Here is a 41,264-nt window from a genome sequence, read left to right as displayed (position 1 = left end):
CCGAGGCCGAACGCACCGGCCGCGGCATCGCCCTGGAAAACCTCACGGGCATCCGCGACCGGGTCCGGCTCCGACGGCCCCAGCGGGTCACACTGCACTCGTGGGCGTTCCACCAGCTCGGCCAGTTCATCGCCTACAAAGCAGCCCGGGCCGGGGTGGCGCTCGTTCATGTGGACCCGGCGTACACCTCGCAGGGCTGCTCCACCTGCGGGCACATCGCCAAAGCCAACCGCCCCAACCAATCCACCTTCCGATGCACGTCATGCGGCTTCGCTGAGCACGCCGACGTGAACGCAGCCCGCAACATCGCCACCCGCGGTGCCGCGGACTGGGCAGCCGCCAGCCTGCCAAACGCGGCGTGACCCGTGCAGCCAGCATGGCATCCACAGCCGCAACCTCGGCCCTTCAGGGCCGAGAAGCTGACCTGCAACGGTGGTCTTGGCCAGCTCTGCGACAATCTGCGAAGCTGGCCAGGGCGATCAATTACCTGAGAGGAACCACGTGGCAGCGGGCTTCGATCCATCCGGGCGTCTATCAGATGTGTTCACCAACGCGGGGACGTCCTCCTTCACAGCGTTCCTGAGCAAGGTGGCCCCCGAGATGCTGCCCGGCCGGCGGCCGCTGCCGCCCGGCATGGCCGCCGACATGGCGCCGCACGCGACGACCATCGTGGCCATCTCGGCCGCCGGTGGCGTGGTGATGGCCGGCGACCGGCGCGCCACGATGGGCAACCTGATCGCCCAGCGGGACATCGAGAAGGTGCACCCGGCCGACGCGTACTCGCTGGTCGGCATCGCGGGCACCGCGGGCATCGGCATCGAGCTGATGCGACTGTTCCAGGTGGAGCTCGAGCACTACGAGAAGATCGAGGGCGCGATGCTCTCGCTCGACGGCAAGGCCAACCGGCTGGCGTCGATGATCCGGGGCAACCTGGGCGCGGCGATGCAGGGGCTCGCGGTGATCCCGCTGTTCGCCGGCTTCGACCTGGCGGCCAGCGACCCGGCCCGGGCCGGCCGGATCTTCAGCTTCGACGTGACCGGCGGTCCGTACGAGGAGACCGGCTACGACGCGATCGGATCCGGCTCACTGTTCGCCAAGTCGGCGTTGAAGAAGCGGTTCCGGGCGGGACTGTCGATCGACGACGCGGTGCGGCTCGCCGTCGAGGCGCTCTACGACGCGGCGGACGACGACACCGCCACCGGTGGCCCGGACCTGACCCGTCGGATCTACCCGGTGGTGATGACCGCGACGGCGGAGGGCACGCACCGGCTCACCGAGGCCGAGACGGCGGCGATCGCGGAGAGCGTCGTGGCCGGCCGGATGGAGAACCCGGGCGGCTGATCCCGCTCCCACCTCACCCGTCAGCAGTCCGCAGCACAGCGCCCGAAGGAGAACCGCCGCCGTGGCCATGCAGTTCTACGCCTCGCCCGAGCAGATCATGCGCGACCGCTCCGAGCTGGCCCGCAAGGGCATCGCCCGGGGCCGGAGCGCGGTGGTCCTGAGCTACGAGGGCGGGGTGCTCTTCGTCGCGGAGAACCTGTCCAGCACCTTGCACAAGGTCAGCGAGATCTACGACCGGATCGGTTTCGCGGCGGTGGGCCGGTACAACGAGTTCGAGAACCTGCGCCGGGCCGGGGTGCGGATGGCCGACCTGAACGGCCTGAGCTACGACCGGCGGGACGTGACCGGCCTGGGCTTGGCCAACGCGTACGCGCAGACGCTGGGTGCCATCTTCACGGAGCAGTCGAAGCCGTTCGAGGTGGAGATCTGCGTGGCGGAGGTGGGTGCCACGCCGGACGACGATGCGCTCTACCGGGTGACGTACGACGGTTCGGTCAACGACGAGCCGGGCCGGATGGCGATGGGCGGCCAGGCCGAGGCGATCACCGGGGTGCTGAAGAACGAGCACCGGCCGGAGATGTCGCTGTCGGAGGCGCTCCGGGCCGCGGTGAAGGCGCTGGGCAGCGTCGGCGGGGAGGGCGGGGCGGCCCGTGCCATCGCCGCCAACCAGCTGGAGGTGGCGGTGCTGGACCGCCGCCGGGTGGGGCGGACGTTCCGGCGGGTGGCCGGGGCGGCGCTGACCGCGTTGCTGGAAGGGGATGCGAGCGCGGACACCGCGCCGGCGCCGGGGCGGGCGCAGACCCCGACGGTGCCCACCGAGGAGGCGAAGAAGCCGACTACGTCGGCCGGTTCGGCGGACCTGGAGGGTCAGCAGGACGAGCAGTCCGGGCAGTGACGGCCGGGCCGGCGGGTGCGCCGGCCCGTACCCGTTGGCCTGGCGCGGGTCCGGTGGGGAGCCGGGGAGGCCGGCCGGCTCGCGCGGCCGCGCCGACTGCCGGGCCTGTCGTGGCGGCGCCAGCCCCGGCCCTGGGACCGGACGGACCCTGTGCGGCGAGGCGGCGGCGGGGTCTTGGTGGACGTGGGGGCCTGGCGGTGCGCCGGGTCAGCGGTGTGGCTTGAGGGGTTGCCACCAGGCGCGGTTGGCCCGGTACCAGTCGACGGTCTCGGCCAGCCCGAGGTCGAGGTCGACGGTGGGTGCCCAGCCGAGTTCGCGGCGGGTGGTGGTGCAGTCCAGCGAGTAGCGTCGGTCGTGGCCCCGGCGGTCGGCGACCGGTCGGACGCGGTCCCAGCCGGCGTCGCAGGCGGCGAGGAGGCGGCCGGTGAGGTCCCGGTTGGTCAGTTCGGCGCCGCTGCCGAGGTGGTAGACGCCGCCGGCCCGGCCGTGGGTCTGGGCCAGTGCGATGCCGTGGCAGTGGTCGTCGACGTGCAGCCAGTCGCGGACGTTGCCGCCGTCGCCGTACAGCGGCAGGTCGTGCCCGTCGAGCAGGTTGGTGACGAACAGCGGCACGATCTTCTCGGGGTACTGGTAGGGGCCGTAGGTGTTGGCGCCGCGGGTGATGACCACGTCGAGGCCGTGGGTGCGGTGGTAGGCGAGGGCGAGCAGGTCGGCGCCGGCCTTGCTGGCCGAGTAGGGGGAGTTGGGCCGCAGCGGCGCCTGCTCGGTCCAGGAGCCGGTGTCGATGGACCCGTACACCTCGTCGGTGGAGACCTGCACGAACCGGCCGACGCCGTGGCGCAGGGCGGCGTCGAGCAGGATCTGGGTGCCGACCACGTTGGTGGTGACGAAGGCGGCGGCGTCGGCGATGGAGCGGTCGACGTGGGATTCGGCGGCGAAGTGCACGATCACGTCGTGGCCGGGGACGGTGGTGTCGACGAGGGCGGCGTCGCGGATGTCACCGCGGACGATCCGCAGCCGGGGGTCGGCGCGGACCGGGTCGAGGGCGGCCTCGGTGGCCGCGTAGGTCCAGGCGTCGAGGACGGTGAGGGTGTCCACCGGCAGGTCCGGTTCGGTGCCGGTGAGCAGTCGCCGGACGTACGCCGATCCGATGAAGCCGGCGCCGCCGGTGACCAGGATTCTCACGGGTGGGACCGTACCGGTGCCGGGATTCGCCTGCGGCGGGATGCCGTGGACCGCGGTGGGCGGGCGCCGCGGAGATGGCTGGGTTGAGCGCTGCCCAATTGGGGCCTCGGGCGGCTAATGTCACCTCATGGAGCGGCGAATCTTCGGCCTCGAGACCGAGTACGGCGTCACCTGCACCTATCGCGGGCAGCGCCGGCTGTCCCCCGACGAGGTCGCGCGATACCTGTTCCGGCGGGTGGTGTCGTGGGGCCGGTCGAGCAACGTGTTCCTGCGCAACGGGGCCCGCCTCTACCTGGATGTGGGCTCGCACCCGGAGTACGCGACGCCGGAGTGCGACTCGGTGACCGATCTGGTGGCCCACGACCGGGCGGGGGAGCGGATCTTGGAGGGGCTGCTCGTCGACGCGGAGAAGCGGCTGCACGACGAGGGCATCGCGGGTGAGATCTACCTGTTCAAGAACAACACCGACTCGGCCGGCAACTCGTACGGGTGCCACGAGAACTATCTGGTCTCCCGGCACGGCGAGTTCGGCCGGCTCGCCGACGTGCTGATCCCGTTCCTGGTCACCCGGCAGTTGATCTGCGGGGCGGGGAAGGTGCTGCAGACGCCGCGCGGGGCGGTCTACTGCCTGTCGCAGCGGGCCGAGCACATCTGGGAGGGCGTCTCCTCGGCGACCACCCGGAGCCGGCCGATCATCAACACCCGGGACGAGCCGCACGCGGACGCGGAGCGGTACCGGCGCCTGCACGTGATCGTCGGCGACTCGAACATGAACGAGGTGACCACGCTGCTGAAGGTGGGCACCGCCGACATCGTGCTGCGGATGATCGAGGCCGGGGTGGTGATGCGGGACCTGACGCTGGAGAACCCGATCCGGGCGATCCGGGAGGTGTCGCACGACATCACCGGCCGGCGCAAGGTGCGGCTGGCCTCGGGCAAGGAGGTCTCCGCGCTGGAGATCCAGCAGGAATACCTGGCGAAGGCGACGGAGTTCGTGGAGCGCCGGGGTGGGGACCAGACCGCGAAGCGGGTGGTGGATCTCTGGGCGCGGGTGCTGCGGGCGGTGGAGACCGGGGACCTGGACCCGGTGGCCCGGGAGATCGACTGGGTGACGAAGCTGCGCCTGATCGAGCGGTACCAGCGCAAGCACGACCTGCCGCTGTCGCACCCGCGGGTGGCGCAGATGGATCTGGCGTACCACGACCTGCGGCGCGGGCGGGGCCTGTACGGGCTGCTGGAGCGGCGCGGCGAGGTGGATCGGGTGGCCACCGACCCGGAGATCTTCGAGGCGAAGGAGACGCCGCCGCAGACCACCCGGGCGCGGCTGCGGGGTGAGTTCATCCGGCACGCGCAGGAGAAGCGGCGGGACTTCACCGTCGACTGGGTGCACCTGAAGCTGAACGACCAGGCGCAGCGGACGGTGCTGTGCAAGGACCCGTTCCGGGCGTACGACGAGCGGGTGGAGCGGCTGATCGCGAGCATGTGAGGCGCAGCGGCGGCCGGTGCCCATGGGCACCGGCCGCCGGCTCACGGGTACGCTGGCGTCGCGATGAACACTTCCGAACCCTCCGGCCGCGAGCGTGGCGCCGAGAAGCTCAACTGGATCGACCGACGCCGGGAGAAGATCCGCGCCGAGATCGAGCGGAACCGCCGCGGCGAGCACAAGGTGCCGACCTGGGTGTTGGGGGCGGTGCTGGTGCTGATCGTGGTCGGCTGGTTGGCGTTCATCTTCCTGGCCGGTTGAGCCGCGCGGGCGGCCCACGCCGCCCGCGGGTGCGGCCCACGCGGGCGCCGTTCGGACGGCGCCGCTCCCGGGCGGCCGGGTCAGTTGTACGGCATGCTGGGGAACCAGCCGATGCCGAAGCGGGCGGGCAGCCGCACGTCCCAGTAGACGATGGTGAAGATGCCCAGGGCGACGAGCAGCGCGCCGGTCACCACGGCGGCGCGGCGGGGGTCGGCCATCCAGCGTAGGAAGCGTCCCCGGCTGACCACCACGACGACCGCGAAGATCAGCGTGACGAGCAGGATGTTGCCCAGCGACTGCAGGGTGAAGGCGAGCGCCCCGTAGAGCGGGTTGCCGGTGTCGACGGCCCAGTGGAACAGCTTGTTGAACATCGGGTAGGGGCGCCCGATGAGGAATCCGCCGACGAGGGCGCCCATGGTCACCACCCGGCCGACCGGGCGGTGGGCGAAGACGTCGGGGAGCAGGCCGAGCGCGGCGAGCCCGAGGTAGGTCAGCGCCAGGCCGATCACGCCGAACACGACGGACGACTGGATGAGGCGGACCGGGACCCCGCCGACCATGTCGGTGGAGAGCTGGGGCAGCCGGTCGCCGAGCAGGACGCCGATGGCGCCGTAGCTGGCCGAGACCGCGATCATGCCGAGGGCGAGCCAGCCGACGGGGCGGAGCAGGGACCGCAGCGGTGCCCGGCCGGTGTCGGCGCCGGACGCCTGGCTCATCGGGCCGACCGAGGCGGCCATGGCGATGTTGCAGGCGGTGAAGGTGCCGGCGAAGCCGGAGACGAACGCGAAGAGCAGTCCGGCGGCGGTGCCGGTGAGCGCGGTCGCCTTGGCGTCGTGGCCGAGCACGGTGTTCGCGACGTTGTCGCCGATGACCTTGTCGACCAGCTCGAACGACCACAGGACGGCGAGCAGGACGCCGGCTGCCGCGCCGAGCAGGGCGATCCGGAGCCGGCCTCCGGGGCGGGGAGCCGGGGTGACGTGCTGGCGTTCGGGGAGCTGTCGCAGGGACATGGCGCCTCGCATTCCGCTACGGGGGCCGCGCCGTCCCGCGGTGAGGGGCGGGGGACGCCGGGGCGGTGTGGCCGGGGTCGGATACCTGCACAGGATGGGGGCGACCGGGCCGCCCCAGCCTCTTCGACCGTGCGCTCTTCGCCGCTGGTCGGCGGGTGGGCGGTCGGTGGCGGACCGGCCGGCGCCGCGGACAGCGCACGGGGGAAGTTGCCGCCCGACCGGGGGGCCTGGCAGGTTGCCGGATGGACCGGGTTCGCGGTCGGCCACGGCCGCCGGGGGTGGGGAGGCGACGTCATGGCACACATCGATCTTGGCCTGGACGAGAAGGCGCATCCGGGCATCAACGGGCCGATGCGGTTCCGTCCCGAGACCGCGAAGCCGCTCAACGCGCTCGCCGAGCAGCTGCTGCGCGCCCCGCACCCCACGCTGACGCCCGGCGAACGGGAGCTCATCGCCGCCTACGTGTCCGCCCTGAACGAGTGCACGTTCTGCTGTTCGTCGCACTCGGCGTTCGCCGCCGCCCAACTGCCCGCCGGGATGCCGCTGGTGGAGCAGGTGCGCCGGGACCCGGCCACCGCGGCGGTGAGCGGGAAGCTGCGGGCGTTGCTGCGGATCGCCGCGGCGGTGCAGCGCAGCGGCCGGGAGGTCACCGCCGAGCTGGTCGACGCGGCCCGAGCGGCGGGCGCCACCGACCTGGAGATCCACGACGCGGTGCTGATCGCCGCGGCGTTCTGCATGTACAACCGGTACGTCGACGGCCTGGGCACCTGGGCGCCACCGGACCCGGCGGCCTACGCGCGGTCCGCCGAGCACATCGTGGCGCACGGCTACGGCGCGAGCTGACCGCCGATCCGCCGCCGGCCGGGCGGCTCAGCCGAGCAGGCGGGCCGCGTGCCGGCCGGCGGCGGCCGCGGCCAGGAAGTAGGCGTGGTCGGCGTCCAGTCCGCGGCCCATGGTCGACAGGGCGACGGGGCTGGCCCGCAGGGCCGCGTCGAGCCCGCCGGTGGGCACGGTGACGATCCGGTGCCGCTCCGCGAGCGGGGCGAGGGCCGCCGCCACCTCGGCGGCCAGGCCCGGGTCGAGGCCGTCCGGCACGACCAGCTCCGCGGGGGCGAGGGCCACCCGACCGTACGCGGTGAGGCTGTGATGGGAGACGCCGCGGTGCCGGGGGCGCGGGTCGGCGTCGGAGATGCGCAACGAGCCGACGGCCCGGCCGCCGAGGGTGGCGACCGCGTTGACCGCCTCGCCGACGGCTACCCCGGAGAAGCCCCAGCGGGTGCCGGTGCCCAGGTTGCCCGGCCCCTGGGCGACGATCGCGAGGTCGGCGCGCAGCACGTGCCGGGCGGCGAGCAGGCCGCTGTGCAGGGTGCTGGCCTCCAGGTCGCCGCCGAACGCCTGACCGACGCTGACCGTGCCGGCGAGGTGGTCGGCGAGCCCGGCGAGGGTGCGGGAGAACCAGGCCGGCAGGGCTCCACCGTCGGTGAGCAGGTAGGCCACCCGGGCGTGCGGGGCGTCGGCGTGCACGCCGGCGAGGATGGCCGGCAGGGCGGAGTGCAGGTCGGCGGTGACCACCGGCATCCCGTCGATGCTGTCGGCGGCGGCCAGCAGCGCGTGGTGCGGAGAGGCCTCCTCGTCGACGCCGAGCAGGATCGGTTGCAGCGGGGTGTAGCGGGCCTTGACCAGGTGGCCGGCGTCGCGGGTGTCGGCGACCTGCGGCGGGTCGGCGGGGAGCCGGTCGGGCAGGGCGACGACCAGGGCGTACCCGCCGGTGCCGAGGCCCATCAGCAGCGCGCCGGCGTTGAGCAGCACCCGGTCGCCGGGTTCCGGGTCGCCGACCAGCGCCGGGTAGGCCAGGGCGCGCATCCGGCCGCCGTCGGGCAGGTCGACGTCGAGTTCCGTCGCGCCGGCCCACCTCCGTCGTACCGCCGTGACCGTGCCGGACCGCCATCGCACCATGCCGGGAACGCTATCGGCCGCCGCCGGGGCGGGGCGCGTCCGGGTGGCCCGGCGCGCGGCTCAGAACGTGTCGTTCTGCTGGTCCAGCGGCCGGCCGCCCTCGTTCTGGGTACGCCGGGCCCGTCCACGGTCGGTGCCGGGCATCGACCGGGTGGGGTCGAGGAAGACGTACCCGATCTCCGGGTAGTGCTCGGTCAGCCGCCGCTCGGCCTCGTCGGCGGCGGCCTCGATGTCGGCGCCGGTGGCGTCGTTGTGGAAGTCGACCTTGGCGGCGACCAGGATGTCGTCCGGGCCGAGCACCATGGTCATCAGCGTGTCGACCCGGTCCACCGTGGGCAGCGACGCCAGCTCGTGCTCGATCTTCCGGTGCACGCGCTCCGACACGGCACGGCCCACCAGCAGCGAGATGTTGCTCCGGGCCAGGATGGCGGCGACGATCAGCAGGAGCACGCCGATCAGGATCGAGGCGATCCCGTCGTAGAGTTCCTCGCCGGTGAGCTGGGACAGCCCGAGGCCGACGCCGGCGATGACCAGGCCGATGAGGGCGGCGGTGTCCTCCATGAAGACGGCCTTGACGGTGGTGTCGGCGGTCAGCCGCAGGTAGCGGCCCGGGGTGGCCCGCCAGCGGCGGGACTCGCGACGGATCTGCCGGAGCGCCCGGCCCAGGGAGACCGACTCCACCGCGAAGGAGACCACCAGCACGACGTACGACGACAGGTAGTTGCCGGTGTGCTCGTGCACGAGGATGGTGGTGACGCCGTGGGTGATGGCGAAGCCGGCGCCCACCACGAAGGTGAACAGCGCGGCGAGGAACGCCCAGACGTAGCTCTCCTTGCCGTACCCGAACGGATGCCGGGTGTCGGCGGGCCGGGCCCCGCGGCGCAGCGCCTGGAAGAGCAGCACCTCGGTGGTGGTGTCGGCGACCGAGTGGGCGGCCTCGGAGAGCATCGCCGCCGAGCCGGAGATCAGGCCGGCGACCAGCTTGGCGGCGGCGATGGAGAGGTTCGCCACGCCGGCCACGACGACGGTGCCGACGCTCTCGCGCTTGACTTCCGCTTCCGCCATGCGCTCACCATATGGCCGGCGCAGGTCCTCCGCCGGTCGAGCGGGACTGCCCGCCGCGGGCCGCTGCTGCGGGTCTTCCCGCGCGTCGCGCCCGCGCGGGTGCACGTCCACGACGCGTGGGCTGCTAGCGTTCACACGTGTCCCGGACCCGCACCGAACGCCTGGTCAACCTGGTGATCTGCCTGCTGTCGACGCGACGGTTCCTCACCGCCGCCCAGATCGCCGCGACCGTGCCCGGCTACGAGCACGATCCGGACGACGCCAAGGACCACGAGGCGTTCCAGCGCAAGTTCGAGCGGGACAAGGCCGAGCTGCGGGAGCTGGGGGTGCCGCTGGAGACGGGCACGGCCAGCGTCTTCGACGCCGAGCCCGGCTACCGGATCGCCCCCCGGGAGTACGCGCTGCCCGACATCCCGCTGGAACCGGACGAGGCCGCCGCCGTCGGCATCGCGGCGCGCCTGTGGCAGCACGCCGGCCTGGCCGCCGCCGCCTCGTCGGGGCTGGCGAAGCTGCGCGCCGCCGGCATCGACGTGGACCCGCAGGCCACCCTGGGGCTGGAGCCGATGGTCACGGTCGACCCGGCGTTCGCCCCGCTGACCGCCGCCGCCCGTGACCGGCGGGAGGTCAACTTCGACTACCGGGTGCCGGACCGGGACGCCCCGACCCGCCGCCGGCTGCAGCCGTGGGGGGTGGTCTGCTGGCGCGGCCGGTGGTATGTGGTCGGCCACGACCTGGACCGGGCGGCGACCCGTTGCTTCCGGCTGTCGCGGGTGGTGGGCGCGGTCCGGGTGACCGGCCAGCCCGGGGCGTACGAGCCGCCCGCCGGCGTGGACCTGATCAGCCACGTGGCCCGTTGGTCGGGGCCGGTGGAGCGGACCGGCCGGGCCACCGTGCTGGTCGCCCCGGGGCGGGCGGCCGGGCTGCGCCGCTGGGCGGTGGAGTGCACCTCCGGGCCGGACGGCGACCGGCTGGTCCTGCCGTACGCGGACGCCGACAACCTGGCCGGCCAGGTTGTCGGCTACGGCCCGGACGCGCGGGTGCTGGAGCCGCCGGAGGTCCGCGACGCGGTCATCCAGCGGTTGAAGGAGATCGCCGCCCGGCACGACGAGCTGGCGGTGGCCGGGGGTGCCCGGTGACCCGCCCGGCGGCCCGGGGTGGCCGCGCCTCGGCGGACCGGCTCGCCCGACTGCTCAACCTGGTGCCCTACCTGCTCGCCCGCCCGGGCATCGAGATCGCCGAGGCGGCCGAGGACCTGGGGGTGACCGAGCGGCAGCTCCGCGAGGACCTGGAGCTGCTCTGGGTGTGCGGGCTGCCCGGTTACGGCCCGGGCGACCTGATCGACATGGCGTTCGACGGCGACCGGGTGACCATCACCTACGACGCCGGCATCGACCGGCCGCTGCGGCTCACCCCGGACGAGGCGCTCGCCCTGGTGGTGGCGCTGCGGATGCTCGCCGAGACGCCCGGGGTGGCCAACCGGGAGGCCGTGGAACGGGCCCTCGCCAAGATCGAGAGCGCCGCCGGGGACCTGGCCGGCGCGCCGGTGGAGGTGCGGCTGCCCGGCGACACCGCCCGCGTGCGCGAGCTGCGGGCCGCCGTGGAGCGGGGCCGGGCGCTGCGGATCACCTACTACACCGCCGCTCGGGACGAGACCACCGAGCGGACCATCGACCCGCTGCGGATGCTGATGGTCGGCGGCCGGGCGTACGTGGAGGCGTGGTGCCGCCGCGCCGAGGCGGTCCGGCTGTTCCGCGCCGACCGGATCGACGCGGTCACCGAGCTGGACGAGGCGGCGGTGGTCCCGCCACAGGCCCGCCCGCACGACCTCAGCGACGGGGTGTTCCGCCCCTCGGCCGACCTGCCGCTGATCACTCTGCGGATCGGTCGGGGCGAGCGGTGGATCACCGAGTACTACCCGTGCGAGCGGGTCGAGGCCGACGGCGAGCAGTGGCTGGTGTCGCTGCGGGTCACCGACCTGGGCTGGGCGCGACGGTTCGTGCTCGGGCTCGGCCCGGACGTCACCGTGGTCGCCCCGGCCGAGCTGGCCGAGCAGGTCCGCGCCCAGGCCGTCGCCGCGCTCGACGCGTACGCGACACCGGTGGATCGCGCCGACCCGGCGGTGGCCGGCCGCACCCAGTAGGCTGACCGCCGTGGTGACGTGGATCGTGCTCGGGGTCGTGCTGTTCCCGCTGCTCGTGTTGGCCCTCGCGGTCCGGCCGGTGCTGGCGCGGCTGCCCCGGCTGCGCCGGGCGGCGGTGGCCCTGCAGCGTCGCCAGGCCGAGGCGGAGGAGCTGCAGACCGCCGCTGAGGAGCTCCAGGGGCGCGCCGAGGGCCTCCAGGAGCGGCTGACCGTCACCCAGGAACGACTGGCGTTGATCAAGGCCAGGCGCGGCAAGTGATCGACAGCGGTTGGCGCCGAGGGCGTTAGCTGCGCGGTCTGTGGCGGTTACGCGCACAATCGTGCCGCCGCAGGTGGTTGACGGGACACTTCGGGTTGGTCGAGACTTCACCGACCGGGCCCGCATTGGCAGGCCCGGCAGGGTGGCAACCACCTTCGACGCACGTACGATGGGCTGCGACCACCCCTGACCGACAATTGAGCGACTGGAGCTTCCCATGGGTGCCCTCAAGCCGTGGCACATCGCCGTACTCGTGGTCGTGCTGATCCTGCTGTTCGGCGCGAAGCGGCTCCCCGACGCGGCCCGCTCGCTGGGCCGCTCGCTGCGGATCATCAAGGCCGAGACGAAGAGCCTGCACGACGACGACCGTGACCTGGCCGAGAAGGCCGACGCGCAGACCGGCTACCAGCCGCTCCCGCCGAACACGGCCCAGCAGCAGTACGCGCCGCAGCAGCCCCCGCAGCAGCAGTACGCGCCGCAGCCGCAGCAGCCGGTCGACCCGGTGCAGCGCGTCCGCGACAACTGACCGGAGGGCCCGACCGTGGCCTTCGGGTTGAAGAAGCGCGGCCCGAGCAACTTCGAGCGGGCCTCGGACGGCTCCATGACGCTCATGGAGCACATCCGTGAGCTGCGTACCCGCCTGTTCCGCGCGTCGCTGGCGATCGTCAGCGGCCTGATCGTTGGGTTCTGGCTCGCCCAGCCGGCGTTCAACCTCCTCAAGCAGCCGTACTGCCGGCTCCCCGGGGCGATTGTCGACGGCAAGTGCCAGCAGTTCCTCCAGCTGTCGCCGGCGGACGGGTTCATCCTGAAGCTGAAGCTGGCGCTGTGGATCGGTCTCATCATCGGGGCGCCGGTCTGGCTCTACCAGCTGTGGGCGTTCATCGCCCCGGGTCTGCACCGGCACGAACGCAAGTGGGCGTACGTCTTCGTGTCGATCGCCGCGCCGCTGTTCGCCGCCGGAGCCGTGCTGGCCTACTTCGTGGTGGACAAGGGTCTGGCCTTCCTGATGGAGTCCGGGGTGACCGGGCTGTCCACCCAGCTGGAGGTGACGCGGTACATCTCGTTCGTCACGAACATGATCCTGCTGTTCGGGGTGGCGTTCGAGTTCCCGCTGATCCTGCTCATGCTCAACTTCACCGGGGTGGCGAGCGCGCGGCGCCTGCTGGGCTGGTGGCGAGTGGTGATCTTCGTGTCGTTCGCGTTCGCGGCGATCGCCACGCCCGACCCGGGTCCGTTCGGCATGACGCTGCTGGCCGCCGCGCTCTGCCTGCTCTACTTCGTCGCCGTCGGGGTGGCCTTCCTCAACGACAGGCGGCGCGGGCGGGGCCGGGAGACGTATGCGGGAGTCGCCGACGACGAGGTGTCGCCGCTGGACCTGTCCACCGAGCCGGTCGAGGCCGGAGCGCGGGTCGAGGCGTCCGCCCCGATCGGGGCGCCCGAGCCGATCGCCGCGCCGGCGCCGATCGAGCGCCGCTACGACGACATGACCTGACCGGGTCGCTCGGAGCACGTACCCCGGAACGCCGCCCCCTACTTGGGGGCGGCGTTCCGCGTAGCAGGCCAGCAGGCGCGCGCCCGCGCCGACGGCGGCAACCGGGTATCCGGGGCGGCCGGGGGTGGGCGGATACTGGCCGCCATGATCGACGACCGCCCGCCGCGCCGCCCCGACGTCGCCTCGGCGCTGCGTTTCCTGACCGAGCTGGTCGCGTGGGTCGCCACGCCGTGGGCGCTCGCCCCACATTCGGCCGCGCTGGCGGTCGCCTCGGTGCTGGTGCTGATCGGCTTGCCCACCGTCCTGGCCACCCCAGGGGACAAGAAGCACGTGGTCGTTCCGGTGCCCGGGTTGGTCACCATCGGGCTGGTGATGCTGCACGTGGTCGCCGCCGTGGTCTCGGCCTGGTTCGCCTGGCCGCGGCCGGCCGCCGCGGCGGTGACCGCGTTGGCCCTGGCCACCGTCGCCACCGAGCTGCCCCGCTGGCGCCGGCTCGCCCCGCTCGGCCGGGACGGCCGGCCGTCCCGGCGATCCGCGTAGCCGGCGGCGCGCCTCCCCGGCCCCGGTGGGGCGAGGGACCGCGTCAGCGGACGGCACCCCCGGGCGGCGCCGGCACGGCGTTCTCGTGCCCGATCGCGGCGACCCGCCACGGCGGCCCGCACCGCACCGCAGTTTCCGGCGATCCGGGCGTCCGCGCCGGACCTCGGCGATAGTCTGAGGCGGCGCCGGAGCAGGATCCGGTCGCGTCCGTCGTCGCCGCCCACGGGTCGCGCCACTCGCCGGGCCGCCCGGCGCGACGGCCCTCTGCTGGGAGGCGTGCGGTGTCCGATCCGATCGAGGCGTACTTCGCGCAGCTCGCCCATCGGGCCCCGGACCGGCTGCTCCGCCGCACCACCGGCACGATCCGGATCGAGCTGGAAAGGCCCGGCCAGGTCGACGTCTGGTATGTGACCATCGTCGGCGGCCAGGTCGCGGTGAGCCGCGAGCGGCGGGACGCCGACACGGTGATCCGTACCGACCCGGAGTTCTTTGCCCGGATGGCCCGTGGCGAGGCGAAGCCGCTCACCGGGTGGCTGCGCAACGACCTCATCGCCGAGGGGCGGTTCCGCTTCCTGATGCTGCTGGAGCAGCTCTTCCCCGCGCCGCCCGGGGCGCGCCACCCGCGAGCCCTGGCAGGCGGACGTGGGGAGCCTCGATGAAGTCGGACCTGGTACGCGTCCTGGACGGCAACATCTTCGTGGTCAGCGACGACAGCGGCGACATCGAGGCGACGGTCGGCAACCCGTCCGGATTCTTCGACTTCGACACCCGTTTCCTGTCGCTGTGGCGGCTCACCCTCGACGGCGACCGGCTGCATGCACTCTCCATGGCCGAGCGGGACCACGTCACGTTGCGGTTCTTCCTCGTGCCGGGCGCTCCGACCCACTACGTGGATGCCAAGTCCTCGGTGATCCGGGAACGCTCCATCACCGCTGGGTTGCTCGAGGAGCGGCTGACCGTGCTCAACCACGACCGTGAGCCGGTGGACTTCACCGTACGACTCGACGTGGCGAGCGACTTCGCGCCGATCCGGGCGATCGAGCAGGAGCGCACCCCGGTGGGACGGTTCTACCAGCGGGTCGAGGACGGTCGCCTGCGCCTCGGCTACGTGCGCGATCGGTATCAACGCGAGACCCTGGTCTGGAGCAGTGAGCCGGCGCGCATCGACGAGCGCGGGCTGACCTACACGGTGCGGGTGGCTCCCAAGCAGGGCTGGACGACCACCCTGCGGGCGCAGTCGCTGGTGCTGCGCCCCGACGGCCGGGACATCCGGGAGCAGTTGGATCGGCGCCCCCGGCGCAGCGCCGCCGAGCGGCAGCAGGACCTGGCGGTGTGGCTGGACCGGGCGCCCCAGCTCAGCTGCGACTGGAACGCGCTGACCGAGGTCTACCGGCGCAGCCTGGTGGACCTGGCGTCGCTGCGCTACTCGCCCCTGACCCTGCCGGACCGGTCGATGCCCAACGCCGGCCTGCCCTGGGGCGCCACCATCACCGGCCGGGACAGCCTCCTGACCAGCTTCGAGGCACTGCCGGTGGCTTCGGAGCTGGCCGACGCGACGCTGCGGATGCTCGGCATCGACCAGGGCACCGTGCTCGACGACTTCCGCGACGAGGAGCCCGGCAAGATCCTCCGCGAGTTCCGCTACAGCGAAATGGCGGCCTTCGAGGAACGTCCGGAGTCCCCGTACTACGGCAGCGCCGACACCACGCCGCTCTACGTGATCCTGCTCGACGAGTACGAGCGGTGGACCAGCGACTCGGGGCTCGTGCTGGAGGCCGAGCAGGAAACCCGCGCGGCGCTGGAGTGGATCGACGAGTACGGCGATATCCTCGGCGACGGCTACGTCCGGTACCAGCGGCGCAACGAGCAGACCGGGCTGCGGAACCAGGGCTGGAAGGACTCACCGGAGGCGATCTGCTACGCCGACGGACGGCTGGCCGGGCCGCCCGTGGCCACCTGCGAGCTGCAGGGGTACGCGTACGACGCGAAGCTGCGCGGGGCCCGGCTGGCCCGGGAGATCTGGGGCGACCCGGCGTATGCCGAGCGGCTGGAGCGGGAGGCGGCCGCCCTGCGGGAGCGCTTCGACCGGGACTTCTGGATCGCCGACCGGGGCTACTACGCGCTCGCCCTGGACGGCGACGGTCGGCAGGTCGACGCGTTGGCGTCCAACATGGGCCACCTGCTGTGGAGCGGGATCGTGCCGCCGGAGCGGGCCGAGCAGGTCGCCCACCACCTGCTCGGCCCGCGGCTCTTCTCCGGCTGGGGCGTGCGCACCCTCGCCGAGGGGCAGGCGCGGTACAACCCGCTCGGCTATCACCTCGGCGCGGTGTGGCCGTTCGACAACGCGTTGATCGCCTGGGGGCTGCGCCGGTACGGGCTGGTCGAGGAGGCCGGCCGGATCGCCGAGGCGTTGGTCGACGCGTCCCGGTACTTCCACGGCCGGCTGCCGGAGGCGTTCGCCGGCTATCCCCGCGACCTGACCCGCTACCCGGTGTGCTACCCGACCGCGAACAGTCCGGCGGCGATGGCGACCGGTGCGATCTTCCTGCTGCTGCGCGCCCTGCTCGGGCTCGAGCCGTCCGGGGAGCACCTGCTGATGGCGCCGTCGGTGCCGCCCCGGTTCGGCCGGGTGGAACTGCTCGACGTTCCCGGACGGTGGGGTCGGATCGACGTGATCGGCATCGGGCTGGCCGGCCCCCGGGCCTGACCGCCCTGCCGCACCGGGCCCCGCCGACCCACATACACTCACCTGACTTCGCCGTGGCTTCCCGGGCGCGGCCCGGGCGTCTCGGTGTCCGTTCTGGTCAGTCCGCTGGCCTGCGCCCCGGAGAGACGATGAAGATCCGTACCGCCGCCGTCGTGGTCGCCGCGATCGCCGCCACCGCCGCCCTCACCGCCTGCGGGGACGACGACGCCGCCCCGAGGGGCGTCGAGGTCGCGGTCACCGCCACCGACACCAGTTGCGAGATCACCGCGACCAGCTTCGCCCCGGGCGCGACCACCTTCCTGGTGACCAACCGGGGGGCCCAGACCACCGAGGTGTACGTCTACGGCCGGCAGGGCGACGCCTTCACCAAGGCGGTCGGTGAGGTGAAGGACGTCTCGTCGGGGCTCACCCGGGAGCTGCGGGCCAACCTCTCCGTCGGGTTCTACGAGCTGGCCTGCAAGCCGGGCCAGAAGGGCGACGGCATACGTACCAGGATCACCGTCACCGACGACGCGACCTGGGTGAACGCCGGCGTGGAGCCGACGTACGACCGGGAGGTCCGGATCGAGGTGACGACGAAGGCCGTCACGGGCGCCGACGGGCTGTTCGCCGAACCCGGCGCGAAGCTCCAGTTCAAGGTGGAGAACAAGACGCCGGTGGCGCGGACGCTGGAGATCCTCGACCCGTCCGGGAAGCAGGTCGCCGGGGTCACCGCGGACCCGAACGGCGGTGCGGCCGAGACGATCGTGTCGCTCGCCGACGCGGGGGACTGGACGCTGAAGATCGGTGGCCCGGGCGTCGAGCCGGTGACCAAGCGGCTCAGCGTCCGCTGACGCCCGTCCACCGGTACCGGGCGGGGTGGTCCGGGCCGGGATCCGCGGCGATCGGGCGGCGGCGGTGAGGCCGGCCACGCGCGTGCCGTGCCGGTTGGCGGCGTCCCGGCGGCGCGTCTAGCGTTCGCCCCGGGGCGGTTCGCCCCGCCGCCGACCGCAGCCGGCCGGTCCCACGCTCGCCCCATCGGGAGGACACCGCCCATGCGCGCCACCGTGATACACGGCCCGAACGACATCCGGGTGGAGGAGGTGCCGGACGCCGCCGTCCGTACCCCCACCGACGCCGTCGTCCGCGTCGTGCTCGCCTGCATCTGCGGCAGCGACCTGTGGGCGTACCGGGGCGTGGCCGCGCGGCAGCCCGGGCAGCGGATCGGGCACGAGTTCCTCGGCGTGGTCGAGGCCACCGGCGCCGAGGTGAGCTCGGTGCGGGTGGGTGACCTCGTGGTGGCCCCGTTCGTCTGGTCCGACGGCGTCTGCGACTTCTGCCGCGAGGGCCTGCACACCTCGTGCCCGCACGGCGGCTTCTGGGGTTCGCCGGGCTCCGACGGCGGGCAGGGGGAGGCGGTCCGCGTCCCGTACGCCGATGGCACCCTGGTGAAGCTGCCCGCCGAGGCGGTCGGCGACGAGCGGCTGCTCACCGCGATGCTGGCCCTGTCCGACGTCATGTCCACCGGTCACCACGCCGCGCTGGCCGCCCGGGTCCGCCCGGGCGCGGCGGTCGCCGTCGTCGGTGACGGCGCGGTCGGCCTGTGCGGGGTGCTCGCCGCGAAGCGGCTCGGCGCCGAGCAGATCATCGCGCTGGGCCGGCACCCCGCCCGCACCGACATCGCGCGGCTGTTCGGCGCCACCGACGTGGTCGCCGAGCGGGGCGACGCGGCGGTCGCCGCCGTCCGGGAGCTGACCAAGGGACAGGGCGCGCACGCCGTGCTGGAGGCGGTGGGCACGGAGCAGTCGATGCGTACGGCGATCTCAATCGCCCGCGACGGCGGCACGGTCGGCTACGTCGGCGTCCCACACGGCGGCAGCGCGGGCGTCGACATCGGCCAGATGTTCAACCGCAACGTGGCCCTCGCCGGCGGCGTGGCACCGGCCCGGGCGTACCTGCCGGAGCTGCTCGCGGACGTGCTCGACGGCACCATCGACCCGTCCCCGGTCTTCGACCGGTCGGTGACCCTCGACGGGGTGCCGGACGGCTACCGGGCGATGGATGAGCGCACCGCGCTGAAGGTGCGCATCACCTTCTGACTGCCGGTGTAGTGCGCGCGGCACTGTGGACGCCGATTTCACCGCCACCCGACCCCCCCACGAGCCGCCAACGGGCGGCTGTCTCCCCTGGTGAGTGGGGCGGGTCGTGCCGTACGGTGCTCGCCGTGACCGCGCACGATCTTGTTCCGCCCGGCCCCGTCGCCGTGCTTGCCAACCCGAGCGCCGGCCGGGGGCGGCATCGTGGCCTGCTGCCCCGGCTGGTGGACCGGCTGGCGGGCGCGGGCCGGCCGGTCCGGCTGCTGGAGGCGGGCACCCCGGAGGAGGCGGAGGCGGCCTGCCACGCCGCGGTCACCGACGGCGCCGCCGCCCTGGTGGCGGTCGGCGGGGACGGCACGGTTCACCGGGCGTTGCAGGCCGTCGCCGGTACGGCGGTGCCGTTCGGCCCGGTCCCCGCCGGCACGGGCAACGACTTCGCCGCCGACACCGGGTTCCCCACCGACCCGGTTGCGGCCGTCGAGGTGATCGTCGAGGCGTTGCGGGACGGCCGGACCCACCCCGTCGACCTGGCCCGGCTGACCGCCGCCGACGGCGCCGTCTGCTGGTACGGGGCGGTGCTGGCGGCCGGCTTCGACGCGATCGTCAACGAGCGGGCCAACCGGATGCGCTGGCCGCGCGGCCCCCGCCGCTACGACCTGGCAATCCTGGTCGAGCTGGCCCGGCTGCGGCCGCGCCGCTACCGACTGCGCCTCGACGGCGAGGAGCACGAGGTGGACGGGGTGCTCGTCGCGGTCGGCAACTGCGCCAGCTACGGCGGCGGGATGCGGATCTGCCCGGCCGCCGACCCGACGGACGGGCTGCTGGACGTGGTGGTCGGCGGACGGTTCGACCGGCGCACCCTGATCCGGGTCAAGCCCCGCATCTACCAAGGCACCCACGTCGACCACCCGCTCGTGCGCAGCTACCGGGCCCGCACCGTGGAGCTGGACGCGGCCGGCATCACCACGTACGTGGACGGGGAGCGGGCGTTCGACCTGCCGGTGCGGATCAGCGCGGTGCCGGCGGCGGTGCGGCTGCTTCGCTGACCGGGTCGCCGGGGGTGACCTCGGCGGGCGCGGTGGCCGGGCTGCCGGCCCGGACCGCGCCGACGCTGGCGGCGATGACCAGGCCGATCGCGAGGACCTCCAGCGGGTGCAGCTGCTGGTCGAGGACCAGCCAGCCGGCCAGCGCGGCGATCGCCGGCCCCAGGCTCATCAGCACCGCGAAGGTCGCGGTGGGCAACCGCCGCAGCGCCAGCAGCTCCAGGGTGTACGGCAGCACCGAGGCGAGCACCGCCAGCCCGGTGCCGAGCCCCAGCACCGCCGGGTGCCACAGCCGGCTGCCCGACCCGACGAGCCCGATCGGCAGGGTGACCAGGGCCGCCACCGCCAACGCCAGGGCGAGCCCGTCGGCGCGGGGGAATCGCCCGCCCACCCGTGCCGAGCAGACGATGTATGCCGCCCACATCGTGCCCGCGGCCAGCGCCAGCCCCGCGCCCACCGGGTCCAGCCGCGCGAAGCCGCCCTGTCCGAGCAGGGCCACCCCGGCCAGGGCCAGCCCGGCCCACCACCAAGCGGCCCGCCGGCGGGCGGTGAGTACGGACAGCGCCAGCGGCCCGAGCACCTCCAGCGTGACCGCCGGCCCCAGCGGGATCCGCGCGATGGCCTGGTAGAAGATCGAGTTCATCCCGGCCAGGGCCAGTCCGAAGGCGACCACGGCGATCCAGTCGGCGCGGCCGTGCCCGCGCAGCCGCGGTCGGCACCCGGCCAGCATCAGCAGCGCGCCGATGCCCAGCCGCAGGGTCACCGCCCCGGCCACCCCGGTGTGCGGGAAGAGCAGCGCGGCGACCGCCGACCCGAACTGCACCGACAGCGCCCCGCCGAGCACCAGGCCGACCCCGCCCAGCTGGCCGCCGTCGAGCCGGCGGCTGTTCACCGGGACGTTGAGCCGGCGCGGTCCGGGCATCCCTGCCGCGTCCCCGGGCTTGGGTGGATCATGCCTCGGTGGGCAGGGCGAGGTCGAGGACGGCGCCGAGCCCGTTGGGGGCGCCGGCGTCGGCGCAGGGCAGCACCAGTACGGCGCAGCCGGCCCGCACGGCCCCCGCGTCGGCGGGAGTGTCGCCCACCATCAGCGCCCGCTCCGGGTCGACGCCGAGCATCCCGCACGCCCGCCAGAAGATGCCCGGGTCCGGCTTGCAGCGCCCCACCTCGTACGACAGGGCGTACGCGTCGATCAGCCCGTCCAGCTTCCAGGCGGCGAAGAGCGGCCGGAGGTCGAAGCCGATGTTGCTGACCACCGCCACCTTCACCCCGGCGGCCCGCAGCGCGGTCAGCACCGCCTCGGTGTCCGGGTACGGCACCCAGCCGTCGGGGATCAGCAGCCGCTCGTAGAGCGCGTCGGCGAACCCCTCGATGCCGGCGTCGACCGTCTCGGCGAGCCCGGTGTACGCGCCCCGGTGGGCGTGCGGGTAGAGATCACGGTCGGCCCACAGCTCGGCGAGCCCGGGCGGTACCCGGGCCGGAAGCGGGCCGCCGGCCCGGCCGGCGGTCAGCAGCCGGTCGGCCAGCGCGGTGGCCCGGACCCGGTCCAGCTCCACCCCGCACGCCGCCGCCGCGGCCAGCACCCACTCGCGCGGCTCCTCGACCTGCGCGAGCGTGCCGTGGAAGTCGAAGAGCACCGCCTCCACGGGCCGACGGGACGTGCTCGGGCGGACGACGTCGTCGGCGCCGCTCGAGGCTTGGGGCGGTTCGGCATGGTCCGGCACGTCGTGCACCCTACCGACCCGCACCGACCGTCCTGCCGGACGGCCTTGGCCGGTGGTCGTCGGCCGTACCGATTAATCTTGGAGGCATGTCAAGCCCCGCCGAGCGGTACGCCGCGGCGCGCCGCCGGGCCGCGCAGGCCTCCGCCTTCCCGGCCCTGCACGAATTCGCCCAGGAGCTGGGGTTTGATCTCGACGACTTCCAGCGCGAGGCGTGCGAGGCCCTGGAGCGGGGCAGCGGGGTGCTGGTCTGCGCGCCGACCGGCGCCGGCAAGACGGTGGTCGGCGAGTTCGCCGTGCACCTGGCGCTGCGGGGCGCGCCGGGGCAGCCGGCGGCGGCCGGCGGCGAGGAGCCGGCCATTCGGCGCAAGTGCTTCTACACCACCCCGATCAAGGCGCTGTCCAACCAGAAGTACCACGACCTGGTGGATCGCTACGGCGCCGACCAGGTCGGCCTGCTCACCGGCGACAACGCGATCAACGGCGACGCGCCCGTGGTGGTGATGACCACCGAGGTGCTGCGCAACATGCTCTACGCCGGCTCGGCCACCCTGGAGGGGCTGGCCTACGTGGTGATGGACGAGGTGCACTACCTCGCCGACCGGTTCCGCGGCGGGGTGTGGGAAGAGGTGATCATCCACCTGCCCGCCTCGGTCACCCTGGTCTCCCTGTCGGCCACCGTCTCCAACGCCGAGGAGTTCGCCGACTGGTTGGTCACCGTGCGGGGCGAGACCGCGGTGGTGGTCAGCGAGCATCGGCCGGTGCCGCTCTGGCAGCACATGCTGGTCGGCAAGCGGATGTTCGACCTGTTCCACGACGCCGACGCCGCCCGCAAGCACGACGTGCACCCGGAGTTGCTGCGCTACACCCGGGACACGATGCGCCGCCTCGAGCTGGGGGAGGGGCGCAGCGCCGGCCCCGGGTTCGGGCGGCGGGGCCCCCGCTGGCGCGGCCCGATGCGTCCCGACATCGTCGACCGGCTCGACCGGGAGGGGCTGCTCCCGGCGATCCTGTTCATCTTCAGCCGGGCCGGCTGCGACGCCGCCGTGCAGCAGTGCCTCGCGGCCGGGCTGCGGCTCACCTCGCCCGAGGAGCGGGCCGAGATCCGCCGGGTGGTCGAGTCCCGGGTCACCGCGATTCCCGGCGAGGACCTGTCCGTCCTGGGCTACTGGGAGTGGCTCGACGGTCTGGAGCGAGGGCTCGCCGCCCACCACGCCGGCATGCTGCCCGCGTTCAAGGAGGTCGTCGAGGAGCTGTTCGTCCGCGGCCTGGTCAAGGCGGTCTTCGCCACCGAGACCCTGGCGCTGGGCATCAACATGCCGGCCCGCTGCGTGGTGCTGGAACGCCTGGTGAAGTTCAACGGGGAGGCGCACGTCGACCTCACCCCGGGGGAATACACGCAGCTCACCGGTCGGGCCGGCCGGCGGGGCATCGACGTCGAGGGGCACGCGGTGGTGGTCTGGTCGCCGGAGACCGACCCCCGGCACGTCGCCGGCCTGGCCTCCACCCGCACCTACCCGTTGCGGTCCAGCTTCCGGCCGTCGTACAACATGGCCGTCAACCTGGTCGGCAGCGTCGGCGCGGAGCCGGCCCGGGCGCTGCTGGAGTCGTCGTTCGCCCAGTTTCAGGCGGACCGGTCGGTGGTCGGCCTGGCCCGGCAGGTGCAGCGCAACACCGAGACGATCGAGGCGTACGGCGCGGAGGCGGCCTGCCACCACGGCGACTTCGACGAGTATTTCGCCCTGCGGGTGGCCATCGCCGACCGGGAGCGCGCGCTGGCCCGGCAGGGGCAGACCCAGCGCAAGGCGGCCGCCGTCGCCTCGCTGGAGCGGCTGCGGGTGGGCGACGTGATCCGGGTGCCCTCCGGGCGGCGGGCCGGCCTGGCCGTGGTGCTCGACCCGGCCACCGGCGGCTTCGGCGAGCCGCGGCCGCTGGTGCTGACCCAGGACCGCTGGGCCGGGCGGGTCAGCCCCGGCGACTTCACCACCCCGGCCGAGGTGCTTGCCCGGATCCGGGTGCCCAAGCACTTCAACCACCGGTCCCCGGCGGCGCGGCGGGATCTCGCCGCGGCGGTCAGTGGCACCGGGTTGGACCGGCACGGCGGCCGGCGGGGCGGGCGGTCCCGGCAGGCGGTCGGCGAGGACCACCGGCTCAGCCAGCTCCGCGCCGAGCTGCGCCGGCACCCCTGCCACGCCTGCGCCGACCGGGAGGAGCACGCCCGCTGGGCGGAGCGGCGCCGCCGCCTGGAACGCGACACCGAGGAGCTGCGCCAGCGGGTCGCCGGCCGGACCGGCTCGCTGGCCCGGACCTTCGACCGGATCGTGGCGCTGCTGACCGCGCGCGGCTATCTCGCCGCCGACGGCGAGGTCACCGACGCCGGCCGGATGCTCGGCCGGATCTGGACCGAGGCCGACCTGCTGGTCGCCGAGTGCCTACGGCGCAAGGTGTGGGACGGCCTGTCCCCGGCCGAGCTGGCCGCCGCCGTGTCGGTGGTGGTCTTCGAGGCACGCCGAGACGTCGACGAGCGGGCCTCGCTGCCGCGCGGGCCCGTCGCCGACGCGGTCGACGAGACGCTGAAGCTGTGGAGCGACATCGAGGCGGACGAGGCCGGCCGCGGCCTCGGCGTCACCCGGGAGCCCGACCTCGGGTTCGCCTGGCCGATCTACCGGTGGGCGCGCGGGGAGGCCCTCGCCAAGGTGCTCGCCAGCGGCCACCAGATCGACGGCGAGATGCCTGCCGGCGACTTCGTCCGCTGGGCGCGGCAGGTGGTCGACCTGCTCGGCCAGCTCGCCGACTCCGGTGGTGCCTCCACCGAGCTGCGGGCCACCGCCCGGCAGGCCATCGCCGCCGTCAACCGGGGCGTGCTGGCCTACCACGCCGCCGCCTGATCGTCGCGGCCCTGGCCGTCCGGGCGGATCTCCGCGCGCCCCGGGGGGCGACGCCGAAGGTCAGGACCGGGCGGCGAGGGCGTCCACCAGGCGGCGGCACGAGCCGGCGAGGTTCCACCGCTGCGCCAGCTCCAGCAGCCGGTCCGGGTCGGCGGGCGTGGTCGGCAGCGCGGTGGCCAGCTGCGGCAGTGGCACGTCCGTGGCGACCTGGACGACCTTCGGCGCGACGGCCAGGTAGTCCCGGGCCGCCGCCAGCTTGGTGCGCAGGCCGGGGGCGAAGCCGGACTCGCCGTCGTCGAGCGCGGCGAGGATGCCGGGCAGCCCGCCGTATCGCTCGATCAGCCGGGCGGCCGTCTTCTCGCCGACCCCGGGCACCCCGGGCAGCCCGTCGCTCGGGTCACCGCGCAGGGCGGCGAAGTCGGCGTAGCGGTCGGCGGGGACGCCGTAGCGGGCGCGGACGGCGGCGTCGTCGCAGTCGTCCAGCTTGGCCACGCCCCGCCCGATGTAGAGCAGCCGCACCTGGCGGGCGTCGTCGACGAGCTGGAACAGGTCCCGGTCGCCGGAGACCACCTCCGCCGGGCCGGGCTGGGTCACCGACAGGGTGCCGAGCACGTCGTCGGCCTCGTAGCCGGTGGCGCCGACGGCGGTGATGCCGAACGCGTCGAGCACCTCCAGGATCATCGGCACCTGCGGGGAGAGGGTGTCCGGCACCACCTCGCCGCCCTCCGGCGCGACCCGGTGCGCCTTGTACGACGGCAGCAGCTCCACCCGCCACGCCGGGCGCCAGTCGTGGTCCAGCGCGCAGACCATGCGGTCGGGCCGGCGGGTGCGGACGAGCTGGGCGAGCATGTCGAGGAAGCCGCGGACGGCGTTGACCGGCTGGCCGTCGTCCGTCTTCGCGGCGGATTCGGGGATGCCGAAGTAGGCGCGGAAGTAGAGGCTGGGGGAGTCGATCAGCAGGATCGGGGGTTGGTGTGCCACGCCATCAGACTGGCACAGCGGTGTGACGAGGTGGGGGACGGTGATCGTGCCCTGGCGTCAGCCGCCGTCGTGGCGGTAGAGGGTCTCCCGGCGGGCCAGCCGTTGCAGCGCGTAGCTCGCGACCAGCAGGACGATCGCCAGCGCCACTTCGACCCAGGCCAGGGTCCCGTTGGCGACGATCAGGCCGACCAGGAGCAGCGCCAGCCCGACCACGGCGAGGACGCCGGCCCACAACAGCCGGCGACGCCGTACGGCCGTTCGACCGCTCTCCGACACCGCGCCGCCCCCCTGCACGTCTTTCACCCAGGCTATCGACACCGAGCGGCCGGTGGACCGATAACCGCTGGGTGGCCCGGCGCCGGACCGGCAGACTGACGGCATGGCGTTCGTACCCGGACTGACGCTCTGCCGGCGCTTCCACGACGAGGTGATCGCCCCGCTGGTGGCCCGCCGCCTGCCCGGCCTCCGGTACGCCGCCGGGCTGCTCGACGGCGGTTCGGAGCTGCTCGGGCTGGACACCCCGCGTTCCACCGACCACGACTGGGGGCCGCGTACGCAGCTCTTCGTCGCCGATCCCGCCGACGTCGCGCCCGTGCTGGCGGTGCTGGACGCGGAGCTGCCGGCGGAGTTCCTCGGCTGGCCGACCCGGTTCGCCGGTGGCCCGGACGTCCGGCTCGGCGTGGTGCGGGCCGACGGCGACCGGCACGGGGTGACCGTCGACGAGCTGGGCGGGTGGCTGTGCGGGCGGCTGGGCTGCGACCCGCGCGCCGGGTTGGCGGTGGCGGACTGGCTGGCCGTGCCCACCCAGCGGCTGGCCGAGCTGACCGGCGGGGCGGTCTTCCACGACGGGCTCGACGGGGCGCTCACCTCGGCCCGCGCTCGTCTCGCCTGGTATCCGGACGACGTCTGGCGGTACGTGCTGGCGGCCGGCTGGCACCGGATCGGCCAGGCCGAGCACCTGGCCGGCCGGTGCGCCGAGGTCGGCGACGAGCTGGGCAGCCGGGTGGTGACCGGCGGGCTGGCCCGGGACCTGATGCGCCTCGGCCTGCTGGTGCACCGCCGCTGGCCCCCGTACGCGAAGTGGCTCGGCACCGTCTTCGCCGCGCTGCCGCCGGCGGCCCCGGTGCTGGACGCGCTGGCCGCCGCTCTCGGGCCGGGCGGCTGGCCGGAGCGACAGGCCGGGCTGGTCCGGGCGCTGGAGACCGTCGCCGCCTGGACCAACGACACCGGGCTGGCCGCCCCGGTCGACCCGACCGTGCGGCAGTTCCACCACCGCCCGTTCCTGGTCCTGGACGCGGACCGGTTCGTCGCCGCGCTGCGCGCCGCCGTCACCGACCCGGAGCTGCGGGCCTGCCCGCCGGCCGGCGCGGTGGACCAGTACGTCGACAACGTCGCCGTGCTCACTGACGCGGAGCGGGTCCGCCGGGTCGCCGCCGCCGTCCGGCCGGACTGACCGTCCCGCCACGCCACGTTGGCGGGACCGGCCGGCCCGGACAGTCGGTCAGCGCGTGGAGCCCGTCCGCGACAGCGCCGCGGCGAGCCAGAGCAGTCCGGCGCCGACCAGCGCGCCGTGCCCGATGCGGATGGCCGCCGGGGTGAAGAACTGTGGCAGGAAGGTGAGGAAGCCGAGGGCGAACGGCACCCCGCTGAGTTTGGGCATCAGGCTGCTGCGCCAGACCGCCACTGCGGCGAGGGCGGCGCCGATGCCGAGCGCCAGCAGGCCCGCCAGGAAGCTGGTGGCCGCCACCGGGTCGAACCGTACGTGGTCGGCCATGGCGAGGATGTCGATCTGCGGGTTGGACGCGGCCTGGGTCGCGATCGCGTGCAGGCCGAACGCCTCAGCGCCGTAGTAGGGCAGGACCAGGCCGCTGCCGACGGCGCTGGTGACGAAGGCGGTGACGGCGGTGCGGCCGGCCGGGGTGCCGGTGACGGCCTGGGCGAGGGCCAGCAGGCCGAGCGGCACCAGGATGAAACCGATCATGGCGAATGTGTGCGCGGGCACCCAGGTGTTGGCGGACATCGCGGCGAGGGCGCCGGCTGCGGTGGACTCGTCGTGCCAGGGGCGGAGGGCGGGGTAGAGGACGAACATGACGGCTGCGGCGGCGAAGGCGGCCGCACCGACTCGGATTCGGCTGATCGGAGGCTCCTTGACTCGTTGAGGGGGGTGCGGGGCAGGGATGGGAGGAACGCCACTGAGCCCCGGCGGAGCTAGCTAATCGCTATAGCCAGAAAGCTAATGCTATTAGCTTTTGGTGTCAAGAGAGCTGCTGGGCCAGGCGCGGCGGTGCGGCGGTTGCTGCGACGGGCGGCCGGACGGGACACCTGTACTAGCCTCGGGGTCGTGCGGACCGTGCTCATCTCCGGGGCCGGCATCGCCGGCAACACCCTCGCCTGGTGGCTGGCCCGGCACGGCTTCCGGCCCACGGTCGTGGAGCGTGCCGCGGGGCAGCGGTCCAGCGGCGCCCCGGTCGACGTGCGCGGCCCCGCGCTCCCGGTGGTCGAGGCGATGGGCCTGCGGGACGTGCTGCGCTCGGCCGCCACGCCGGTGACCGGCGTACGGCTGGTCGACCCCGCCGGGGCGACCGTCGCCCGGGTGCCGATGGCCGCCACCCGCGCCCCGCACAGCACCGAGCTGGAGATCCCCCGCGCCGATCTCGCCGCGATCCTGCACCAGGCCGCCGCCGACCAGGCCGAGTTCCGCTACGACGACAGCATCACCGCGCTGGCCGAGGATCCCGCCGGTGTCGACGTCACCTTCGCCCGCGGTGCGCCCGGCCGGTTCGACCTGGTCGTCGGGGCGGATGGCCTGCATTCGGCGGTGCGGCGCCTCGTCTTCGGGCCGGAGTCAGCGCACGTGCGGCACCTCGGTGTGTGGGTGGCCACCCTGCCGCTCGGTGGGCCCGCCGACGACCCGTACGACGTGCTGCTGTACAACACCCCGGGCCGGCTGGCGTCCGTGCACCCGGCCCGGGGCTGCGCCCTCGCCGCCCTCATCTTCCGTGGCCCGATGGTCGACGGCTTCGACCACCGGGACCTCGCCCAGCACAAGCGGCTCGTCCTCGGGGCGTACCAGGGCGACGTGGGCTGGCGGATGCCGGAACTGCTCGACCGGGTGCGGTCCGCCGACGACCTCTACTTCGACAGCGTGAGCCGGGTGCACCTGCCCCGCTGGTCGCGGGGGCGGATCGTGCTCGTCGGCGACGCCGCCTCGTGCGTGTCGCTGTTCGGCGACGGCTCCAGTCTCGCCATCGCCGGCGCGCATGCTCTCGCCGAGGCGCTCGCCGCCGCCGACCACCTGGCGGCGTTCCGTTCGTACGAGGCGGGGCACCGGCGGCGTACGGAGCCGAAGCGGCGGGCGGCCCGGTACGCCGCCGCGCTGCTGGTACCGCGTACCCGGCTTGGCCTGGCGGCCCGCAACGGCCTCGCCCGGGTCCTGGCCGCCGTGCGGCGGTGACGGCGGTGCCGCCCGATCGAAGCCGCCCGGTGGGCGGTGGTCAGCCGACCGGGACTGTCGGCCGCTCGGTCGGGTCGTCGACCCGCAGGTCGGCGAGGTCGCGCAGCCCGCGTACGGGGGACAGGAGCAGGGCCAGGGGCGCCAGCACGGTCGCCGCGGCGAACACGAGGAGCGTCGGTCGCGCCCCGGCGAGGCCGGCCAGCGCGCCGGCGACCACCCCGCCGACGGGGATGGCGCCCCAGGAGACGAAGCGGACCGTGGCCATCACCCGGGAGAGCAGGTCCGGCGGGCTGGCGGTCTGCCGGTAGGTGCGGGTGGTCACGCTGAGCACCACCACGCCGCCGGCGAAGAACACGTTGCCGGCGGCGAACGCCAGGTACGCCGGCCAGCCGGCGCCGATCGGCACCAGGAACGCGCCGCCGACCGCGATCAGGCAGGCGACCACCAGGGACCGGGCCGTGCCCCATCGGTTCGTGATCCACGGGGTCAGGGCGGCACCGACCAGCGACCCGATCCCTTCGACCGCGAGCAGCACACCGACCAGGGCGGCCGGGGCGTGCAGCTCCCGGACCAGGTAGAGCGGGTAGACCGCCAGCTGGGCCCCGCAGACGAAGTTCACCGCGGTGGCGGTCCACATGGTCGGCCCCATGACCGGATGGCGGGTGACGTACCGCCAACCCTCGCCGATCATGGCGCGCACCGGCGGCCGGCGGTCCGGGGCGTCGCCGCGGCGGGCGGGCAGGGACCACAGCAGCGCGGCGGAGACCAGGTAGCTGGCCGCGTCGACGAGCACGGCCGGCACCGCGCCGAGCGCCTGCACCGCCAGGCCGCCGAGGGACGGCCCGCTGAGCTGGGTGCCGGCGTGGGTGGCCGAGGTGAGGCTGTTGCGGGCGTGCAGCTGCTCCCGCGAGACGATGGCGGGCAGGAAGGTGGCGTTGGCGACGTCGAAGAGCACGTTGGCGAAGCTGACCACCAGCGCCACGATCACCAGCTGGGCGACGGTCAGCAGGTCCCACCACCAGGCGAGCGGGATGGAGACGACCGCGAGTGCCCGGGCCAGGTCGGCGCCCACCTGCGCGCCGCGCAGCGGCAGCCGCTGCACGATCACACCGGCGGGCAGCCCGATGACCAGCCAGGCGACGTAGCTCGCCGCGGCGATCAGCCCCATCTCGAACGGGGACGCGTCCAGCACGGTGAGCGCGGTCAGGGGCAGCGCGACCGTCCCGACCGCCGACCCCACCGAGCTGGTCGTGCCGGCCGCCCACCAGCGCCAGAACACGCCGGCCCCCTGCCCGACGGACATGCCGCCAACCCCCGATCCGAGCCAGTGAGTTCCAATCTGGAACGGACTATAGTCGAGGCGGCCGGTCGAGCGGGAGGTGGGGATGTGAGGCGCGCGGATCTCGGCGACGCCGACTGCGGCATCGCCCAGGCCCTGGGCGTGCTCGGCGACTGGTGGACCTTCCTGATCATCCGCGAGGTCGCCGGCGGCACCACCCGGTTCGACGCGTTGCAGCGGGAGCTGGGGGTCAGCCGGCGGGCGCTCACGGAGCGGCTCGGCGGCCTGGTCGAGCAGGGGGTGCTGCACCGCCGGCCGTACTCGGCCCACCCGCCGCGCCACGACTACCTGCTGACCGGCAAGGGCGAGGCGCTGCTGCCGGTGCTGGTCGCCCTGCAGGACTGGGGGACCCGGCACGTGATGGGCGACGGCGGGCTCACCGCCACCGCGGCGGCCGACTCCGCCGAGGCGCGCCGGGTGCACCGGCTGGTCGGCCGCCGCGTACCGGACATGACGTTGCGCCGGCACGACGGCGGGGAGGAGCCGCCCGCCCCGCCTGGCCGGTGGACCGTCCTCTACCTGTTTCCGGGGGCGTTCGCGCCGGGGGCCCAGGGCCTCCCGCCGGCCTGGGCGGAGATCCCCGGCGCCGTCGGGTGCACCCTCGAGTCCCGGACGTACGCCGACCGGCACGAGCTCTTCCACGCCGCCGGCGCCGAGGTGCGCGGCGTGAGCACCCAGCGGCCCGACCAGCTGCGCGCCTTCGCCGAGCACGCCCGCCTGCCGTACCCGCTGCTGTCCGACGAGGACGGTCGGCTCGGCGCCGGTCTGCTGCTGCCCACCTTCCGGGCGGGTGGGGTGCAGCGGTTCAAGCGGCTGACGCTGCTGATCGACCCGGAGTCGGTGGTACGCGCGGTGCAGTTCCCGGTGACCGACCCGGCCGGCTCCGTCGACGGGATGCTCGACGAGGTGCGCCGGCGCGTCTCCCGCTGACCACACCGGTGACACCGGCAAATCGACTTCCTTCACCCGCTGCCGGACAGCGCGACGGCCGCCGGACGCCGGCGTCCAACGGCCGTCCCGGCCACCAGCCCCTCCCGCATGACCGCGTCGGCGTCGGGTACGCGATCCGGACAGCCGAGAATCCAGCAGGAACGGGGTGAACCGGAATGAAGGTCCGAAGCTCCCTCCGTGGACTGAAGCGGAAGATGAACTCGATCGTGGTGCGCCGCCGGGGCAAGGTCTTCGTGCTCAACAAGGCGGATCCGCGGCAGAAGGCCCGCCAGGGCTGACCAGCGGCTTGCGGCCACTCGCACTGGCGGGCGACCTGCGCTGGTCCACGCGGCGCGGTCCCGCCGGTGCTGGTCGCAGCGCCTCTTCGCGGTGCCGCCCGGTGGCGCGCGCCACTCCCGTTACCCAGGCCTCTGGGCAGTATTTGTACATCGTTGGGTGCTTTGTCCATCGTCCGTTCGGTTGATTGGATGCCAACCTTTGGTCTAGGGTGACTGGCACGACCGGTGCTGGGAGGCGCCGTCTCCCCAGGACAGGAAGGGCAGCATGACTACGACGACCATCGCGCCGACGACCACCGACGTGCACCGCACGGCCACCACCGGCGAGGAGACGCGGGCCAGCGAGCTGATTGCCGCCCTTGCCGCGCTGCCCGCGGAGCACCCGGACCGGCCGGCTCTGCGCAACCAGGTCATCGAGGCGTGGCTGCCGCTGGCCAACCACCTCGCGGCCCGCTACAGCGGCCGGGGTGAGCCCACCGGGGATCTGGCCCAGACGGCGGCCCTCGGCCTGATCAAGGCGGTGGACCGGTTCGACGCCTCGCGCGGCGTCGACTTCGCGGGGTTCGCCATCCCGACCATCCTCGGCGAGATCAAGCGGCACTTCCGCGACCGCACCTGGAACATCCGGGTGCCCCGCCGACTGCAGGAGCTGCGGCTGCGCATCTCCGAGGCGAACGGCACCCTCACCCAGACCCTCAACCGGGCCCCCACGGTCGCCGACATCGCCGCCCACCTCGACCTCACCGAGGAAGAGGTCCTCGAGGGCCTGGAAGGGGCTCGCGCCTACAACGCCGTGTCGCTGTCGACCCCCATCGGCGACAGTGACAGCGCCACCGAGCTGGGCGACACCCTCGGCACCGAGGACGGCGAGTACGAGCTGGCCGAGCTGCGCGCCTCGCTCGGGCCGGCGCTGGCCACACTCGACGAGCGGGAGCAGCGGATCCTCACCCTCCGCTTCTACGGCAACCTGACCCAGAGTGAGATCGCCGCCCGGGTCGGGGTGTCCCAGATGCACGTCTCCCGGCTGCTCGCCCGTGCGTTGACCAAGCTACGCGGCCAGCTAACCGAGGCCTGATCCGCCGGGTTCCTCGCCCCGCCGCCGGCTCCCCCCGGTGGCGGGGCGTTTCCGGTTCCGGCGGTGTCGGCCGAACGGTGCGGTGAGCGGTCCACCTGGTACTTGATTTTCATGAAATTATGTGGTATTATGTCCGTTTGTGACTGGTAGCGTGGCGGCGCCCTGCGGGGGCGCGCTTCGTCGCGCCGCCCGGGGTGCCACCGACGGCCCGCCGTCCCGGCGCGGTCGCCCTCCGGAAAGGACCAGTCGCCTTGCCCAACGCCTCCATCGGCTCGCTCGACAGCCGCGTGCGTAGCTTCCTCGCCGTTCTCGCCCCGGCGTCCGACCCCGCGGACGATCCCGCGGTCGGCGGCTGCTTCGCCGAACCGTTCCTGCTGGCCGACGAGAGCGGCGCCCGGCCGGTGTCCCGTGCCGCGTTCCTCGCCGCGCTGCCCGGTCGGGCGCAACTGTTCGCCGACCTCGGGTTGGGTCCGGCGACGCTGACCGGCGTGACCTGTGACCGCCTCGACGACCGGTACGTTCTGGCCCGTACCGACTGGACGGCGTCCCGGGTCGACGGCGGCCGACCGGTGCCGCTCGCGTCGTCGTTCCTGCTGTACGACGACGGCGAGCAGTTCCGCGTCGTGCTCTACCTCAACCACCAGGGTCTGCCGCAGGCCTGACCCACCTCGGAGGCTGACGTCGCCCCGGTTGGGGCCGCCCCTGGCGGGCCGTGCCCGCTGGACGGCGGCCCCGCCGGCACTACAGGCCGGCGCACGCCTCACCATCGACCGTGCAGCCCTCGGGCGCGGTGACCGACGCGTCCGGATCCCGGACGTCGAACCGGAACGTCATCGAACCCCCGGCCGGCACGGCCGAACCGGTGAAGGTGACCACCTTCCCGTTCTGGCTGGCCTCCGCCCCGTTGACGTTGCCGATCGAAGCTCTCGCGCCGAGCGTCACGATCACCGTCCAGCCCTCCTTCGCCGCGCTGCCGGGATTGGTGAGCGTCACCGCACCCCGGTAGCCCAGCAGCCGGTCGGAGACGGTCTCGTAGCGGGCGGTCAGGGCGGGGGCGGACGGTGCGGTCGCGCCCGGCGTACGACTGGGCCTGGCCGTCGGGGTGGGGTGGGGCGTGGCACTGCGCCGGCTCCCGGCGGTCGCCGTCCTGGTCGGAGTGGGCCGGGGCGCGACGCTGGTGGCGGTCGGGAGCACCAGCGGAGTCGACGGGGGCGTGGCGTCCGGGAGTTCGGCCGCCGGCCGCCGCGTCGCCCACACGCCCGCCCCCACGGCCAGGAGGAGGACCGCCAACGCGCCGAGCAGCACCGCCCCCAGCCGTCTGGTCCGGGTCCGGCCGTCGCCGAGCAACCGGACCACCGGAAGCTCGGCGGTCAGTCCGCCCTCGGCGCGACGCAGGTCGACCTGCTGGAACGCCAGCCAGTCGAGGATCGCCGGCAGCCGTACCGCCAGCGCCTGCTGGTGCTGCTCCGCCCGGCGGTCGCCCTGCGCGTCGTTCCACTCGCCCTGCTCCAGCATCTCGTGCAGGGACAGCCGGCAGCCGTGGCTGGTGGGAACGACCGTGCAGGTCAGCACCGTCTGCCGGTCGCCCTCCCGGCAGTGCAGCACCAGCCGCTCCGGCGCCTGCCGCTCGACCACGGTCGCCTCGACGTCGGCGTCGAACCCGGACAGTCCCGCTGTCCGCAGCAGCAGCCGGTCCGGGGCGTCCGCCACCGGCGTGGCCTCGACGAACCACTTGGTCAGGTACGCCGCGTCGGTCAACGCCCGCCAGACCCGGGCGGGCGGATGGAACAGGTCGACCTCGGTGCCGATCTCGATCACGCGCAGATGCTACGGCTCGGGTGTCCCACCATTTCGGACGGGCGGCCCCTCCACCCGCGTCACTCCGTCGGCTTCTCCGGGCCCTCCTCGTGCCAGCGGGCCCGCCAGGCGGCCTCGCTGGCCTCGTAGACGGTCTTCTCCTCGTACACGGCCTGACGCAGGGCACGCCGGGAGTCCGCGAACACCACCAGTTCGACGACGACGAGGGCGACGCAGATGGCCGTCAGCAGGGCGAGCGCCCCGAGCGCCGGGACGTGCTGGGCGACGGGGAGCCCGAGCGCGAGCGCCACGAGCATGCCGATCCGGGTCCACGTCACGGTGCGTAACGTGCGGAACTGGAACGCCACGTCGGCGGCCAGGTAGAGCATCACCCCGGCGAACAGCATCGGCACGGCGGGTCCGGGCGCGTGCTCGCCCGCCCCACCCGCCGGCTCGGTGATGGTGAGTACCACGGCCTCCGCGCCGATCGCGAACAGGATCACGCCGGCGATCATCGGCAGGTAGAGGTAGGCGTACGCGTCGCGGGCCATCGCCACCCGGGGGTGGCCCTGGGCGGCGTGCAGCGTGATCCGGGCGGCCGGGCCGATCATGTCGAAGTGCGCCCACCACAGCGCCGCCGTGAAAAGGATTCCCAGAATGGCCGCCGGCACAGCCGGCCAGGTCACCGCCTTACCGATCAGGTCGCCGCCGACACCGACCGAGATGACGGACTCGCCCAGCGCGATGATGAGGATCAGGTCGTACCGCTCGGTCCAGTGCTCGGCGGAGGTGATCTGCCAGCCCCTGGTGGCGGCCAGCAGGCCGCTGGTGTACTGCAGGAGGACAACCACGATCCACAACCCGTCCCGCAGCCACAGCCCCAGGTTCGGGTCCCCGATCTTCGGCGGGACCAGCGCCGCGACCAACAGCAGGACGGTCGTGATCACCGCCTCCGGGGCGAACTGGTACAGCCCCCGGCGGATCGCCGGCCGGTCCCGGGTGGCGTGCGCGTACAGCGCCACGTGGACGGCGCGGATCACCACGTAGCTGATCGTGACCAGGATCGGTCCGGCGGCGCTCCGGTGCAGGGGGCCGAAGGTCTGGGGCAGCGCCAGCGCGAAGATGAACAGCGCGATCATGCCGATCACGGTCAGCACCGGCACGAAGCCCTCGCCGAGCCGGAGCTGGCTGGCGACCACGCTGTGCACCACCCAGCACCACCAGAGGACGGCGAGCACCAGCATCGCGTGCAGCAGCTCCCGCCAGGTCACGTTCGCGGCGGTGGCTCGGGTGATGATGAAGAACGACACGACGAAGACGAGGTCGAAGAAGACCTCGAACTTGTCCACCCGGGCGGCCGGGGCGATCGGAACGGCGGGCCCCAGCCGCCCGCGCCACCCCTCGCCGCTCACCGGACGAGTCTTTCAACGTCGCCCGGGTCGCGGGGCCGAATCCACCGGCATCGCCGGGTACCGCTCAGTCTCAGTCGCCCAGCCGCTGGCGGGCGAGGAACTTGGGCACCACCATCCGCCACGCCTCACACACCAGCTCGGTCATCTGGTCGTGGTCGAGCCGGTCGAGGTGGCAGCACGCCCAGTTGAACCGCAGGTCGGACGGGCGGGGGAGGAAGAACAGGTCCGGCTCGGCGGCGATCAGGCCGTCCCGCTGCTCCTTCGGGTAGCCGAAGCCCATGGTCCGCTCGTCGCGGGAGGACGCGACGTAGACGATGGCGCCGACGCGGAACTTGATCCGGTCGCGGATCAGGTGCTCGCTGGTGCGGGGGAGTGTCCGGGCCAGCGCCCGGACGTCATCGACGGTGACCACGGGACGGACCGTAACGCCGCCGTACGACAGTTCGCCGCCACGGCTGGCGTCAGCCGCTGCGGCCCGCGGTCGCGGCCGCCGGGGCCGCCTGGGCCAGGGTGACCCGGAGCGTGTCGACCAGCGGGCCGTGCGGCTGTTCGATCCAGTGCTGGACGGCGACCCGCAGCGAGGCCAGGAAGGTCGCGGCCAGGATCCGGGAGCGCAGCGCCGTGTCGGGGCCGGTGAGCCGGTGGGTCAACTCGCCCGCCAGTTCCCGTTCGATCGCCCCGTAGGCGGCGACCTGGTGTGCGAGGAGGCCGGGGTGCCCGTGCAGCTGACGGCGTCGGGTGAGCCAGGACATGGTCGGTTCGTCGAAGACCTCGGTGGCCTGGCGTAGCGCGGCCTGGCTCAGCGCGGTCCACGGCGGCTCGTCGGCGGGCCGCTCGCGCAGCAGCTCCAGCATCCGGCGCAACCGCACGGTGTCGCCGTGGAAGAGCGCCTCCTCCTTGCTGGAGAAGTAGTTGGAGAAGGTCCGCCGGGAGACGTTGGCGGCGTCCGCGATCGCCTCGACGGTGACCCGCTCCGGTCCCTGCTCCGCCGCGAGGCGCAGGGCCGCCTCGTGCAGGGCGAGCCGGGTCGCCGCCTTCTTGCGTTCCCGCAACCCCGTGGACTCCGCCATGAACACCAGCGTACGTGATCCATTTCTCAACGAGCAAACTTGCCTACTGCGCAAGATTCGCGAACTATTGCTTGAGGCAACCAACTCGGTCTGGAGGGAAACCGTGGACCCCGCCACCCGCGAACTCGGCGCGCGGCTGCAGGAGCTGCTGACCGGCGTACGGCTGCTCAAGCAACGGCGCGCCGACGACCGGCCGGTCGTGCCGCCCGGCCTGGTGGGCATCCTCATGCACATCGACCGCTGCGCCACCGGCTGCCAGGCCCGGGAGCTGGCCGAACGGACCCGGCTCGACCCGTCGACCGTCAGCCGGGCGGTCACCGCCCTGGTCGCGCACGGCCTGGTCGATCGGGCTGCCGACCCGAGCGACCGGCGGGCCAGCCACCTGACCGTCACCCCGGCCGGCCGCGCGGCCCTCACCGACACCTACGCCTGGTACGGCCGGGTGCTCACCCGAGCGCTCGCCGACTGGACCCCCGGCGAGGTGGCGGCGCTGTCCGCCGCGCTCGGCCGGCTGACCCGCGACATCGAGGTCGCCCTCGCACACCACGACAACCTGGAGGACGCGCTATGAGTGAGCGCAGCGAGCGAATCATCAGGCGCAGCGCGGCGGAGCCTCGTGCGGCCGCCGAGCGCAGCGAGGTGGCCGCGTGAGCGCACCCACCGCACCGGCCGCAGCCGAGCCCATGGGCAAACGGCAGACGCTGGAAGCACTCAGCGGCCTGCTGCTGGTGCTCTTCGTCGCCATGCTCAGCGGCACGGTCGTCTCGACCGCCCTGCCCAAGATCATCGGAGCGCTGAACGGCTCGCAGACCCAGTACACCTGGGTGGTCACCGCCACCCTGCTCACCGCGACGGCGACCACCCCCATCTGGGGCAAGCTGGCCGACCTGTTCAACAAGAAGATCCTCATCCAGGCCGCCATCGTGGTCTTCCTGGCCGGATCGGTGGCCGCCGGCTTCGCGCAGAACGCCGGCCAGCTCATCGGCGCCCGCGCGTTCCAGGGCATCGGCGTCGGCGGCCTCCAGGCCCTCGTCCAGGTCGCCATCGCCGCGATGATCCCACCGCGCGAGCGCGGCCGGTACAACGGCTACCTCGGTGGCGTGATGGCCCTCGCGACCGTCGGCGGCCCGCTGCTCGGCGGCCTCATCGTCGACACCTCCTGGCTCGGCTGGCGCTGGTGCTTCTTCGTCGGCGTGCCCGTCGCCGTCATCGCGCTGATCCTGCTCCAGGTCACGCTGCGCCTGCCCACCGTGCGCCGCGACAACGTCAAGATCGACTACCTCGGCGCGACGCTCATCGCCGCCGGCGTCAGCGTGCTGCTGATCTGGATCTCGTTCGTCGACAGCTCGTTCGCCTGGATCTCCTGGCAGAGCGGGGTGATGGTCGGCGGCTCGCTGCTCCTGCTCGCCCTGGCCGCCTGGGTCGAGTCCCGGGCCGCCGAGCCGGTCGTGCCCCTCAAGATCGTCCGGGAACGCACCACCGCCCTGGCCATCCTCGGCAGCCTCGCGGTCGGCATGGCCATGTTCGGCGGCGCCGTCTTCCTCGGCCAGTACTTCCAGATCGGCCGCGGCTACAGCCCGACCGAGGCCGGCCTGCTCACCATCCCGATGATGGCCGGCGTCCTGCTCTCGTCGATCGTCGCCGGTCGACTCATCACCAAGACCGGCCGGATCAAGCCGTACATCGTCGCCGGGTCGATCATCCTGGTCGCCGGCTTCGCCCTGCTCGGCACCATCGACCACGAGACGTCGCTCGTCCTGCTCGGTGCGGCCATGTTCATCGTCGGCACCGGCGTCGGCATGACCATGCAGAACCTGGTGCTCGCCGTGCAGAACACGGTCGCGCTCAAGGACATCGGCGCGGCCAGCTCCAGCGTCGCGTTCTTCCGCTCCCTCGGTGGCACCATCGGCGTCTCCGTGCTCGGTGCCGTCCTGGCCCGCCGGGTCACCGACCAGATCACCCACGACCTGGCCGCCGCAGGCATCCCCACCAGCGGCGGTGGCGGCAGCAGCTTGAACCTCAGCGGGCTGCCCGCGCCGGTGGAGCACATCGTCCGCGCCGCGTACGGCGACGCCACCGGCCACATCTTCCTCATCTCGGCCGCGATCGCCGTCGTCGGCATCCTCGCCGCGCTGCTGCTCAAGCCGGTCACCCTGCGGTCCAGCCTGGACCTGCCGGACAGCGCGCGGTCGGCCGCCGTCGCGGCCGACGCGGTCGACGGCGCGCCCGCCTTCGACCAGGTGCCCGTCGACGCCGGAACGAACCGTGATCCGTCCCGCCGCTGACGCCTGACCCACCGGTTCAGGGCCGTCGCCGTCCCGGCGGCGGCCCTGAACCGTCCCCCGCGACAGCCGGCATCCGCCGGCCGTGACGAATCGAGAACGTGTGGACACCACGGAGGCGACCCCGACGGCGGGGCCCGGCGGGCGGCGGAACCTCGCCCTGAGCCGCGCGGCACGCGAACTGGCGCTGGTCGCCGCGCTGTTCCTCGCGTACAAGATCGGCCGCGTCGCCGCCGCAGGCCGGGAGCCGACCGCGGTGCTCAACGGAGAGCGGGTCTGGCGGTGGGAACGGTTGCTCCACCTGCCCGCCGAGGCCGCCCTCCAGCAGCCGCTGCTCGCCCACGAGCTGCTGGTGCGGCTGGCCAACACGTACTACGCCTACGTGCACTTCCCCGCCACGGCCCTGTGCCTGGTGTGGCTGTACGTGCGCCGCCCCGCCCACTACCGCTGGGCCCGTCGGATGCTCGCCACGCTCACCGCGGCCGCGCTGGTGCTGCACTTCCTTTTCCCGCTGGCTCCGCCGCGGCTGACCGGTCGGACCGGCATGGTCGACACCGCGAGCCGGTTCGGACCCGCGGTCTACGGCGCACCCGAGGCCGACACGGTGAGCAACCAGTACGCCGCCATGCCGTCCCTGCACGTCGGCTGGGCGCTGGTCGTCGCCCTCGTGCTGGTCCGGGTCACCGCCGGCCGGCTGCGTTGGCTCTGGCTGGCGCACCCGCTCGCCACGCTGCTGGTGGTCGTCGGCACCGGCAACCACTACTGGCTGGACTGCCTGGTCGCCGCGGCGCTGCTCGGCGTGATCCTGGCGGTGCTGCCCGGGCCGGACACCGACCGCCGACCGGACGGCGCGGCGGTGCCGCCCGGCACGGCGCGCACCGGCCGCCACGTGCCGCCGCGGGGGCGTCGTGGCCTCCCCGGCGCGTCCGTCCCGATCGACCGGACCCGGCCCGCCGGGCGATGGCAGCGCACCACCCGCCGATAGCCACCACCGCTCCCGTCGGCCTCCGGAACGCCCGGGGCCGGCCCACTGCCGGCGCAGCGGCCCGGGCTCACCGGCCGGCTAGTGCGGTGTCCAGTAACGTTCGCCGGGTTGGTCGCTGCCGGAAATTGTCGTACCCGTCGGGTTGGGTGTGGTTGTGCCTCGTCGTCGGGATCCCGCCGCGCCTCGGGTGGTGTATCGCACGGCTCGTGTTGCGGTGCGGGCGACGGCTGGGCAGCGGCGGCGATGCTTCGGCCTACTGCGTTCGGCTGGTGACGTGTGGGCGTGTGTCCTGGAGATCAACGGGTGGCGACGCCGCCGCCAGGACACGCCGCTGGTCGGCTATCAGGCGTTGTGCCGGGAGTTGGCCGACTCGGGGCCGGGCACCTTCGGTGAGCTGGATTCGGTGGGTGCCCGGTCGGTGTTGCGGCGGTTCTCCGATGCCTGGTTCGCGGCGGCGAAAGCCCGCAAGGACGGTGACTCGTCGGCGCGGTTCCCGCGTCGTCGGCGGGCGTTGATGCCGGTGCGCTGGCATCACGGCACCTTCACCCTCGACGGGCTGCGGGTGCGTATCCCGGTGGCCAAGGGCATGCCGCCGTTGTGGGTCCGGTTGGCGCGGGAGGTGCCGTATCCGGTTGAGCAGGTCCGCTCGGTCACCCTGCTGTGCGAGGGTGGCCGCCTCTTCTTCGACGTGACGGCCGAGGTGCCGGTGGCGACCTATCCGCCGGGCGAGGGCCCGGACCCAGGCCGGGTGGCCGGAGTCGACCTGGGCATCATCCACCCCTACGCGGTGGCCAGCCGTGACGGGGAAGGGGTGTTGGTGTCAGGGCGGGCGATCCGCGCCGAGCACCGTATGCACCTGGCCGACACGAAGATCCGCCGCCGCGCCGTGGCCCGCAGGGCGCCGAAGCCGGGCCAGCGAGGGTCTCGGCGGTGGCGTAAGTACCGGCGGCGGGCGCGGTTGGTGGAGGGCCGGCACAAGCGGCGGGTCCGGCAGGCCCAGCACGAAGCCGCCAGAACGGTGGTGTCGTGGGCGGTGCAGCAGCGGGTCGGTGTGCTCCGGGTGGGTGACCCGCGCGGTGTGTTGGACATCGACGCGGGGCGGCGGCACAACCTGCGGCTGCGGCAATGGCAGATCGCCCGCCTCCTGCAGGTCCTCACCGACAAAGCTGTCCAGGCCGGCATCACCGTCGACCCCGTCAACGAACGGGGCACCTCCTCCACCTGCCCCGCCTGCCTGCGGCGGGTACCGAAACCCCGCGGCCGGACCCTGACCTGCCCACACTGCCAGTTCACTGGGCACCGCGACCTGATCGCGGCCGCCATCATCGCCACCCGCACCCCGGGCGGCGGACCCACCACCCCGGCAGCTGTTGTGCTGCCCGAGGTGGTCACGCACCGTCGAGCCGGCCGACACCTCCCCGGTGCCGGCCAGTCCCGGCGTGACCCCCGCCGCCCACCCCGGGCGGCGAGAGGATCAGTTGGCCCGCGGAGGCCCGCCCCACCACCAGGTGGGGAGTCGCTCGCCCACACGGCGAGGATCCACAACAGTGCATCGGAAACCCGGTGAACGTTAGTGGACACC

42 protein-coding genes are annotated in these 41,264 nt (G+C 73.8%); 28 read left to right on the top strand and 14 right to left on the bottom strand.

Annotated features, from left to right (window positions below; translation table 11 throughout):
- From ACY34I_RS32855 to prcA, 3 genes are all read left to right on the top strand, one after another.
- On the top strand, positions 1–362 hold a 362-nt coding region (locus ACY34I_RS32855), incomplete at its 5' end, for an RNA-guided endonuclease InsQ/TnpB family protein (protein ID WP_462759065.1).
- Between the two features lie 139 nt (positions 363–501).
- Entirely contained in the window at positions 502–1,341 is an 840-nt protein-coding gene (prcB, locus tag ACY34I_RS32850) for a proteasome subunit beta (protein WP_462759064.1), read from the top strand.
- Between the two features lie 61 nt (positions 1,342–1,402).
- Positions 1,403–2,236, top strand: a complete 834-nt coding sequence (gene prcA, locus ACY34I_RS32845) for a proteasome subunit alpha (RefSeq protein ID WP_462759063.1) — start codon at positions 1,403–1,405, stop codon at positions 2,234–2,236.
- A 207-nt stretch (positions 2,237–2,443) separates the two neighbouring features.
- On the opposite strand, the gene rfbB is transcribed toward prcA, so the two are convergent.
- Positions 2,444–3,421, bottom strand: coding sequence for a dTDP-glucose 4,6-dehydratase (rfbB, locus tag ACY34I_RS32840; protein WP_462759062.1), 978 nt, complete (start codon positions 3,419–3,421; stop codon positions 2,444–2,446).
- Between the two features lie 127 nt (positions 3,422–3,548).
- On the opposite strand from rfbB, the gene pafA reads away from it, so the two are divergent.
- Complete coding sequence (pafA, locus tag ACY34I_RS32835) at positions 3,549–4,907, top strand: Pup--protein ligase (protein WP_073836760.1); 1,359 nt, start codon at positions 3,549–3,551, stop codon at positions 4,905–4,907.
- 63 nt (positions 4,908–4,970) lie between these two features.
- Positions 4,971–5,165, top strand: coding sequence for a hypothetical protein (locus tag ACY34I_RS32830; protein WP_148799604.1), 195 nt, complete (start codon positions 4,971–4,973; stop codon positions 5,163–5,165).
- Positions 5,166–5,245: 80 nt separating this feature from the next.
- On the opposite strand, the gene ACY34I_RS32825 is transcribed toward ACY34I_RS32830, so the two are convergent.
- Positions 5,246–6,175 (bottom strand): hypothetical protein, encoded by a 930-nt coding sequence (locus ACY34I_RS32825; protein WP_462759061.1) that lies wholly within the window; start codon positions 6,173–6,175, stop codon positions 5,246–5,248.
- A gap of 294 nt (positions 6,176–6,469) precedes the next feature.
- Between ACY34I_RS32825 and ACY34I_RS32820 the strand changes: the two genes are divergently transcribed.
- Positions 6,470–7,018 carry a carboxymuconolactone decarboxylase family protein gene (locus ACY34I_RS32820; RefSeq protein ID WP_462759060.1) on the top strand — a complete coding sequence of 183 codons (549 nt, stop codon included), beginning with the start codon at positions 6,470–6,472 and terminating at the stop codon, positions 7,016–7,018.
- 27 nt (positions 7,019–7,045) lie between these two features.
- On the opposite strand, the gene ACY34I_RS32815 is transcribed toward ACY34I_RS32820, so the two are convergent.
- Both ACY34I_RS32815 and ACY34I_RS32810 read right to left on the bottom strand, forming a co-directional pair.
- Complete coding sequence (locus tag ACY34I_RS32815; RefSeq protein ID WP_462759059.1) at positions 7,046–8,131, bottom strand: DUF3866 family protein; 1,086 nt, start codon at positions 8,129–8,131, stop codon at positions 7,046–7,048.
- A 60-nt stretch (positions 8,132–8,191) separates the two neighbouring features.
- Positions 8,192–9,196 carry a cation diffusion facilitator family transporter gene (locus tag ACY34I_RS32810; protein ID WP_462759058.1) on the bottom strand — a complete coding sequence of 335 codons (1,005 nt, stop codon included), beginning with the start codon at positions 9,194–9,196 and terminating at the stop codon, positions 8,192–8,194.
- 137 nt (positions 9,197–9,333) lie between these two features.
- On the opposite strand from ACY34I_RS32810, the gene ACY34I_RS32805 reads away from it, so the two are divergent.
- The 11 genes from ACY34I_RS32805 (at position 9,334) to ACY34I_RS32755 (ending at position 19,455) form a co-directional block, all read left to right on the top strand.
- Positions 9,334–10,332, top strand: coding sequence for a helix-turn-helix transcriptional regulator (locus ACY34I_RS32805; RefSeq protein ID WP_148799594.1), 999 nt, complete (start codon positions 9,334–9,336; stop codon positions 10,330–10,332).
- Positions 10,329–11,336 carry a helix-turn-helix transcriptional regulator gene (locus ACY34I_RS32800; protein ID WP_148799592.1) on the top strand — a complete coding sequence of 336 codons (1,008 nt, stop codon included), beginning with the start codon at positions 10,329–10,331 and terminating at the stop codon, positions 11,334–11,336. Before ACY34I_RS32805 ends, ACY34I_RS32800 begins: the two co-directional genes overlap by 4 nt.
- Positions 11,337–11,346: 10 nt before the next feature.
- The gene (locus tag ACY34I_RS32795) at positions 11,347–11,595 is read left to right on the top strand and encodes a hypothetical protein (protein WP_462759057.1); all 249 of its coding nucleotides are present in this window, start codon (positions 11,347–11,349) and stop codon (positions 11,593–11,595) included.
- A gap of 217 nt (positions 11,596–11,812) precedes the next feature.
- Complete coding sequence (gene tatA, locus ACY34I_RS32790) at positions 11,813–12,121, top strand: Sec-independent protein translocase subunit TatA (RefSeq protein ID WP_462759056.1); 309 nt, start codon at positions 11,813–11,815, stop codon at positions 12,119–12,121.
- A gap of 15 nt (positions 12,122–12,136) precedes the next feature.
- Complete coding sequence (tatC, locus tag ACY34I_RS32785) at positions 12,137–13,087, top strand: twin-arginine translocase subunit TatC (protein WP_462759055.1); 951 nt, start codon at positions 12,137–12,139, stop codon at positions 13,085–13,087.
- 144 nt (positions 13,088–13,231) lie between these two features.
- Positions 13,232–13,627 carry a hypothetical protein gene (locus ACY34I_RS32780; protein WP_462759054.1) on the top strand — a complete coding sequence of 132 codons (396 nt, stop codon included), beginning with the start codon at positions 13,232–13,234 and terminating at the stop codon, positions 13,625–13,627.
- A gap of 281 nt (positions 13,628–13,908) precedes the next feature.
- The gene (locus ACY34I_RS32775) at positions 13,909–14,286 is read left to right on the top strand and encodes an SCP2 sterol-binding domain-containing protein (RefSeq protein WP_462759053.1); all 378 of its coding nucleotides are present in this window, start codon (positions 13,909–13,911) and stop codon (positions 14,284–14,286) included.
- Positions 14,283–16,334, top strand: coding sequence for an amylo-alpha-1,6-glucosidase (locus ACY34I_RS32770; RefSeq protein WP_462759052.1), 2,052 nt, complete (start codon positions 14,283–14,285; stop codon positions 16,332–16,334). The genes ACY34I_RS32775 and ACY34I_RS32770 overlap by 4 nt, the downstream gene beginning before the upstream one ends.
- Before the next feature lie 128 nt (positions 16,335–16,462).
- Positions 16,463–17,167: a hypothetical protein gene (locus ACY34I_RS32765; RefSeq protein ID WP_462759051.1), complete on the top strand. Its 705-nt coding sequence runs from the start codon at positions 16,463–16,465 to the stop codon at positions 17,165–17,167.
- 201 nt (positions 17,168–17,368) lie between these two features.
- Entirely contained in the window at positions 17,369–18,412 is a 1,044-nt protein-coding gene (locus ACY34I_RS32760) for a zinc-dependent alcohol dehydrogenase family protein (RefSeq protein ID WP_462759050.1), read from the top strand.
- Positions 18,413–18,528: 116 nt separating this feature from the next.
- Positions 18,529–19,455: a diacylglycerol kinase gene (locus tag ACY34I_RS32755; protein WP_462759049.1), complete on the top strand. Its 927-nt coding sequence runs from the start codon at positions 18,529–18,531 to the stop codon at positions 19,453–19,455.
- Here the strand turns inward: ACY34I_RS32755 and ACY34I_RS32750 are convergent.
- Both ACY34I_RS32750 and ACY34I_RS32745 read right to left on the bottom strand, forming a co-directional pair.
- On the bottom strand, positions 19,418–20,374 hold the full coding sequence (locus tag ACY34I_RS32750) for an EamA family transporter (protein WP_462759048.1): 957 nt from the start codon (positions 20,372–20,374) through the stop codon (positions 19,418–19,420). The two genes, ACY34I_RS32755 and ACY34I_RS32750, sit on opposite strands and share 38 nt — an antisense overlap.
- Positions 20,375–20,402: 28 nt before the next feature.
- Positions 20,403–21,173 carry an HAD family hydrolase gene (locus tag ACY34I_RS32745; protein ID WP_462759066.1) on the bottom strand — a complete coding sequence of 257 codons (771 nt, stop codon included), beginning with the start codon at positions 21,171–21,173 and terminating at the stop codon, positions 20,403–20,405.
- An 86-nt stretch (positions 21,174–21,259) separates the two neighbouring features.
- Between ACY34I_RS32745 and ACY34I_RS32740 the strand changes: the two genes are divergently transcribed.
- Complete coding sequence (locus ACY34I_RS32740; protein WP_462759047.1) at positions 21,260–24,058, top strand: DEAD/DEAH box helicase; 2,799 nt, start codon at positions 21,260–21,262, stop codon at positions 24,056–24,058.
- A 60-nt stretch (positions 24,059–24,118) separates the two neighbouring features.
- Here ACY34I_RS32740 and ACY34I_RS32735 read toward each other — a convergent pair whose 3' ends face one another.
- Both ACY34I_RS32735 and ACY34I_RS32730 read right to left on the bottom strand, forming a co-directional pair.
- Positions 24,119–25,039, bottom strand: coding sequence for a 5'-3' exonuclease (locus ACY34I_RS32735; RefSeq protein WP_462759046.1), 921 nt, complete (start codon positions 25,037–25,039; stop codon positions 24,119–24,121).
- 57 nt (positions 25,040–25,096) lie between these two features.
- Positions 25,097–25,342, bottom strand: coding sequence for a hypothetical protein (locus tag ACY34I_RS32730; protein ID WP_462759045.1), 246 nt, complete (start codon positions 25,340–25,342; stop codon positions 25,097–25,099).
- A gap of 76 nt (positions 25,343–25,418) precedes the next feature.
- Here ACY34I_RS32730 and ACY34I_RS32725 point away from each other — a divergent pair, with 76 nt between their 5' ends.
- A complete protein-coding gene (locus ACY34I_RS32725) occupies positions 25,419–26,492 on the top strand; it encodes a DUF4037 domain-containing protein (RefSeq protein ID WP_462759044.1) in 1,074 nt (357 codons plus the stop codon).
- Positions 26,493–26,540: 48 nt separating this feature from the next.
- Here ACY34I_RS32725 and ACY34I_RS32720 read toward each other — a convergent pair whose 3' ends face one another.
- Complete coding sequence (locus ACY34I_RS32720) at positions 26,541–27,128, bottom strand: hypothetical protein (RefSeq protein WP_462759043.1); 588 nt, start codon at positions 27,126–27,128, stop codon at positions 26,541–26,543.
- 252 nt (positions 27,129–27,380) lie between these two features.
- Here ACY34I_RS32720 and ACY34I_RS32715 point away from each other — a divergent pair, with 252 nt between their 5' ends.
- Positions 27,381–28,493: an FAD-dependent monooxygenase gene (locus ACY34I_RS32715; RefSeq protein WP_462759042.1), complete on the top strand. Its 1,113-nt coding sequence runs from the start codon at positions 27,381–27,383 to the stop codon at positions 28,491–28,493.
- A 40-nt stretch (positions 28,494–28,533) separates the two neighbouring features.
- Here the strand turns inward: ACY34I_RS32715 and ACY34I_RS32710 are convergent, their stop codons facing one another.
- On the bottom strand, positions 28,534–29,796 hold the full coding sequence (locus ACY34I_RS32710; protein WP_462759041.1) for an MFS transporter: 1,263 nt from the start codon (positions 29,794–29,796) through the stop codon (positions 28,534–28,536).
- A gap of 84 nt (positions 29,797–29,880) precedes the next feature.
- Between ACY34I_RS32710 and ACY34I_RS32705 the strand changes: the two genes are divergently transcribed.
- The 4 genes from ACY34I_RS32705 to ACY34I_RS32690 all read left to right on the top strand — a co-directional run bounded on the left by ACY34I_RS32705 (position 29,881) and on the right by ACY34I_RS32690 (position 32,798).
- Entirely contained in the window at positions 29,881–30,762 is an 882-nt protein-coding gene (locus tag ACY34I_RS32705) for a winged helix-turn-helix transcriptional regulator (protein ID WP_462759040.1), read from the top strand.
- Between the two features lie 176 nt (positions 30,763–30,938).
- Positions 30,939–31,061, top strand: coding sequence for a 50S ribosomal protein L36 (locus ACY34I_RS32700; protein ID WP_148799554.1), 123 nt, complete (start codon positions 30,939–30,941; stop codon positions 31,059–31,061).
- Positions 31,062–31,326: 265 nt separating this feature from the next.
- On the top strand, positions 31,327–32,136 hold the full coding sequence (locus ACY34I_RS32695) for a SigB/SigF/SigG family RNA polymerase sigma factor (protein ID WP_462759039.1): 810 nt from the start codon (positions 31,327–31,329) through the stop codon (positions 32,134–32,136).
- Between the two features lie 251 nt (positions 32,137–32,387).
- The gene (locus ACY34I_RS32690) at positions 32,388–32,798 is read left to right on the top strand and encodes a hypothetical protein (protein WP_462759038.1); all 411 of its coding nucleotides are present in this window, start codon (positions 32,388–32,390) and stop codon (positions 32,796–32,798) included.
- A gap of 79 nt (positions 32,799–32,877) precedes the next feature.
- Here the strand turns inward: ACY34I_RS32690 and ACY34I_RS32685 are convergent, their stop codons facing one another.
- The 4 genes from ACY34I_RS32685 to ACY34I_RS32670 all read right to left on the bottom strand — a co-directional run bounded on the left by ACY34I_RS32685 (position 32,878) and on the right by ACY34I_RS32670 (position 36,415).
- Positions 32,878–33,954, bottom strand: a complete 1,077-nt coding sequence (locus ACY34I_RS32685; RefSeq protein WP_462759037.1) for a cellulose binding domain-containing protein — start codon at positions 33,952–33,954, stop codon at positions 32,878–32,880.
- Between the two features lie 59 nt (positions 33,955–34,013).
- Positions 34,014–35,345: a low temperature requirement protein A gene (locus ACY34I_RS32680; protein ID WP_462759036.1), complete on the bottom strand. Its 1,332-nt coding sequence runs from the start codon at positions 35,343–35,345 to the stop codon at positions 34,014–34,016.
- A gap of 70 nt (positions 35,346–35,415) precedes the next feature.
- On the bottom strand, positions 35,416–35,757 hold the full coding sequence (locus ACY34I_RS32675) for an MmcQ/YjbR family DNA-binding protein (protein WP_462759035.1): 342 nt from the start codon (positions 35,755–35,757) through the stop codon (positions 35,416–35,418).
- Positions 35,758–35,806: 49 nt separating this feature from the next.
- On the bottom strand, positions 35,807–36,415 hold the full coding sequence (locus ACY34I_RS32670; RefSeq protein WP_462759034.1) for a TetR/AcrR family transcriptional regulator: 609 nt from the start codon (positions 36,413–36,415) through the stop codon (positions 35,807–35,809).
- A gap of 103 nt (positions 36,416–36,518) precedes the next feature.
- Here ACY34I_RS32670 and ACY34I_RS32665 point away from each other — a divergent pair, with 103 nt between their 5' ends.
- The 4 genes from ACY34I_RS32665 (at position 36,519) to ACY34I_RS32650 (ending at position 41,249) form a co-directional block, all read left to right on the top strand.
- Positions 36,519–36,986 carry a MarR family winged helix-turn-helix transcriptional regulator gene (locus tag ACY34I_RS32665; RefSeq protein ID WP_462759033.1) on the top strand — a complete coding sequence of 156 codons (468 nt, stop codon included), beginning with the start codon at positions 36,519–36,521 and terminating at the stop codon, positions 36,984–36,986.
- A gap of 76 nt (positions 36,987–37,062) precedes the next feature.
- Complete coding sequence (locus ACY34I_RS32660; protein ID WP_462759032.1) at positions 37,063–38,700, top strand: MDR family MFS transporter; 1,638 nt, start codon at positions 37,063–37,065, stop codon at positions 38,698–38,700.
- Positions 38,701–38,800: 100 nt separating this feature from the next.
- Positions 38,801–39,682: a phosphatase PAP2 family protein gene (locus tag ACY34I_RS32655; RefSeq protein WP_462759031.1), complete on the top strand. Its 882-nt coding sequence runs from the start codon at positions 38,801–38,803 to the stop codon at positions 39,680–39,682.
- 148 nt (positions 39,683–39,830) lie between these two features.
- Positions 39,831–41,249 (top strand): RNA-guided endonuclease InsQ/TnpB family protein, encoded by a 1,419-nt coding sequence (locus ACY34I_RS32650; protein ID WP_462759030.1) that lies wholly within the window; start codon positions 39,831–39,833, stop codon positions 41,247–41,249.
- The last annotated feature ends 15 nt before the right edge of the window (positions 41,250–41,264 follow it).

Source organism: Micromonospora sp. RTBAU3-60 (assembly GCF_054963695.1).
The sequence above is the reverse complement of the archived record's forward strand: the minus strand, read 5'-3'. Positions and strand labels throughout refer to the sequence as shown.

Excerpts from the sequence above, each read along its gene's own strand:
- pafA (WP_073836760.1), top strand. The coding sequence starts at position 3,549 with ATGGAGCGGCGAATCTTCGGCCTCGAGACCGAGTACGGCGTCACCTGC.
- ACY34I_RS32830 (WP_148799604.1), top strand. The coding sequence starts at position 4,971 with ATGAACACTTCCGAACCCTCCGGCCGCGAGCGTGGCGCCGAGAAGCTC.
- ACY34I_RS32825 (WP_462759061.1), bottom strand. The coding sequence starts at position 6,175 with ATGTCCCTGCGACAGCTCCCCGAACGCCAGCACGTCACCCCGGCTCCC.
- ACY34I_RS32820 (WP_462759060.1), top strand. The coding sequence starts at position 6,470 with ATGGCACACATCGATCTTGGCCTGGACGAGAAGGCGCATCCGGGCATC.
- ACY34I_RS32815 (WP_462759059.1), bottom strand. The coding sequence starts at position 8,131 with ATGGTGCGATGGCGGTCCGGCACGGTCACGGCGGTACGACGGAGGTGG.
- ACY34I_RS32810 (WP_462759058.1), bottom strand. The coding sequence starts at position 9,196 with ATGGCGGAAGCGGAAGTCAAGCGCGAGAGCGTCGGCACCGTCGTCGTG.
- tatA (WP_462759056.1), top strand. The coding sequence starts at position 11,813 with ATGGGTGCCCTCAAGCCGTGGCACATCGCCGTACTCGTGGTCGTGCTG.
- ACY34I_RS32780 (WP_462759054.1), top strand. The coding sequence starts at position 13,232 with ATGATCGACGACCGCCCGCCGCGCCGCCCCGACGTCGCCTCGGCGCTG.
- ACY34I_RS32770 (WP_462759052.1), top strand. The coding sequence starts at position 14,283 with ATGAAGTCGGACCTGGTACGCGTCCTGGACGGCAACATCTTCGTGGTC.
- ACY34I_RS32765 (WP_462759051.1), top strand. The coding sequence starts at position 16,463 with ATGAAGATCCGTACCGCCGCCGTCGTGGTCGCCGCGATCGCCGCCACC.
- ACY34I_RS32760 (WP_462759050.1), top strand. The coding sequence starts at position 17,369 with ATGCGCGCCACCGTGATACACGGCCCGAACGACATCCGGGTGGAGGAG.
- ACY34I_RS32750 (WP_462759048.1), bottom strand. The coding sequence starts at position 20,374 with ATGCCCGGACCGCGCCGGCTCAACGTCCCGGTGAACAGCCGCCGGCTC.
- ACY34I_RS32740 (WP_462759047.1), top strand. The coding sequence starts at position 21,260 with ATGTCAAGCCCCGCCGAGCGGTACGCCGCGGCGCGCCGCCGGGCCGCG.
- ACY34I_RS32725 (WP_462759044.1), top strand. The coding sequence starts at position 25,419 with ATGGCGTTCGTACCCGGACTGACGCTCTGCCGGCGCTTCCACGACGAG.
- ACY34I_RS32720 (WP_462759043.1), bottom strand. The coding sequence starts at position 27,128 with ATGTTCGTCCTCTACCCCGCCCTCCGCCCCTGGCACGACGAGTCCACC.
- ACY34I_RS32710 (WP_462759041.1), bottom strand. The coding sequence starts at position 29,796 with ATGTCCGTCGGGCAGGGGGCCGGCGTGTTCTGGCGCTGGTGGGCGGCC.
- ACY34I_RS32700 (WP_148799554.1), top strand. The coding sequence starts at position 30,939 with ATGAAGGTCCGAAGCTCCCTCCGTGGACTGAAGCGGAAGATGAACTCG.
- ACY34I_RS32695 (WP_462759039.1), top strand. The coding sequence starts at position 31,327 with ATGACTACGACGACCATCGCGCCGACGACCACCGACGTGCACCGCACG.
- ACY34I_RS32670 (WP_462759034.1), bottom strand. The coding sequence starts at position 36,415 with ATGGCGGAGTCCACGGGGTTGCGGGAACGCAAGAAGGCGGCGACCCGG.